Here is a 57,472-nt window from a genome sequence, read left to right on the forward strand (position 1 = left end):
AGGGCGGCGGGCGCGGTCGCTCGCAGGGCCGGCGGCGGCCGGCTCGCGGCCGGCGCGGGCTCGGCGGGCGGCGCAGGCGGAGCCGGCGCGGGAACGTGCGGGACGCCCTCGCGCGCGCGAGGGCCGATGGCTCTCGGCAGCGTGACCGTGAAGACGCTCCCCTTCCCCGGCGCGCTCTCGATCGAGAGCTCCCCTCCGAGGAGCGCCACGAGCTCGCGCGCGATGGAGAGCCCGAGCCCCGTGCCCCCGTAGCGCCGGTTGATCGTGCCGTCGGCCTGCCGGAACGCCTCGAACACGAGGCGCTGCTTCTCCTCGGGGATGCCGATGCCGGTGTCCCGGACCGACAGCGCGACGCGGTCGTCCGGCGCGGACGAGACTCGCAGGATGACCCCGCCGCGCTCCGTGAACTTGAACGCGTTCGAGAGGAGGTTCTGCAGGATCTGGAGCAGGCGCTGGGGATCGGTCGTGAGCTCCGCGGGCGCCCCCGGCTCGATGATCCGCTCGAACGCCAGGCCGCGCTCCGCCGCGATCGGCGCGAACGTGAGCGCGAGCTGCTCCACGAGCCGCGCGATCGGCAGCGCCTCCGGGTGGACCTCCAGCCGGCCCGCCTCGATCTTGGAGAGGTCGAGGATGTCGTTGATGAGCGCGAGCAGGTCGCTGCCCGCCTGGTGGATCGTGCGCGCGTACCTCACCTGCTCCTCCGTGAGGTTCCCGGTCGCGTTCTCGCCGAGGAGCTTCGCGAGGATGAGCGCGCTGTTGAGCGGGGTGCGGAGCTCGTGCGACATGTTGGCGAGGAACTCCGACTTGAACCGGCTCGCGCGCTCGAGCTCGCGCGCGCGCTCCTCGAGCTCCGCGCCGCGCCCGGCGAGCTGCGCCCGCTGATCCTCGAGGACCGTGGCCTGCTCCTCGAGCTGGACGTTCACCTGCTCGAGCTCCGCCTGCTGTTCCTCGAGCCGAGCCTGGGACTCGCGCAGCGCGTCGGCCTGCGACTGCAGCTCCTCGTTCGCGACGCGCAGCTCCTCCTGCTGCACCTCGAGCCGCTCCGCCTGCCGCTGCGTCTCCGCGAGCAGCTCCTCGAGCCGCGCCCGGTCCCGGGCGGAGCGGAGCGAGATCCCCAGCGGCAGCGCGATGCGGTCGAGCACCTCGACGTCGAGGTCGTCGAACGGTCGGAACGCGCCGAGCTCGACGACGCCGTTCACCTCGTCGTCCACCCTCGACGGCGCGAGCACGAGGGCGCGCGGGTCGGCCGCGCCCGCGCCGGAGGTGACGCGCAGGTAGCCCGGCGGGACGTCGTTCACGACCCGCACGCGCCCGGCCACCGCGACCTCTCCCGGGAGCCCCTCCCCCTCCGCGAACGGGGCGGGCGCGCCGCCCGGCGCTCCCGCGAGGGCCGCGCGCCGGTGATAGCGGCCGTCGTCGCCCGCCACGTGCAGCACGCCGATCTCGGCGCCGAGGTGGTTCGCGATCGCGCGGAGCGCGTCGGCCGCGACCGCCTCGACGGCCTTGTCGCCCTGCAGCGCGCGCCGGACCACGGCCGTCCCCTCCCGCAACCACTGCTCCCGCGCGACCTCCGCCCGCGCGCGCACCGTGGCCCGGACGATGAGCGCGACCACCCAGACCATCACGAGGCCGATCACCCTGTTCGTGACGGGCAGCCAGGCGGGGAGGCCCACCGGCGCCGCGGGCGACAGGTGGTAGCCGACCGCGACCAGGGCGGTGGCCGCGGTGGCGGTGGCGAGCGGCGCCCACGCGGTTCGCGCGAGCAGCGTCAGGGCGACCGGCACTGCGTACAGCGCCCACTCGGCGGAGCCGAGGGGGCCCACGGCGTCCGCGCCGAGCACGGCCAGGAGGGCGAGGGCGAGCAGCGCGAGGAAGGCGGGCGATTCGCGGGAGGGCGGCTTCGGCATCGTCTGGCCAGCGATAGGGTCGATCGCATGGCGCCCGGACGCCAGGGGCTGTCCCCCGCCCCCTCGGGCGAGCCTCCGCCGACCCGCGCCCCGAGGGGTCGTGTCAGTTGGCAAGGCGCGTTGCGTTAATTTGATTAGGGAATCAGGGGAGGTAGCGCCATGGCCGTGACGCAGCGCAATGACGAGATGCAGCGCTCCCGCGAGGTGGCCGAGGCGGCACGGGAGGCCGAGTGGCAGGGTGCCGGGTTCCTCCGCGAGCTGTTCCTCGGGAAGCTTCGGCTGGATCTCATCCACCCCTATCCGCTCGATCGGGCGGAGCGTCCCGAGTTCCAGCGCTTCTACGCGGAGCTCGAGCGGTTCCTGCGCGAGAAGGTGGATCCCGTCCGCATCGACGAGACCGGCGAGTATCCGCCGGAGGTCCTCGACGGGCTCCGCAAGCTCGGCGCGTTCGGGATGAAGGTGCCGGTCGAGTACGGCGGCCTGGGGCTCACCCAGGTCGAGTACGGCAAGGCCATGCAGCTCGTCGGCGGCTACGACGCGAACGTCACCGCCCTGCTCTCGGCGCACCAGTCGATCGGCGTCCCGCAGCCGCTCAAGCTCTTCGGCTCTCCCGAGCTGAAGAAGAAGTACCTGCCGCGCATCGCGAAGGGCGCGGTGAGCGCGTTCGCGCTCACCGAGGTGCAGGTCGGCTCGGATCCGGCCCGCCTCTCCACGAGCTACGAGCTCAGCCCCGACGGCAGGCACTACGTCATCAACGGCTCCAAGCTCTGGTGCACGAACGGCACCATCGCCGAGCTCCTCGTGGTCATGGCGAAGAACCCGCGCACGAGCGCCATCAGCGCGTTCGTGGTGGAGGCGGACTCGGAGGGCGTGGAGGTCACGCACCGCTGCAGGTTCATGGGCCTCCGCGCGCTCGCCAACGCCGCCATCCGCTTCACGGACGTGAAGGTCCCGGTCGAGAACCTCATCGGCAAGGAGGGCCGCGGCCTCAAGATCGCGCTCACGACGCTCAACACCGGCCGGCTGTCGCTCCCGGCCGCGGTGGTCGGCGGCGGGAAGCGGTTCCTCGAGCTCTCGCGCAAGTGGTCCCAGGCCCGCGTCCAGTGGGGCCAGGAGATCGGCAAGCACGAGGCGATCGCGCACAAGCTCGCCGGCATGGCGTCCACCGTCTTCGCCATGGAGGCGGTCTCGGATCTCGCCCAGTCGCTCGCCGACCGGAAGGGCTACGACATCCGCCTCGAGGCCGCCGCGGCGAAGGAGTGGAACACCGTCGAGGCCTGGCACCTCGTGGACGAGACGATGCAGATCCGCGGCGGCCGCGGGTACGAGAAGGCGAGCTCCCTCGCCGCGCGCGGCGAGGCGGGCGTCGACGTGGAGCGCGCGATGCGCGACCTGCGCATCAACCTCATCTTCGAGGGCTCGTCGGAGGTGATGCACCTCTTCATGGCGCGCGAGGCGGTGGACAAGCACCTCGAGATCGCCGGCGCCCTCATCGACCCGAAGGTGCCGGTCTCGAGCAAGCTCGCCCAGCTCCCGAGGCTCGGGGCGTTCTACGTGCCCTGGTACCTCGGCCTGTGGGCGCGGGGTCTCTTCGCCCCGCGCTACCGCGAGTTCGGCAGGAACGCGAGCCACCTCCGCTTCGTCGAGCGCTCGAGCCGCAAGCTCGCGCGAGAGATCTTCCACTCGATGGTGGTCTTCCAGGCCGCCGCGGAGCGGAAGCAGGCGTTCCTGTTCCGCCTCGTGGACATCGCGAACGAGCTCTTCGCGATGGCGGCGAGCGTGACGCGCGCGCAGGCGATGAAGAACGCCGGCCTCTCCGAGGCGGCGGACGCCGCGAGGCTCGCCGATCACTTCTGCCTCGGCACGCGCCGGAAGGTGCGTGCCCTCTTCGGCGCGCTCTGGAGCAACGACGACGCGAGGAGCTACGCGATGGGCCGCGAGGTGCTCGAGGGCAAGCACGCCTGGCTCGAGCAGGGCGGCATCGGCCTCGGCGTGACGGTCGAGGAGCTCCGCCCGAAGCTGCCCGTGACCCCGGCCGCGCGGCCAGCCGCCGTCGGGGAGGCGGGCGGGCATGCCCTGTTCGCCGAGCCGCAGCCGGTCTCCTGACGCTCCGCCCCCATGGGAGACGCCCGCGCCCGCTCCGGTCCGCCGGGGCGGGCGCTCGCGCGACGCTGCCAGACCGCGCGGAAGACGTGACGAATGGAGAACGGACGACGCGTGGGGGGACCGGTCGCACTCGCGGTCGAGTCCCCCTCCCCTACGGCGCCGGCGGCGCCAGCGCCCGGATCCCCTCCGCGATCGCGCGGCACACGTTGTCCACGAGGTCCTCCCGCGCGTTCACCACGTAGACGTGCGGCCCGACCGACCACGTCTCTCGGAACAGGCGGCGGACCGGCCCCGCGCCGCCGCCGCGCGCGAGGGCGAGCTCGAACATCGGGACGATCTTGTCCCCGAGGCGGAGCGCCGTGTCGACGACGAAGAGCGCGACGTCGGGCCGGACCGCCGAGACGCGGCGCAGGAACGCGCCGACCTCCGGCTGGGTGACGTGCTTGGGCGGGGACGACTTCACCTCCAGGTAGATGAGCTTCCCCTCGCCGGCCGCGACGACGTCGAGGTCGCCGCCGACGCCGGGCGCGCCGGAGCGGACGCCCGTCGCCACCTCGAGCGCGAGCCGCGCGCGCAGCTCCTCGCCGAGCCACCACTCGAGCGTGCCGCCGAAGGTGCGCGGCCGGTGCACGAGCCGGTAGCGGCCGCGGGGGAGCGGCGCGGCGAGCCCCATGGCGACCAGCGCGTCGGCCAGCTCGCGCGCCTTCTCGGCGGCGACGTAGCGCGTCGCCTGCCCGGGCGTGAACCCCGCGCCACGCAGGATCGCGCCGCGCAGGAACAGCCGGAAGGCGTAGTGCCGGAGGCGCTCGACGAGGGCCGCGACGGCGGCGGGATCGTGCCCGGGCGGGAACGGCAGGTCGTGCCGCGACGGGCGCGGGTCGAGGCCCCGCCGCTGCAGCATCGCGAGCGGCTCCGAGACCGGCGGCCGCGCCGTGCTGCCCGGCGCCGCGCGGGCGGCGCGCGCCTCCAGCTCGGCCGCGGTCCGCCGCGCGCCCATGGACCGTCAGGGCCCCGGCGCGCGCGCGTCGCTCGCCCGTTCGCGAATCATGATCGGCCGTTCAGCGTACGGCGGTGTAGAGCTTCACCGCGAACCAGGCCCGCTCGTCCGTCCAGGTCCGCTCCGGGCGCCAGCCGGCGATGAGCGCGAGCGCGTCGAAGGCGCGCGGCTCCCACTTGTACGCGCTCTCGGTGTGGATGGTCTCGCCGGCGCGGAACGCGAAGGGCTCGCCCGCCACGGTGACGATCTGCGGCTCCAGGCTCTCGAGGTGCATCTCCACGCGCGAGTAGTCCGGGTCGAAGATCGCGCGGTGGCGGAACGAAGAGAGCCGGAAGTCCCCGCCGAGCTCGCGGTTCATGCGCGCGAGCAGGTTCAGGTCGAACGCGGCGGTGACGCCGCGGGCGTCGTCGTAGGCGCGGACGAGGGTCCGCTCGTCCTTGGCGAGATCGACGCCGATGACGAGCGCGCCGCCCGGCCCGGCGTCGCGCGCCATCCGCCGGAGCAGCGCCACGGCCTCGGGCGGATCGAAGTTGCCGATGGTCGAGCCCGGGAAGAACGCCACGCGCCGGCGCGCGGGGAGCTCCCCGAGGGGCAGCGCCATGGGCGCGGTGAAGTCGCCCACGAGCGGCAGGACCGGGAGGCGCGGGAACTGCCGGCGCAGGGACTCGGCGCCTTCGAGGAGCGCGTCCCCGGAGATGTCGACCGGCACGTAGCCGGCGGGCCGCTCCAGCGCCGCGAGCAGGAGCGCGGTCTTCCGGCCGCTGCCGGCGCCGGGCTCGAAGACGAGCGCGCCGGGGCCGATCGCCTCGGCGATCTCACCGGCGTACCCCTCCAGGATCCCGAGCTCCGTCCGCGTCGGGTAGTACTCCGGCTGCTCGCAGATGAGCTCGAACAGCGCCGAGCCGCGGCGGTCGTAGAGCCACTTCGGCGGCAGCGCCTTTCGCGGCAGCGACAGGCCGCGCACCACGTCCTCGCGGAACCGGGCGGACTCGCTCGTCCGCTCCCCCACCCCGATGCTCGCACCCTCGAGTCCGATCACGCCCCGTCCCTCGCCAGTCGTACGCCCGTGAACTGCCAGCGCGCCCCCGGAGGGAAGAAGTTCCGGTACGTCGGGCGCACGTGCCCCCGCGGCGTGGCGCACGAGCCGCCGCGCAGGGTGAGCTGGCTGACCATGAACTTCCCGTTGTACTCGCCGAGCGGCCCCGCCAGCGGGCGGAAGCCCGGGTATGGCGCGTAGGCGGACGAGGTCCACTCCCACACGTCGCCGAGGAGCTGGCGGAACCCCGGACCGGCGGCGGCCGGCGCGGGGTGGAACCGTCCCGCGTCCGCGAGCGTCCCTTCGGCGGTGGCGCTCGCTCCGGCCGCCGCCGCCTCCCACTCGACCTCGGTCGGCAGCCGCGCGCCCGCCCACCGCGCGTAGGCGTCCGCCTCGTAGTACGAGACGTGCGCGACGGGCTCCGCGGGATCGAGCGGGCGCGGGCCCGCGAGCGTGAAGATCGCCCATCCGCTCTCCCCGCGCTCCCAGTAGAGCGGCGCCTTCCAGTCACCTGCGCGCGCCGCGGCGAACCCGTCGGAGAGCCACAGCTCGGGCCGCCGGTAGCCCCCGTCCTCCACGAAGGCGAGCCACTCGCCGTTCGTGGTGGGCCGCGTCGCGAGGGCGTGCGGCTCCAGGAGGGCGCGGTGGCGGGGCCGCTCGTTGTCGAACGCGAACTCGCTCCCGCGCGCGCCGACCTCGACGATCCCGCCGTCGCGCGGGACGTAGGCGAGCGGCGGGGCGGAGGCGGGCGCCGGTCTCCCCGGGAGGGCGTCCGGGGCGTAGGCGGGGCGGAGCGGGTTCGAGAAGAAGGCGTGCTTCACGTCGGTGAGGAGCAGCTCCTGGTGCTGCTCCTCGTGGGCGATCCCCAGCTCCACCGTGGCGAGGACCTCGTCCCCGGGGCGCGCGGCGAGCGCCGCCGACATCCGCTCGTCCACGTTCGCGCGGTAGCGGAGCACCTCCGCCAGCGAGGGGCGAGAGAGCAGGCCCCGCTGCGGCCTGGGCTGCCGCGGCCCGACCGCCTCGTAGTAGGAGTTGAAGAGGTACGCGTACGCATCGTGAAACGGGCGGAAGGCCCGCTCCACCCGGGGGAGCACGAACGCCTCGAAGAACCAGGACGTGTGCGCGAGGTGCCACTTCGCCGGGCTCGCGTCCGGCATCGATTGAACGGCGGCGTCCTCCGGCGAGAGCGGAGCCGCGAGCGCGACGGTGCGGCGGCGGACGTCAGCGAGCCGCGCGGCCAGCGTCCCCGCGCGATCCGCCCCTCCTGCGCCCCCCACGCTTTCCCTCACCCGTCCTCCCTGGCGCGCCGGACGGACGGTCCGCGTCCCGCGCCGGCTCTGAACCTTTCCACGCGCGGAGAGCCAGGCAACGCGGCGGACCCCTTTCGCTTAGCCCCAGCGGAGGCTGCGCGCTCGGGCGTCCGGGAGCGCGCCTCGGCGCCCCGGCGGGTCCACGCCTCCGAACCGTCGCGCCTGCGAACCGGTGCGGCCGCGCCGCTTCCGCGCTACCCTCCCGCGCCGTGAACGGTCCCCGAGAGGAGATCACCCGCCGCCTCGAGGCGCGCCGCGCGGCGGTCGCGCGGCTCGACCGCGCCGACGCCCGCATCGCGTGGGGCCGCCTCGCGATCTTCGCCGCCGGCGCCGCGCTCGCGTGGCTCGCGTGGGGCCAGCACCGGCTCTCGGCCGGCTGGCTCCTCGGGCCGCTCGCCGCGTTCGTGGCGCTCGCCGTCGTCCACGATCGCGTCCTCTCCGCGCGCGCTCGCGCCCGGCGCGCCGTCGCGTTCCACACGGCGGCGCTGGCGCGCATGGACGGAACGTTCGCCGGCGCCGGCGCCGGCGGCGAGCGGTTCGCCGATCCCGCCCACCCGTACGCGCTCGACCTCGACCTGTTCGGCCGGGGCTCGCTGTTCGAGCTCCTCTGCGCCGCCCGCACGCGCCCGGGCGAGGAGCGCCTCGCGGCCTGGCTCCTCCACCCCGCGCCGGCGGCGGAGGGCCGAGCCCGCCAGCGCGCGATCGCCTCGCTCGCTCCGCGCCTCGATCTGCGCGAGGACCTCGCGGTCCTCGGCGAGGACGTCCGCGCCGGCGTGGACGCCGCCGGGCTCGCCGCGTGGGGCGAGGCCGCGCCCCTCCTCCCGGCCTTCGTGCGGCCGGCGGCGCTGGCGCTCGCCGCGCTGGCCGTCGCGGCGGCGGTCGCCTGGGGAGTGGGGCTCGGCCCGGCGCCGCTGCTCCTCGTCCTCCTCGGGGAGTGGGCGTTCTCGCGCGTCCTGCGCGGCCGGATGGCCCACGTCCTCGGCGGGGTCGAGCACCCCGCGGCGGAGCTGCGCGTGCTGGCGCTGCTGCTCGAGCGGCTCGAGGCTGAGCCGCTCGACGGCGACGCGCGCCTCGGGGCGCTCCAGGCGTCGCTGCGCGGCGCCGGGGCGCCCGCCTCCGTCCGGATCGCCGCCCTCGTCCGCGTGGTCGCGCGGATGGAGTGGGGCCGGAACCAGTTCTTCGCCCCCCTCGCGTTCGCGCTCGCGTGGGGGCCCTTGCACGCCGCCGCGGTCGAGCGCTGGCGCGCGGCGTCCGGCCGCGGCATCCGGCGCTGGCTCGAGGCGGTGGCGGAGCTCGAGGCGCTCTCCTCGCTCGCGGGGTATGCCTACGAGCATCCCGGCGACGCCTGGCCGGAGCTCCTGGACGGAGGTCCGGGTCGCGGGCCGATCCTCGAGGCCGAGGGGCTCAGGCACCCGCTGCTGCCCGGCGCGGTGCCGAACGATCTCCGTCTCGGCGGCGAGGGTCCGCGCGTGCTCCTCGTCTCCGGCTCGAACATGTCCGGGAAGAGCACCTACCTCCGCACCGCCGGCGTGAACGTCGTGCTCGCCCTCGCCGGCGCGCCCGTCCGCGCCGCCCGCATGCGCCTCACGCCGGTCCAGGCCGGCGCCACGCTGCGGATCCAGGACTCGCTCCAGGCCGGCAAGTCCCGCTTCTACGCCGAGATCACGCGGCTCAAGGAGCTCGCCGACCTCGCGGCGGGCCCGTTCCCCCTCCTCTTCCTCCTCGACGAGATCCTCCACGGCACGAACTCGCACGACCGCCGCATCGGCGCCGAGGCGATCGTGCGGGGCCTCCTCGACCGCGGCGCCCTCGGGCTCGTCACGACGCACGATCTCGCCCTCACCGAGCTCGGCGGCTCGGACGGCGTGCTCGCGAACGGGCACTTCGAGGATCAGGTGAAGGACGGCGAGATCGCGTTCGACTACCGGCTGCGGCCGGGGGTCGTCGCGCACTCGAACGCCCTCGCGCTGATGCGCGCGGTCGGGCTGAGGGTGTGAGGGGGCGCGCGCCCCGCCGGCTCACCTCGGCGCCTGCGGGCGGGGGCGGAGCTACTCCTCCAGCGTGAGGATCTCCGCCCCGTCGTCGGTCACTGCCAGCGTGTGCTCGAACTGCGCCGAGCGCTTCCCGTCCGCGGTGACGGCGGTCCAGCCGTCGTCCCAGAGCAGGTCCTGCCAGGTCCCCTCGGTGATCATGGGCTCGACCGTGAACGTCATGCCCTTCTCCATCGTGCGGCGCAGCGACGGATCGTAGTGGTGCGGGATCTGGATCGTGGTGTGGAACGTCTCGCCGATGCCGTGCCCGCAGTAGGAGCGGACGACGCCGTAGCCGTGGCGCGACGCGTGCGACTCGATGGCGCGCCCGATGTCGGAGATGGGCCGCCCCGGACGGACGGCCGCGATGCCCTTCGCGAGGCACTCGCGCGCGACCTGCACGAGCCGGCGCCCCTCGCCGTCCACCTGGCCGACGAGGAACGTCGCCGAGCAGTCCCCGTGCATGCCGTCGAGGTAGACGGTCACGTCGAGGTTCACGATGTCGCCGTCCTCGAGAGGCCGGCTGTCCGGGATGCCGTGGCAGATCACCTCGTTCACCGAGGTGCAGAGGGACTTGGGGTAGCCGCGGTAGTTGAGCGGGCTCGGGTAGCCGCCGAGCCGCAGCGTCTCCGCGTGGGCGAGCTCGTCGAGGGCGTCGGTCGTGACCCCCGCCCGGACCGCCTCGCCGGTGACCCGCAGCACGCGGGCGGCCGCCCGGCAGGCGCGCCGGAGCCGCACGAGCTCCTCGGGCGTCTTCACGTCCCGGCCCTGCGCCTTGGGACGCCCGCTCGACGCGTAGTCCGGCCGCGGGATGGTGGCCGGCACGGCCCGCCGCGGCGATACGACCCCCGGCCGCAGGGGGCGGCGGTGCGGGCGCGCCGGCGCGTCCGGCGCCGCGCCGCGGGAGTCCTCGTCGAGGTGACACTTCTTGTACTTCTGCCCGCTCCCGCACCAGCAGGGGTCGTTCCGACCCGGCCGCGCCCGAGCGAGCAGCTCGGTCTCGTTCACGGGAGCCGTTTTAAGGGAGCCGGGGGGAGCGGGCAACTCGCCCGCTCAGATCTGCGACGGCGCGTCCGTCTGGCCGGGGATCTTGGCGCTGGCGTCCCCCTCCGCCTCCAGCCGGTCGAACATCTGCTCCATCCGCTCGCCGAGGTCCTCGAGCTCGTCCTTCGACAGCGCCTTGCGGACCTTGGGGAAGAGCTCCTTCTCCTCCTCCTCGACGTGGTGCTCGACCTGCTCCTTGAGCACCGACAGCTTCGCGTCGAACTGCGCGTCGTCGGCCCCGAGCTCGAGCAGGTCGGAGAGGATGCGCTTCATGGACAGGTGCTCCTCCACGGACTCGCGGAGGATGTCCTCGGTGTTCTCCTGCTTCGACTCCGGGTAGAAGAGCTTCTCCTCGATCTCGGCGTGCATCGCGAGCTGGTCCGAGATCTCCCGGCAGAGCTGCTCCTTCTTCTTCTTCGCCCGCTCCCCGGCGCTCTCGAACTCCTCGAAGAGCTCCTCCACCTCTCGATGCTGCTGCTCCAGTAGGTCGATGGCGTTCACGGTGTTCCCTCCCTCCTGGCAGCGTAGGCACGCGCCGCCGAAAAGGCGGAGGGGCGAGACCGGCGAACCGGCCCCGCCCCTCCGTCGCGCCTCGGGCTCGGGGGAAACCCCCTGGCGCTCGCGCGTCCGTCCGGGACGGACGCGCTCCCACGTCCGCCCGGCTACGCCGCCCGGCGCACGTCCGTGCGCTCGCCGGCCCTGTCAGCGCGGCGGAGCGCGACGTCCCGCGCGATGGCGCGCACCACGAACGTGAGGAGGAGCGCGGCGCCGCCGAGGAACACGAGGTCCGGCACGAGGCGCGCCCAGGTGACGGCGTGGATGAAGGCGCTGCCCGTCACCTCGGGGCTGCGGGCGTACCAAAGGCCCTTCTCGATCCCGATCGCGAACTGGTAGATGCCCGCGGGGAGGAGGGAGAAGACGATCATGCCCGCGAGGCCGCCGTTGAGGCCCCAGAACGCGCCCTTGAGGAGGCCGTCGCTCCAGGCGTCCTTGCGGACGATGTTCCGCATGGAGAAGAGCATGAGCGCGATGGCGAGGAAGCCGTACACGCCGAACAGCGCGCCGTGCGAGTGGATGGGCGTCGTGTTGAGGCCCTGCGCGTAGTAGAGGACGATCGGCGGGTTGATGAGGAAGCCGAGGACGCCGGCGCCCACCGCGTTCCAGAACGCGACCGCGACGAAGAAGTAGAGCGGCCACTTCCAGGGCTGCGCGTTCGGGCCCGACCGCGCGAGCTTCAGGTTCTCGTACACCTCGAAGCCGAGGAGCGTGAGCGGCACGATCTCGAGGGCCGAGAACGTCGCGCCGAGCGCCGTGATGAAGAGCGGGGAGCCGGTGAAGTACAGGTGGTGGAAGGTCCCGATGATGCCGGAGCCGAGGTAGAGCAGGATGGAGAAGTAGGTCGCGCGGAGCGCCGACTTCTGACCGACCGCCCCGATGCGGGCGAGGATGAACGCGAGCGCGACGGTGGCGAACACCTCGAAGAAGTTCTCCACCCACAGGTGCACGACCCACCAGCGCCAGTAGTCGGCGACGGCGATGTGCGTGCCCGGCGTGTAGAAGAGCCCGACCGAGTAGAAGAGCGGGATGGTGACCGAGGCGTAGAGCAGCAGGTGGGTGAGGCCGCCCTTGTCCTTCTCGGCCGCGAGCGCGGGCTTCACCGCGCGGTACACGAGCGCGAGCCAGAGGAGCATCCCGCCGATGAGCGCGAGCTGCCAGACGCGGCCGAGCTCGATGTACTCGTAGCCCTGGTGTCCGATGAGCCAGCCGTTCGGCCCGGAGAGCTTGCCGCGGACGCCGAAGTAGGTGCCGGCGAGGGCGCCGACGACGACGACCACGAGCGCGCCGAGGAGGGTGTAGACGAGGGCCTTCTGGCCCTTCGGCTCGTGGCCGCTCACCGCCGGGCCGATGAAGAGGCCCGTCGCGAGCCAGCAGGTCGCGATCCAGAAGACGGCGAGCTGGAGGTGCCAGCCGCGCGTCGCGGCGTACGGCAGGAGCTGCCCGATCTCGATGCCGAAGAGCTTGTTGCCCTCGACGGCGAAGTGGCCGGTGACGGAGCCCAGCGCCGCCTGGAGGATGAAGAGGACGATCGCGACGAGGAAGTACGGCAGCGCGGCGCGCTGGCTCGGGGTCGGGTTCGGCTCCGCGAGCGGCGCGAGCCGGGCGGGCTCCTCGTGATCCTTCCCGCGCAGCCGCAGGTAGAAGTAGATGGCCCCGAACGTGCCCAGGATGAGCAGCACGACCGAGACGATGGACCAGACGAGCGACGAGGGCAGCGGGCGGTTGCCGACGAGCGGGTCGTACGGGAAGTTCGCGGTGTAGCTGAACGTCTCGCCGGGGCGGTTCGTGCCCGCGGACCAGGCCGTCCAGAAGAAGAACGCTGTCATCGCCCGGGCGTCCCGGGGATCGGCGACGAAGCCCTTCGGGATCGACATCGGGTCGGAGCCCTCGCCGAAGAGCTTCGTGTAGTACGCGACCAGCGCGGGGAACGCCGCGGACTGGCCCGGCGAGAGCGTGAGCGTGCCGGTGGCGGGGTCGTAGCGGTTCTGGCGCAGCTCGGCGGCGACCTCGGCGTCGACGCGCCCGCGCTCGCCGGCGGGCAGCGCCTCCAGGTCTCCCTGCGTGAACGCGGCGGCGTCCGCGGGCGCGCGGCCGGCCGCGAGCCCCGCCGCGGCGAGGCCGACGCGGTGGAGCGCGTCGGCGGACCAGTCCGGCGCGAGGTACGCGCCGTGGCCCCAGATCGAGCCGGTCTGCTGCCCACCGCGGGACAGGTACTGCAGCTGGCCCTGGTGGATGTCCTCGCCCGTCATCACCACCTCGCCCGTCGCGGAGACGACGCGGTCGGGGATGGGCGGCTTGTGCTCGTTGATCTTCGCACCGCCGAAGATGAGGACGGAGAAGGCGGCGACGATGGTGAACAGCAGGATGGCGCGTCCCTTGTGGCTCATGGACTCTCCGGACTGCGGGGTATGAGGCTCGCGCGGCGGCGTGCCGTGGCAGCCGTGCGGGTGCGGGGTGAAGGTCGTGGGTTGGCGAGCGGGCGCGGGCCGCTAGCCGCAGCAGTCGTGGCGGTGCGGCTGGGTCGTGCTCGCGGCGGGGTGGATGGTGCCCGCGTGGCGGAGGACGAGCTCGTCGGCGAGCGCGTGGTAGCGCTCGTGCTCGCCCGCGCCGGTCTGCTCGCGCTCGAAGCGCTCGCAGTCCTCGGCGACGCGCTCCATCGCCTCGGGCGGGAGCCGCTGCTCCGCCATCGGGTAGAGGATGGCGTCTTCCTTGTGGATGTGGGCGTGGAGCAGGTTCGAGTACGCGTACGCGCCGTCGGCGATCTCCTGCAGGTCGGCCGGGGTCCACTCGCCGTCCTGCGCGGCCTTGGCGGCGAGCTCGCCCACGAGCGCCCTGCCCTGCGCGTGCTCGTGGAGCATCACCGCGACCGGACCGCCGTTCTTCGGGAAGCCGTGCGACACCATCGCGGCGAAGAGGATGTCCTCCTCCTTCCCGTGGTGGCAGCGATCGGCGAACTCGCGGATGAAGCCGACGAAGCGGCCGAGCTCCGCCTTGTCGGTCGTGCCCTTGCGGCGGGCCTCGTCGGCGAAGCCGACGAGAGCGTCCAGCACGCGCTCGATCAGGCGGTGCTCGTTCATGAGGGTCTCGATGGCGTCCATGGCTTCCTCTCCGTGCGGGGGCGACAGCGCGCACCCGTCCGTGAGCTAGAGCAAGGGCGTTGCCAACCGCCGAACCCCCCGGTCTTCCTGGGGTTCGACTCTCCAACGGGGGAACTCGCACCGCCGGGAGGTTGACGGACGCACCGGCATTTCGTTACTCACCGGCCCATGGTTGGCTCGATCCTGCCCGTCGTCTCGCACGAGGACCCGCACCGGCGCATCGTCGAGGAGGCGATCGAGGCGGTGCTCTCGACCGTCGATCTCGCCTCCGTGCTCGACCGCACGGGCCAGCTCCTGCGCCGCCACTTCGGGGTGACGCGCGTGGCGATCAACCGCATCTCTCCGACCGACCCGACCCGTGCAGAGGTCGTGCTCGTCTCGGACCCCCGCCAGCCCTCGCCGGAGCTCGGCACCTCCTTCCCGCTCGCGGGGTCCGCGGCCGGCAAGGCGCTCGGCGAGCGGACGCCCTGCGTCGTGGACCCGCTCCAGCCCAAGTCGCCCCGGTACCGCGAGGAGCCGCTGCTCGCCGCGTACGGCTACGGCTCCCTCGTCTCGTTCCCCCTCGTCTTCGAGAACGAGGTGCTCGGCACGCTCGACATCGCCCATCCGCCCGCGGAGGGGCTCCTCGACTGCTGCTTCGAGGTGGCGAAGCAGGTCGCGCACCTCGTCGCCATCGCCCTGCACAACAGCCTCATGGTCGAGGAGGTCCAGCGCCTCAACCGGCTCCTCGGGCGCGAGAACGCCCTCCTCAAGGAGGAGATCCGGCAGATCAAGCGCGACGCCCGCTACGTGGCGGAGAGCCCGGGGATGAAGGACGTCGTCGAGCGGGTGCGGCTCGTCTCGCCCTCCACGACCACCGTCCTCATCCGGGGCGAGACCGGTGTCGGCAAGGAGGGGCTCGCGCGGATGGTCCACGAGTTCAGCCCCCGCTTCAACGCACCGTTCGTCCCGGTGAACCTGGGCGCGATCCCCGAGGGGCTCATCGAGAGCGAGCTGTTCGGCCACGAGAAGGGCGCCTTCACCGGCGCGAGCCGCCGCCGCCCGGGCCGGTTCGAGCAGGCGGACGGCGGGACGATCTTCCTCGACGAGGTCGGCGACGCTCCACCCTCGGTGCAGGTGCGGCTCCTCCGCGTCCTGCAGGAGCGCGTGGTCGAGCGCGTCGGCGGGACCGAGCCGGTGAAGGTCGACGTGCGAGTCGTCGCCGCGACGAACCGGAACCTCGAGGAGATGGTCGCGCGCGGCACCTTCCGCGCGGACCTCTACTACCGCCTCGCGGTGTTTCCCATCGAGCTCCCGCCGCTGCGCGAGCGGCGCGACGAGATCCGGCCCCTCGCCATGCACTTCCTCGCGCGCCACGCGGCGGGGATGCACCGCCGCCCGCCCCGCGTCGCCGAGGACGTCTGGCGCGCCCTCGAGGCGCACGACTGGCCGGGCAACGTCCGCGAGCTCGAGAACTTCCTGCAGCGGGCGCTCATCCTCTCCCCCGGGCCCGAGCTGTCCCTCCCCGACCTGCCCGTCCGCCTCACGCAGGACGGCGCGCCGGCGGCCGCGCCCGACGCCGCGGCGCCCGGCACGTTCGAGGAGGAGGTCCGGGCGCTCATCGAGCGCGCGCTCTCGCACGCCGGCGGCCGGGTCTACGGCCCGGGCGGCGCGGCCTCCCTGCTCGGCCTCCGTCCGACGACGCTGCAGGGCAAGATGAAGAAGTACGGCGTCGCGCCCACGCGCGCGCGGCCGTAGCGCTCGCCCGGACGCGCCGGCCCAGCGGAGCCGGCGCGTGACGGGCGCGGGCTCACCCCGCCTCGCCGCCCCCGGCGATGGAGAGGATCTCCGCGAGGATGCCGCCCGCGGTGCTGGCCCCGCCGACGCCCGCGCCCTGCACGATGAGCGGCCGCTCCGCGTGTCGCGCGGTCGTGAACGCCACGTAGGCCTCCACGCCCACCAGCCGGGCCGCGGGGTCCGCGAGCTCCACCGCCTCCGGGCCCACCCGCGCGGAGACCCGGCCGTCCGGACCGGTCTGCAGGCGCGCGAGGTACCGCAGCACCTTGCCCTCGCCGCGGAGCCGCTCCACGCGGGCCGCGAGGGCGTCGTCGTGCGCGCGCAGCGCGGCGATGAGCGCCTCCGGGCGACCGGGCACGAGCGCCTCCCCCGGCACGAGCGGCTCGACCGAGACGTCCTCGAGCGCGAGCTGCGCGCCCATCTCCCGGGCGAGGATGAGCGCCTTGCGGGCGGCGTCGAGCCCGGAGAGATCGTCGCGCGGGTCCTCCTCGGCGTAGCCGAGCCCGATCGCCCACCGCGTCGCGAGCGACAGCGGCACGCCGCGGCCGAGCTCGGTGCAGAGGTAGCCGAGGGTCCCCGACAGCGAGCCGACGATGGACCGGATCCGGTCGCCGCTCCGCACGAGGCGCCGGAGCGTGCCGATGACCGGCAGGCTCGCGCCGACGGCCGTGTCGTAGCGGTACTGCCGCCCGTGGTGACGGCGCGCCTCCCGGAGCTGCTCGCGACGGCGCGGGGGCGCCGCGAGCGGCCGCTTGTTCGCGGCGACCACGTCGATGCCGCGACGGAACGCCTGCTCGTAGACCTCCTCCATCCCCTCCGCGGCGGTGAGATCCACGAGCACCGGCCGCGGCATCCCCGCGAGCCGATCGAGGAGCGCCGGCGCGCTCGCCGGGACGACGGGGCCGGACGCGGGCGCGGCGGCGAGCAGCTCGCGCCAGCGCTCGAGATCGACGCCCTCCGCCCGGACGAGCGCGCCGCGCCGGTCTGCGATGCCGACCACCCGCAGCACGGTCTCGTAGTCGAGCTCGAGCTCGGTGCGCTGGGCGCGAAGCTGCTCGAGGAGCTCCGCCCCGACCTTGCCCTTGCCGAGCACGAGGAGCGAGACGCCGTGCTCCGCGTAGGCGCGGTCGATGGGCGCCTCCCCCTCCACGGCCGCGCCGGCGACCCGCCGCCGCTCGCCCCGGAACTCCGCGACCATCTCCGAGAGGCGGTCGACGTCGATGAGGAACGCGTCGTGACCGTGGGGCGAGTCGAGCATCGCCAGCCGGGCGTTCGGCAGGAGCGAGGCCACCTCTCGCTGCTCCCACGGCCAGTACAGCACGTCCGAGTCGATCGAGACGACGAGCGTCGGCTGGCGCAGGGAGCGCAGCACGTCGTCGAAGTCGCCGCGCGCGCGGGACACGTCGTGCGTGTCCATCGCCCGCGTGAGCGTGACGTAGGTGGCCGGGTCGAAGCGGTCGACGAGCAGGCGCCCCTGGTAGCGGAGGTAGCTCTCGATCGCGAACAGGTCCTCGGTCTGCGGGCGCCGCGCGAAGCGCTGCTCGAACGAGGGCTGGCTCCGGTACGAGAGCATCGCCATCATCCGCGCCGCGGCGAGCCCCGCCGCCGGCGGATCGGCCGGGTCGTACGCGCCGTCCCTCCAGCGCGGATCCGCGTAGATCGCCTGCCGCTGCGCCTCGGACAGGCCGATGCACCAGGCCGAGTGCCGGGCCGTCGAGGCGATGAACACCACCGACTCGACGAGCTCCGGGTAGAGGAGCGCCCACTCCAGCACCTGCATGCCGCCGAGCGAGCCGCCGATCGCCATCCGCACGCGGCGGACGCCGAGCGCGTCGACGAGCGCGCGCTGGACGCGGACCATGTCGCGGACGGTGACGGCGGGGAACGCTCCCAGGTACGGCCGGCCGGTGGCGGGGTCGATCGAGGTCGGCCCGGTGGTGCCGTAGCAGCTCCCGAGGATGTTCGCGCAGACGATGAAGTCGCGCTCGGGGTCGAGCGCGCGCCCGGGCCCGAACATGCGCGCCCACCACTGGTCGGCGTCCGCCGAGCCGGTCAGCGCGTGGCAGACGACCACGCCGTTCCCGCCGTCGGCGGCGAGCGCGCCCCAGGTCCGGTACGCGACCTGGACGCGCTCGAGCCGGCCGCCGAGCTCGAGCTCGAGGCCGCCCGGCAGCTCGAGGGTGAGCGTCTCCGGCGAGACGAACGCCGCGCGCCCCGCCGCGGAGCGATCCGCGCTGCCCGTCGTCGAGGTCATGGACGGCGGAGGGTAACGACCGGGGATCCGGGGTGTCAAGGAGCGGCGGAGGGCAGCTCGACGGTGAACCGCGGCGTCGCCGAGCGGCGCTCTCCCCGACCTCGAGGCCGCCGCCAGAGCGCCGCGTGGGCGCCGGATCAGAGCGGGGTGGTCCCCGCCGCCGCGCTCCCCCCGGGCGCGAGGTGGGTCCGCAGGAACGCGGCGGTCTCCTCCCACCGGCGCACGACCGCGGTCGGCTCGGGGAGGAGGTGCGTGGCGCCCGCGACCGGCAGGAGCTCGAAGCGGCGGCCGGCTCGGAACAGCGCGTTCCCGAGCTTGAGCGCGTGGGAGAAGAACACGTTGTCGTCTGCGGTGCCGTGCAGGACGAGGAGCGGCCGCGTGAGCCCCGGGGCCCACGTGAGGAGCGAGCTCGCGTCGTACCCGGCGCGGTTGTCGTCGGGGAGCCCGAGGTAACGCTCGGTGTAATGCGTGTCGTAGTCGCGCCACTCGGAGACGGGCGCGCCCGCCACCGCGGCGTGGAACACGTCGGGGCGGCGCAGCACCGCGAGCGCCGAGGCGTAGCCGCCGAAGGACCAGCCCGTGATCCCGACGCGCCCGAGGTCCAGCTCCGGGAGCTCCGCCGCGAGCGCGCGCAGCCCGGCGATCTGGTCCTCCAGGACGATCGAGGAGAAGTCGCCCTTCACCGCGCGAGAGAACGCGCGGCCGCGGCCGGTCGTCCCGCGGCCGTCGATCCGGACGACGAGGAACCCCTGATCCGCGAGCCACTGCTCGGCGAGGAGCGGCGCGCGCACGGCGCGCGGTCCGGAGGGCCCGCCGTAGACGTCCACGACCACGGGGAGCTTCGCGCCCGGAGCCGCGCCGCGCGGGCGCACCACCGCCGTCCAGAGCCCCTCCCCCGCGCCGACGCGCCGGAGCTCGGTCGTGGGGGCGAAGGGCGGCTCCTCCGCGACGCTCGGCAGCTCCGCCAGCCGCTCCCCGCCCCGCGCGAACACGGTGGTGCGCGCCGCGTGGGTGAGCGTGGTCCACGTCACCGCCACCGCCCCGCCCTTCTCCGCCGCCACGGCGCGCGCGAGCGCGGGGCCGTCCTCTCCGAGCGCGAGCGTCTCGGGCGGCCCGCCGCGGCGCACGCGCTGCACCACGGTCCGCGTCGGATCCGGCGCGGCGGTGTAGACGAGCTCGTCCTCGTCGCGGTCGTAGCCGGCGAGGTCGACGAACCCGGACGACGCCGGGACGACGCTCGCGCGGAGCGCGCCGTCGGCGCCGCGCAGCTCCACCTCGGGGGCGCCGTTCCGCTCCGTCTCCCAGTAGAAGCTCCCGTCGCGCCGGAAGCGCGGGAACGCCTGGAAGAGCTCGACCCACGCCTCGTCCCGCTCGTCGAGCAGCACGCGCGTCGCGCCCGTCGCGGGGTCGGCCGCGAGGAGCCGCAGCTCGGTCTGCGCGCGGTTCTGCACGACGAGCGCGAGCGGGCCGCCCGCCTCCCAGCGCACGGTGGCGAGGTAGGGGAACGCCTCCCGGTCCCAGCGGACGAGGACCGGCCGACCCCCGGAGGCGGGCACCACGGCGAGGCGCACGGCCGCGTTCGGCGTCCCGGCGCGGGGGTACGCCACGTCCTCGCAGCGCGCCTCCGGGCGCGCCGGATCGCAGAGCGCGAGGCGCTGCACGGGCGCCACGTCCACCTCCGCGTAGGCGAGCCGGCGCCCGTCGGGCGACCACCAGTAGCCCTCCTGCCGCCCCATCTCCTCCTGCGCGACGAACTCGGCGAGGCCGTTCGTGATCGAGGCGGAGCGCGCGCGGGTGATCCGCCGGGTGCGGCCCGACGCGAGCTCGAGGACGTGCAGGTCCCGGTCCTTCACGAAGGCGAGCGCGCCGCCGTCCGGCGATAAGCGCGGATCGAGCACGCCGTCCGCCCCCGCGACCGGCGCGGCCCTCCCCGTCGCGCGCTCGAGGAGCCACAGGCGCCCGCCGAGCGCGAAGGCGATCCGGCGCCCGTCGGGCGACGCCGCGTAGTGCGTGATGCCGCGCGCGAGGATGCGCTGCCGCTCGAGCCGCGCCGCCTCCGCCGCCGTCGGGGCGAGCGCGCCGCCCGCGAGCGCCGCCGGCGAGAGGAGCTCACGCGTCTCGCCGGTGCGGAGGTCGGTCTCGTAGAGCGACTGGACGGCCGTTCGCGGCCCCGAGCGGAGGAAGAGCGCGTGCTGCCCGTCCCGCGCGAGCGTGACGCGGGTCGGCCTGCCGGCGCGGAAGCCGCGGGTCTCGGCGAGCTGGGTGAGGAACGGGGCCTGCGGCGGGGGCACGGGCGGCTGCGCCGCGGCGAGGAAAAGCGAGCAGAGGAGCGTCACCATGCGGGCCCATGTCTTAGCACGGGCCTCGCGCGACGCAGCCGGGCCGCCGAAAGCGCGAGCGCCGCCGGGGAGCTCCCGGCGGCGCCGTGATCACCGCTGGATCGCGTCATCGCGTCAGCGCGTCAGCGCGTGCGGCTCGTGCGGCTCGTGCGGGACGTGCGCCGCGCCGTGCCGCGCCGGGCCGCGCCGCGCTTGGTCGTCGTGCCGCGCTTCGAGCTGGTGCGCGCCGCGGAGGAGGAGCGCCCCGCCCGCGCGCCGGAGCGGCTCTTCTTGCCGCCCTTGCGGCCGATCTCCGAGTAGAACTCCGGGCCACGCGCGCGAAGCGTCGCGTTCCCGCCCTTGCGCCCCGCGTCGCTGCGGGAGGCGCCGCTGCGGCGGCTGCCGCGCGCGCGCGCCGTGGCGCCCTTCCGGTTCGTCGTCTTCTTCGGCATGCGTTCCCTTCTCCCGAGCGCTCGCGTGCGCTCGCTTCCTTTCGCGGAAACCCTGCTCACGGTGGGTCGCACCCGCAAGCGCTCGGGGCCCCCGGCCCGGGCACCGAGCAGGCGGAAGCGCCCGCAGAGGAGGTCGGCGAGCCCCTCCGCGTCGTCGGGATCGAGCGCGGGGATCCGCCGCCGCGTGGGCCGCGTGCCGACGATCGCGAACACGCGCGGGTCTGCGTCCGCGAGCAGCGCCCGCGACACGCCGGGGCGGTACACCTCCACGCGCGGGAGCGGCTCGCGCTTGAAGCCCTCGGCGAGCACGAGATCCACCTCGGGCAGGAGCCGCGCGAGCGCCCGCGCGCCGCCGGCGGGGGGGCCGAAGTAGGCGAGCCCGTGCGGACCCTCGATGGCCGCCGCGACCGCGCCGGCGCGGCGCAGCACGTCGGTGTCCTTGCCGGGCACGTCGAACGGGTGCGGGTGGCCGGTGTGCTTCAGGACCCCCACGCGAACGCCGCGGCGCACGAGCACCGGGATGAGGCGGGAGAGGAGCCGCGTCTTGCCGGCGCCGGAGGCCCCGGACACGGCGACGAGGGGCGCACGCCTCACGCGTCGTCGCCGAGCAGCCACGCCGTCACCTCCGCGCCCTCGGGGAGATCGCCCGCGTCGGCGGGCACGAGGAGCAGCGCGTCCGCGAGCGCCGGCCCGCGCACCTGCGCGGCGTCCTTCCCGAGCGGCCGCGCGCGCCCGCCGCCCTCGAGGCGCGCCCACACGAGCCGCGCGCGACCCGGTCTGCCCTCGGTGACCTCCGCGAGCCTCACGGGTAGCGCCGGGCGCTCGCGGCGGGCCGCACCGGCCCGGGCGAGGAGCGCGGGCCGCGCGAACACCTCGAACGCGACGAGGCAGGCGGAGGGGCTGCCGGGCAGCCCGAACACCGGCGTCGCGCCGGCGAGCGCGAACAAGAACGGCTTGCCGGGCTTCATGGGCACGCCGTGCACGCGCACGTCCGCGCCGAGGCCGGCGAGCGCCGCGGGCACGTGGTCACGCTCGCCCACGGACACGCCGCCGATCGTGACGACCGCGTCGCAGGTCCGCGCGGCCTCCGCGACCGCGGCGGAGACCGCCTCGAGCCGGTCCTCGACCGCGCGGCGGACGACCTCGAGGCCGAGGGCGCGGACGAGGCCCGCGACCGCGACTCCGTTCGAGTCGGGCGTGCGCCCCGTCACGACCTCGTCCCCGGTGGAGATGACGGCCACCCGCGCGCGCCGGTGGACGCTCACCGGATCGGCGCCCACCGCGGCGAGGAGCGCCGCCTGGCGGGCGCCGAGGCGGGTCCCCGGCTCGAGCGCGAGCCCGCCCGCCGCGACGTCCTCGCCGGCGAGCCGGACGTTCTCGCCGCGCCGCGCAGCGGCGGCGAAGCGCACGCGCCCGCCCTCCGCGTGCGTCGCCTCCTCGCGCACGACCGTGTCCGCGCCGGGGGGCAGCGGCGCGCCGGTGAAGATCCGGACGGCGGTCCCGGGCGTGAGCGGCGCGCCCGCTTCCTCTCCGGCGTAGCGCGAGCCCGTCACGGCGAGCACGCAGGGCCCGGTCACGTCCTCCGCACGAACCGCGTAGCCGTCCATGGCCGAGCACGTCGCGGGCGGCGCGGGGACGCGCGCGCGCGCGGGCGCGGCGAGGTACCGGCCGGCGGCGTCGCCGAGGGCGACCTCCTCGGCCTCGAGCGGCGAGATCGCGGCGAGCACCTCGTCGCGGATGCGCAGGAGCCTCTGCATGCGCGCGCATCATGCCACGCGCGCGCGGCGCGGGCCGTCCGCACGGCGCGTCACCCGCGCCTGCGGAGGTCGCCTGCGCTCACGCCCGAGACGGCGCCGTGCTCGCCCCCGCCGCCCGTGCCGCGACGCGCGGATCCGTCCTGCGCGAGCGGCCGCGAGACCGCGCGGGGACCGGGTGGAGGAGCGGGTCCCCGGACGAGCCTCCGCAAACCTTGCGCACACCGGAGGGCCCCCGAACCGCAAACGCATTGTCTGCACGGAGCGCCCTATAAAACCCCGGGCGTACGCGGGCCTAGCTCGTGCAAACAGACGCCGATCAAGTAAAAGGAAGTCTGTCGCGGGGGAGGAACTGCGGTGCTCTCGAACGCTCCGGTCTCTGACTGCAACGCCTGCTCGCTGGGTCTCGCTTCGCAGGGGCGCTGCCGGCTGACGCCCACCTCGCGCGAGTCCGGCGCCACGATCTGCGCGCAGGGCGAGCGCCCCCGGACCGTCTACTTCGTCAAGGAAGGCTTCGTCGCCCTCTCGGCGGTGAGCCCACGCGGCTCCGAGCTGCTCCTCTCGCTCCGCGGGCCGACGTCGCTCCTCTGCACCGAGTCGCTGCACGGCGAGCCCTCGCCCTTCGAGGTCCGCGCGCTGTCGCGCGTGAAGATCTGCGGGATCGGCGGCGACGCGATGTCCCAGTGGATTGGACCCGAGAAGAGCGCCGCGCGGGTCGTCCTCGATCTCCTGCTCACCGAGTCTCGCGCCCAGCGCGACGAGGTGAACTGGCGCCAGGGCGACTGCCTCTCGCGCGTCGCGCGCTTCGCGCTCGCTCACGCCCGCTTCCTCGCGGATCGCCCGAACGCGGTTCGCAAGCAGGTGGTGGCTCGGCTGCTGGGGATGCGCCCGGAGACGCTCTCGCGCTGCCTGACGAAGCTCGAGAAGGACGGTGTGGTCGACGCCTCTCGCGGCGTCCGCGTGCTCGATCAGCGCCGCCTCGCGGCGATCGCGATGGAAGACAACGCGGCCTGATCCCTGTTAGAAGAGGGCCGTCGCACCGAGGTTCAGAAAGGACTCCCGCATGTTTCCCAAGCTCGGAATGGGCGAGCTCGTCGTCATCCTGCTCATCGTCGTGATCCTGTTCGGGTCGAGCAAGCTCCCTCAGCTCGGAGCGGGCCTGGGTCAGGGCATCCGCAGCTTCAAGAAGTCGTTCTCGGGCGAGGACGAGGAGAAGCCGGCGGAGCCGAGCGCCTCCTCGCAGGATCAGGCGTCGAAGGCCGGCAAGCAGGCGTAGCCGACCTCGCACCGCGCGACCGCGCGGTCCCCATCTTCCGACTCTCGTCGGGGGCGAGCGCGACCGTGCTCGCCCCCGCGCCTTTTGCGGCCTTACCGGCGCGCCTCCCTTCCCGTTACCTCGCACATGATCCTCGGCCGGCGCGCGGGATGCGTCCCACCGCCCGGACCCGCTCGAGCCGTCCCACCCCGTGTGGGCCCAGCCTCGCGCGCGCCCCGTTCCGCGTTCGCTCGCACAGGCGGTCGCCAGCGGCCGGGAGATGCCCAGGCGGGTTGCGAGCCCGAGGAAAGCACCGGCTCGCGGGCCCGGCCGGCGGGCGAATCGCGCCGCTCCGCGCGGTCCCTCCGGAGCGTGACGCGAAGGCATCCCCCTTGAATGGTTGGAGCGTCACGCAGGGGGGAGAACACCATGAAGCGCATCCTGGTCGCCGTCGACGGCTCCGACTCATCGCTCAAGGCGGCCCGCATGGCCGCCGACATCGCGCTGCGCTTCGGCGCCAAGCTCTCGCTCGTCCACGTCGTCCCGAAGCTGCTGCTTCCGCCGGACGTGTACGGCCTCACCATCGCCGAGGTGGAGCGGGAGCACCGCGCCTACGCGGACCGCCTGCTCGAGCGGGCCGTGGAGGCCATCGAGGAGCCCGCCATCGAGGTCAGCACCTCCGTGCTGTACGGCGCGCCCGCCGAGGCGATCGCCGAGGAGGGCGCGGCGGCCGACGTCGGCATGATCGTCGTCGGGAGCCGCGGCCACGGCGCGGTGGCGCGCATGTTCCTCGGCAGCGTCTCCGACCGGCTCATACACATCAGCCCGAAGCCCGTCCTGGTGGTGCATTAGACGGCAGCGCGCGCGGCACCGGACGCGCCGCCGCCGGGCCCGCGCGAGGGAGGGCTCCGGGTGCGGCAGCGCCGGGCCGTTCGCCCGTTGACCGGAGGGGGGCGCGCCGCTAGATGAGCGGTGTGCCCGAGACGGTCTTCGACGAGCTGAAGCGGTACGTCCGCTGGGGGGAGACCGACGAGCAGGCGCTCCGGACGCTGCACGGGTTCGCCGCGCCGCAGTTCCAGCTCCTGGCCGAGGAGTTCTACGACCGCATCCTCAAGCACGAGGGGGCGCGCGCCGCGCTCGCGGGCGGCGAGAGCCAGGTCGGTCATCTGAAGGTGACGATGGTCGCCTGGCTCGATCGGCTCCTCGCGGGGCCGTGGGACGAGGCGTACTGGGAGCAGCGCTACCGGATCGGCCGGGTGCACGTCCGCATCGGGCTGCCGCAGCACTACATGTTCGGAGCGATGAACGTGCACCGGACGGGGCTCGCGCGCATCGCCTACGAGGCGTTCCACGACGATCCGGACGCGCTCCAGCGCGTGCGGACCGCGCTCGGGAAGATCCTGGACCTCGAGCTCGCGGTGATGCTGCACACCTACCGCGACGACCTCCTCGCCCAGCAGGCGCGCGTCGAGCGGCTCTCCACCTTCGGTCAGCTCGTCGGCTCGATCGGCCACGACCTGCGCAACCCGCTCGGCGTGATCGAGACGTCGCTGTACATCCTGCGGACGCGCATCGGCGAGGGCGACGAGCGCGCGAAGAAGCACCTCGACCGCATCGGCGAGCAGCTCGGCGTCGCGAACGGGATCATCACGAACCTGCTCGACATGATCCGTAACCGCCCGCTCGCCCGCGAGCGCGTCGCGCTGGCGGAGGTGCTGGGCGGCGCGGCGGCGGTGGTGAAGCGCCCCGCGGGCGTCTCCCTCGACCTCGACGGGCTCGACGCGATCCCGGAGGTGGAGGGGGATCCGGTCCAGCTTCGGCAGGTGTTCGTGAACCTGCTCGAGAACGCGGTCTTCGCCGCGTCGCCCGAGGGCGCCGTGGCGGTCCGCGCGCGCGCGGCCGACGGGAGCGTCGCGCTCGAGGTGGAGGACACCGGCCCGGGCGTCGACCCCGCCACACGCAGGCGGCTCTTCGAGCCGCTCATCACCACCAAGGACAAGGGCATCGGTCTCGGGCTCGCGCTCGTGAAGCGGATCGCCGAGCGCCACGGCGGGACGGTCGAGTACTCCGATCGCCCGGGCGGCGGCGCGCGCTTCACGGTTCGACTGCCCGCCTGACGCGCGAGGTCTCCATGCGCCGCTACCTCATCGTGGACGACAACCGCGAGTTCGCCGAGAACCTCGCCGAGATCCTGCGGGACGCGGGCGACGAGGTCGCCATCGCGGAGAACGGGCAGGAGGCGCTCGAGCTCGCGCACGGGTCCCGCTTCGACGCGCTCCTCACCGACATGCGGATGCCGCTCATGGGCGGCGCGGAGCTCGTGCACGAGATCCGCCGGGTGGACCCGGAGGCCGCCGCGATGGTGATCACCGCCCACGTCGCGGACGACGCGATCGAGGCCGCGCGGCGCGAGGGGCTCCTCGCCGTGCTGCCCAAGCCGGTCGCCGTGAGTCGGCTCCTCGACCTGCTCGCGGTGGCGCGCCGCGACGGGCTCGTCGCCGTCGTCGAGGACGACCCCCGCATGTCGGACAACCTCTGCGAGGCGCTGCGCGGCCGCGGGTTCGCCGCCGTCACGGCCGCGTCGGTGCTCGAGACGGAGCGGCTCGGCCCGGTGAAGCCCTTCTGCGCGCTCGTCGACCTCCGCGTCCCCGGCGGAACGGACGGCGAGGCGATGCGCCGGCTCCGCGAGAAGTTCCCCGGGCTGCCGATGATCGTCGTGACCGGCATCCCCGAGGTCCCGGCGCTCCCGCACGAGGGGTACTTCACGAAGCCGTTCGACACCGCGGAGCTCCTCTCCGCCGTGGAGCGGCTCCACCGCCACCGCGGCGAGGCGGTCGCGCGCCCATGAAGGACGCCCCCAAGCCGGCGCGCATCCTCGTCGTCGACGACAACGAGGGGCTGGTCGACAACCTCTGCGAGATCCTGGACGGCGCGGGCTACTCGGCGCGCGGCGCCGGGACCTGCCGGCAGGCGCTCGCGACGGCGCGCGACGGGTTCGACGTCGCGCTCGTGGACCTGCGACTGCCGGACGGCGACGGCACCGCCCTCGCCCCCCAGCTGAAGGAGCTCTCGCCCGACGGAGAGGTGGTGCTCCTCACCGGCTTCGCCACCCTCGAGTCGGCGGTCGCGGCGGTGCGCGCGGGGGCCTGCGCGTACCTCGTGAAGCCGTGCGCGACGCAGGAGCTGCTCGTCACGGTCGAGCAGGCGATGCGGCAGGTGCGCCTCCACGGCGAGAAGCGCGAGCTCTCGCGGCGCGCCCAGATGGCCGAGCGGCTCGCCACGGTCGGCACCATGACCGCCGGCCTCTCGCACGAGATCCGCAACCCGCTGAACGCCGCGGCCCTGCAGCTCTCCGTCCTGGAGCGCCGCATCCAGAAGCTCCACAAGGACACCCAGGGGCCGCTCCTCGAGCCGCTCACGCTCGTGCGCGACGAGATCAGGCGGCTCGATCACATCCTCGAGGACTTCCTCCAGTTCGCCCGGCCGCGCGAGTTCGTGGCGCGGCCGATCGAGGTGGCCCCGCTCCTGAACCGCATCCTGGATCTGCTCGGCGCCCAGGCCGAGCGGCGCGAGATCCGCCTCGAGCGCGAGCTCGAGCCGGTGCCGCCGGTCGCGGGCGACGAGGAGCGGCTCCGCCAGGTGCTCGTGAACTTCGGGCTGAACGCGCTCGAGGCGGTGAAGGACGGCGGCCTCGTGCGAGTCTCCTGCCGGGAGGTGCCCGCCGCGAGCGGCACCGGCGAGGCGCCGGGCCAGGTCGCGATCGTCATCGACGACGACGGCCCCGGCGTCCCGCCCGAGTCGCGCGACCGGATCTTCGAGCCGTTCTTCACCACCAAGGCGAAGGGCTCGGGGCTCGGGCTCTCCATCGTGCACGCGATCGTCACGCAGCACGGGGGCACGATCACCGTCGCGGAGTCCCCCGAGGGCGGAGCGCGGTTCGTCCTCGAGCTGCCGCAGGCGCGCTGAACGGCGCGATTCGCGTCATCGAAGGTGTCGCGAAGTGGACTGTCGTCTACTGTCTCCGGCATGCACCGCTTCCGCGCTCCCTGGGACCGCTCACTCCGGATCACGACCGCGCTCGTGCTCGTCCTGATCGTCGCCGCCGCGGCGACGGCGCTCGCCGCCGCCGCGCACGCGGGCTGGTCCCTCCCCCGGGTGGCGCTCGCCGCGCTCGTCGCTGCCGTCCCCGTCGGCGCATGGGCGCTCGGGCCCCGCGGCTTCGTGATCGGGGGCGGCTTCCTCCGCATCGAGCGGAACGCCTGGCCGGCGCGACTCGTACCGCTCCGCGAGGTCCGCACGGCCGAGCCCCTCGCCCCCGACGCCCTGCGCGGTGCGCTCCGGCTCCTCGGCACGAGCGGGCTGTTCGGACACTACGGGCTGTTCCGCTCGCGCGCCCTCGGTCGCTTCCGGATGTACGCGACGCGCAGCGCCGGGCTCGTGCTGGTGCGCGCGGGCGGAGCTCAGTACGTCCTCTCGCCGGACCGGCCGGAGGCGTTCCTGGCGACGATGGCCGCGTCAGTCGCGGCGGCTCCGCGCGGGCGCTGAGGTCGCGCCCGGCGGGCGGGCCGCCTGCCCTACTCCGCCCCTTCCGCCTTCTCCGCCTCGAGCTCCCCGTGCTCGCGGGGCTCGCGGTTTCCGGAGGCGTACTCCTTCAGCCGGTACTGGATCTTGCGGACGCTGATCCCGAGGATCTCGGCCGCGCGCGAGGTCGAGCCCCCGACCATCTCGAGGGTGCGGAGGATGGCCTCGCGCTCGATCTCGTAGAGCGTCGCGCCGGGGATGAGGGCGCCCGGGGACCGCTCGCGCGGCCGCGGCCCGCGCAAGGTCGGCGGCAGGTCGTCCGCGGTGAGCTCGGTCGCCTTGCAGAGCACGACGGCCCGCTCGACGACGTTCTCGAGCTCGCGCACGTTGCCGGGCCAGTCGTGCGAGAGGAGGGCGTTCAGCGTGCCCGGCGCGAGGCCGCGGATCTCCTTGCCGTAGGCCTTCGCGTACTTGTCGATGAAGTGGGAGACGAGCGCGGGGATGTCGCCCTTGCGCTGGCGCAGCGGGGGCAGCGTCACCGCGACCACGTTCAGCCGGTAGTAGAGATCCTCGCGGAACTTCCCCGCCTTCACCTCGGCGGCGAGATCGCGGTTCGTGGCCGCGACGAGCCGCACGTCCACCTTGATGGTCTGCGTGCCGCCGACGCGCTCGAACTCCTTCTGCTGCAGGACCCGCAGGAGCTTGATCTGGAGCGCGGGCGAGATGTCGCCGATCTCGTCGAGGAACAGCGTCCCGCCGTCGGCGAGCTCGAACCGCCCCTCCTTGCGGCCGATGGCGCCGGTGAAGGAGCCCTTCTCGTGCCCGAAGAGCTCCGACTCGAGGAGGGTCTCGGAGAGCGCCGCGCAGTTCACCTTGATGAACGGCTTGTCGGAGCGCGGCGACTCCTCGTGGAGCGCCTGCGCGATGAGCTCCTTGCCGGTGCCGGACTCGCCGAGGATGAGGACGGTCGCGCGGGTCGGCGCGGCGCGCTTGACGACCTCGTAGACGGCCTGCAGCTCCGGGGCGTCGCCGACGATGTTGTGGAACCGGTAGCGCTCGCGGACGCGCTCGCGCAGGTTCGCCGTGTCTCGCTGGAGCCGGAGCTTCTCGAGCGCCTTCTCGAGCACGACGATGACGGCGTTCACGTCGAGCGGCTTGACGAGGTAGTTCTCCGCCCCGGCCCGCATGGCCTCGACCGCCGCCTCGACGCTCGCGAAGGCGGTCATCATGACGAACACCGCGTCGGAGCCCTGCTCGCGCGCCCGCTTGAGGAGCGTGATGCCGTCCATGCGCGGCATCCGCACGTCCGCGAGGACCGCCGCGGGGGCGAACCCCGGCAGCAGCGCGAGCGCCTCCTCGCCATCCGCCGCCTCCGCGATCTCGTAACCCTCCTCGGTGAGGATGGTCCTGAGCGCGACGCGCGCGTTTTGCTCGTCGTCGACGACGAGGATCCGCTCTTTCCCCGAGCGGCCGGCCGTGTTCGGAATGTTCACCGTTGCCTCACGCCAAGCGCAAACCGTGCAGGATGCCGCACGTTATGCATGATCCTGCGCGCGAGATCCACCAGATCTCGACGCAAGTCCCCAATCCTACGGGACAAAGCCGCTTACCAACCCCGCCTGGCTCACGCGCTTCCCTGGGGGAGCGAGCCGGCCCCCTCGACCCGACCGAGCCGGTCGAAGGGTCTCCACCGGAACCGGGCCCCGAGTGACTCGGCCACGCTCCGGCACGCCTCCTCGGACAGGCCGGGGAGCGCAACCGCGCTCGCCGCCACATCCGGGATGCAGCGCACCGCGCTGCGGATGAAAGCCTTCACGGACTCGTACGCCGCCTCGCCGTACCGGCTCGGGCAGATCCGTGCGTAGGTCGCGGGGTCCGCCGCGTTGAGCGAGACCGAGACGGCCGAGATCCCAGCGGCCGCGAGCGCGGGAGCGACGTCGTAGCCCTCGCGCAGGGACGCCAGCCCGTCGGTGTCGACCCGCACGCGCTCCACGCCCGCTGCCCGCAGCCTGCGAGCGACCTCGAGCAGGACGGCGAGCCGTCGCGTCGGCTCGCCGAGGCCGGTGAAGACGACCTCGGATCGCCCTGCGATCCCGGCGTGCACGGCCGCTTCCCAGACCTCGTCCGCGCTCGGGTTGCGGGCGAGGCGGAGGTCGAACCCGCCCACCGTCCAGTCGTCGTCGCGGATCTTCGGACAGAAGACGCACGCGAGGGTGCAGGCGCTCGTCAGGTTCAGGTAGAGCGCGTCGCCAAGCGAGTAAGCGAGCGTCGGCTCGCGCTGTGCGATCTCGGGCAACACGGGCGGGTGAAATAGCAGGCCCCCGCCTGGAGCGCTACACGACGACGCCTGCGGGCGGGAGTGACTACCTCTACAACCGCCCGGACCGGCCTGCGATTTCGCTTGAAGCGCCGCGTCAATCCAGGAGGTGCACGTGGCCGCTGCAGGCCAGGCAGTAGCGCGCCTCGGGGATCGCGCGGAGGCGCTGCAGGCCCAGCGGGCCGCCGCAGTTGAGGCAGCGGCCGTAGCTCCCCTCCTGGATCCGCGCGAGCGCCGCGTCGATGTCGGCGAGCTCCCGCCGGGCCAGCTCCGAGACCGGATCGGGCATGGCCTCGTAGTCCGTCCAGCGCGCGGCGGGATCCGCTGCGGCGTGGGACGTTCCCTGGCTGAGTGAGCGGCGGCGACGCAGCAGGACCTCGCGCGCCTCCGCCTCGATACGACTCATGGGGTCCGCCCCTCTTCACGAGGCGTGCCTCCAGGAATCCCGCGTGATTCCGCGATGTACCCGCCAGAGTTTGCGTGCGGCCGAGCAGGTGACGCACGCCTTGCGCAGCGCCGAATGGGGCTCCACGTCCAGAGCCGCCGCGGGTTCGGGGGCGCAGTCCCCGCCTCGACACCTCACCGCCTCAGCGCGCGAGACACGCCCACGTAGCCGACTGCGAGCGCCGCCGCGATGGGCAGGAGCCAGAGGCCCGCCGCGAGGCGGTGCTCGATCACGTCGAGCCTGTCGCCCGCGAGCAGGAGCGCCCAGCGCGTCGCGCGGTGCTCCGGCACGCGATACGCGAGGCGCCGCACCGCGCCGGAGAGCGCTCGCGGCGGCGCGGCGGTGCCGAACACCGGCGTCGCGTGCAGGAGCCCCGACCGCGCGAGCGGCGTCAGGTCGTGCTGCTGCTCGGGCCTGTCCCAGTGCGCGCCGGGGTCCGGTGCGCGCCGCTCGCGCGGCACGCCCGGACGCACGCCCGTGGCGCCGTCGATGCCCGCGCCGGAGACGTTCACTCGACCCGCGTCGTCCATCTCCTCCCCCTCTACGCGCTCGGCACGAGCACGCACTTCACGCAGCCGTCCGCCTTCGCGTCGAAGAGGTCGTATGCCTCCGGCGCGCGCTCGAGCGGGAACCGGTGCGTGATGAGCCCCTTGCCGTCGAGCCGGCCCGCGCGGACGTGCTCGAGCAGGTGCGGCATGTAGCGCTTCACGTTCGCCTGGGCCATCCGGAAGGTGAGGCCCTTGTTCATCGCGACGCCGATCGGGACGAGGTTCGCGGGCGGGCCGTACACGCCGACGATCGAGACGGTCCCGCCCTTGCGGACCGAGTGGATCGCCCAGTGGAGCGCGATCGACGATCCGGGCGCGAGCTTCAGCTTGCGCCCGACGAGCGTCTGCCACGCCGAGCCGGAGGCCTCCATCCCCACCGCGTCGACGACCACGTCCGGACCGTGCCCGCCCTTCAGCGCCTTCAGCGCGGCGATGGGATCGTGCTCGCGCCGAAGGTCGATCGTCTCGGCGCCGGCCCAGCGCTCGGCGAACCCGAGCCGCGCCTCGATCCGGTCGACCGCCACCACCCGCGACGCGCCGAGGAGCCACGCGGAGCGCGCCGCCACGAGCCCCACCGGCCCGCAGCCGAGCACCGCCACCACGTCGCCCTGGCGGATCGCGCCCATCTCCGCGGCCTGGTAGCCCGTGGGCAGCACGTCGGACAGGAGGAGCACGTCCTCGTCGTCGAGGTCGTCGGGGATCTTCATCGGGCCCACGTCCGCGAACGGCACCCGGACGTACTGCGCCTGGCCGCCGTCGTAGCCGCCGGTCGTGTGCGAGTAGCCGAACACGCCCGAGGCGAGGTCGTTCATCGGGTTCGAGGACTCGCAGTCGCCGTACAGCCCGCGCTCGCAGTAGAAGCAGGTGCCGCACGAGATGTTGAAGGGCACGACGAGCCGGTCGCCTGCGCGCACGCCGCGGACCGACGACCCGATCTCCTCGACCACCCCGGTGAACTCGTGCCCGAACGTCGTGCCGACGCGGGTGTCCGGGACCATCCCGTGGAAGAGGTGCAGGTCCGAGCCGCAGATCGCGGCGCGGGTGACCCGCAGGATGACGTCATCCGGGTGCTCGATCCGAGGCGCGGGCTTGTCCCTCACCCGCACCCGGTACGGCCCCTCGTAGACGAGCGCGCGCATCGCCCTCCCCACGGGAAAGGTTCGACGTGCCCGCGCGGAGCGCAAACGGGACGCTCGCGCGGCCGCCCGAGCTAGGCGGTGTCGAGCTCCGAGGAGCGCACCAGGCGGACGCCCGCCCGGGCGAACGCGCGGTCGATCTCGGTCCGGCGCTCCGGGAAGACCGCGCGCGTCAGGTCGTCGAGCACGAAGGTCTCGAAACCCTCGGCCGCCGCGTCCTCCGCGGACCAGAGCACGCAGAAGTCTCGCGCGAGGCCGCACAGGAACACGCGCCGCACGCCGCGCGCGGCGAGCCACGCGCCGAGGCCGGTGGTGGGGCGGTGCCCGTCCGGCCCGACGTTCTCCCGGAACGCGCTGTAGGAGTCCACCGTGAGGTGGATGCCCTTGCGCAGGATCATCGTGGCCGCGACGTCCGGGAACTCCGGGTGGAGGGCCGAGCCGCGGCTGCCGCGCACGCAGTGGTCCGGCCAGAGCTCCTGGGGCCCCTGCGCGAGGGCGATCGTCTCGTAGGGCTTCGCGCCGGGATGGGCCGACGCGAACGAGACGTGTCCCGGCGGGTGCCAGTCCTGCGTCGCCACCACCGTCGCGAAGCGCGGCGCGAGCCGCGCGATCGGCGCGACGATGGCGTCGCCGTCCTCGACGGCGAGGGCGCCGCCCGGCAGGAAGTCGTGCTGCAGGTCGACGGCGAGGAGGGCGTCGTGCTCGCGATCGATTCGCATGCGTCTCCAGTTTAACCGGGGCGCGCGCCGCGTTCCCCTCCTCGCGCGCGCCGCCCTCCGGCCACCCGGCCGGGGGGAAGTCCAGGACCGCGCGCGCCGCGCGAAGAGGCCCGGAACCGGCCGGAATCCGTGTTGTCTCGGGCGCGGGCCTGAGCTAGCTTGCGCGCACCATGGACAAGATCTGGGTCAAGGACGTCAAGGAGGGCGAGCGGCTGAAGAGCGTCTTCCTCGTCGCTCGCAAGGCGGTGCCCACCGCGAAGAGCGGCAAGACGTACCTGTCGGTCACCTTCCAGGACAAGACGGGGGAGCTCGAGGCCCGCGCGTTCGAGCGCGTGGACGAGCTCTCGGGGCTCTTCGACGAGAAGGACTACGTCGAGGTCGAGGGCCCCATCGGCGCGTTCCAGGGCAAGCCCCAGCTCAAGATCGAGACGGCGGCCAAGGTCGCCGACGCCACGGCGCTCGACGCGGCGGAGTTCGTGTGGGCGCCGCCGCCGGAGCCCAAGAAGCCCGAGAAGCCGGGGCCGAGCGAGGGCGAGGACGCGCTCTGGAAGGAGCTCGTCGGCATCGTCGACGTCATCGTCGATCCGCACCTGAAGAGCCTCGTGAAGGCGTTCGTGGACGACGAGGACGTCGCGAGCCGCATGCGCCGCGCCCCCGCCGCGAAGTCCGTCCACCACGCCTACGCGGGCGGCCTGCTCGAGCACACCGTCTCGTCGCTCAAGCTCGCGCACCGGATCGCCGACCACTACCCGCAGGTGGACCGCGACATGCTCGTCGCCGGCGCGTTCTTCCACGACCTCGGCAAGATCCGCGAGATCCAGGGCGATCGGAACGCCGAGTACACCGACGAGGGCCGGCTGGTGGGCCACCTCGTCATGACCGCGCAGTGGGTGCACGACAAGGCCCGGCGCGTGGGCGTGCCGCGCGACCTCGAGCACCACGTCGTGCACATGGTCCTCGCGCACCACGGCCGGCTCGAGTACGGCTCGCCGAAGCCGCCGATGACGCTCGAGGCGCTGCTCACCCACTACATCGACGAGCTCGACAGCCGCGTGAACTCCTGGCTCAACCTGATGGCCAAGGAGTCCGGCTCGAAGCGCTGGACCTCGTCGGACAACGTCTACGAGCAGCAGATCTGGCGGGGCCAGCTCCCCACCGTGCAGGCCGAGAAGAAGGGGCCGCCGGCGGAGCTCATGACGCCCGTGATCTACGTGCCGCGCGAGGGCGGCGGCGCCGGCGGCGGACCGAAGCGGAACAAGCCGCCGCGCGAGAAGCGCGCGCCCGCGCCGCGGCCGCCGCCCGCGCAGGGCGAGGCGAGGCCGGCCGAGGGCGCCCCGGCGCCGCGTACGGCGGAGGCACAGGCGCGGCCCGAGGGCGCCGTGCGCGAGGCGCGCCCCGAGCGCGGCCCGCGCGAGCACCGCGGCGGCCCCGGCGAGCACCGCGGGCCCGGCGGCTTCGGCGACAAGAAGCGGGGCTACACGGGGCCGCGGCTCCCCGGCGACAAGGGGCCGCATCGCCCGCCCGAGAAGAAGAACCTGACGCACAACCCGTTCGCCGCGCTCGCTGCCAAGCTCGAGGACACCGGCAAGGCGGAGGCGCCTCCTCACGCCGAGGAGCCGGCCACGCCGGCCTCCGCTCCCGTGGAGGCCGCTCCGGAGACCGCGCCGGTGGACTCCGCACCCGAGCAGGCGTCTGCCGCCCCGGCCGACGCCCCCGCGGCCGAGCCGAAGCAGGGCACGTAAGCGCCCTGACGCGCGTACAATCGCCCCCGTGCGCCCGACGACCGGGCGCGCGGGGGCTCCCTGATGGTTCCGTTCGGCCGCACGGCGGCGATCTTCGACGTCGACGACTCGCTCCTCGACGGGAACGCCGGCACGATCTTCACCTGGTACCTGTACAACCAGAAGGTGATGCGGCCGGAGATGCGCGCGCGGATCCCGCGCATCATCTACGAGTACGCCCGCCACCGGCTGACCGAGCAGGACATGGTCGAGGTCGGCTCGCGCTGCCAGCAGGGCCTCTACGCCGACGACCTCCGCGCCCACGCGCACGCCTGCTTCGAGCGCCACCTGCGCAGGCGCATCACCTCCGGCGCGATGCGCCACATCCGCCGGCACCTGCTGTCCGGCCACTTCGTCCTCATCGCGTCCGGGTCGCCGCAGTACGTGGTGGACGAGATCGGCCGGCACCTGCGCGTCCACGCGGCGATCGGGACCCGCACGCGCGTGGTGGACGGCAAGGTGACGGACCAGATCGTCCCGCCGGTCGTGTTCCGCGAGGGCAAGCGCGCGGCCGTGGAGGCGGTGCTCGAGAAGTGGGACCTCGACCCGTCGCGCAGCTGGCTCTACTCCGACTCCATCGCCGACGTGCCGCTGTTCGAGGCGGTGGGGAACCCGGTGGTCGTGAACCCCAAGGCGCCGTTCCGCGCGTTCGCCCAGCGCCGGGGCTGGGAGCTCCAGGAGTGGCGCGAGCGGAACCGGCCCGGGGAGCCGGGCGACGTCGCGGACGAGTGGGGCAGCTGGGGCGGGTAGCCTCAACGATCAATTCGCGAACAGGCGAGCAAAGCGAGTCCGCCGGGGCGCACGTGCGCGCGGAGCTTCGCTCGGCGGGGCGGGGGGCGCAGCCCCCGGTCAGATCCGGAACAGGCGCCGCACGTTCGCCGTCGTCGCGGCCGCGACCTCGTCGAGCGTCGCGCCCCACAGCTCCGCCACCTTCTCCGCGGTCTTCACCACGTAGGCGGGCTCGTTGCGCTTCCCGCGGAAGGGCACCGGCGCGAGGAACGGGCTGTCGGTCTCGACGAGGAGCCGGTCGCGCGGGACGATCCTCACGGCCTCGCGGATCGCGTCCGCCGTCTTGAACGTCACGACCCCGGCGACCGAGATGAGGAGGCCGAGGTCGAGGTAGGCGCGCGCGGCGGACACGTCGCCGGTGAAGCAGTGGATGACCCCGCCCGCGGCCGGCACCCCTTCCTCGCGGAGGATCGCCGCGCAGTCCGCGTCCGCCTCGCGCACGTGGACGACGAGCGGCTTCGCCGCGGCGCGCGCCATGCGGATCGAGCGGCGGAACCCCGCGCGCTGATCCTCGCGGGGCGAGTGGTCGTAGTGGTAGTCGAGGCCGGTCTCCCCGACCGCGACGACGCGTGCGTCCGCCGCGAGCCGGGCCGCGGTCGCCCAGTCCTCCTCCGGGACGCGCGCGGCCTCGTGCGGGTGGACGCCGATCGTCGCGCTGAAGAAGCCGGGATCGCGGGTCGCGAGCTCGAGCGCGTTGCCGAAGTCTCCAGGCTTGCGCCACAGCCCCACGCAGACGACGCGCTCGAGCCCGGCGGCGCGCGCCCGCGCGACGACGCCGTCGAGGTCCTGGGCGTAGTCCTCGTAGTCGAGGTGGGCGTGAGAGTCGATGAGCCCCATGCGATCCGTCTCCCCTGCCCTCCCCGGCCGCGCGTCGCCCCCGCCCTACTTCACGCGCGTCCCGGGCGCGATCGAGTCGGCGACCGTCACCACCGACAGGTTCGGCGGCTCGCCCGCGGCGAGGAGCATGCCCTGCGAGGTGATGCCGCGCAGCGGGCGCGGCGCCAGGTTCGCGACGACGACGATCCGCCTGCCGACGAGCGCGCCGGGATCCGGGTACGCCTGCGCGATGCCGGCGACGATGGTGCGCGGCTCGGGATCGCCGGCCTCGACGGTGAGCTTCAGGAGCTTGTCCGCCCCCTGGACCTTCTCGGCAGCGCGCACGAGGGCCACGCGGAGCTCGAGCCTGGCGAAGTCGTCGTACTGGATGACGCCCGGGGGCGGAGGCGGCGCCGGCTTCGCGCTCGCCTTGGTGGCGGTCTCCGCGGGACTCGTCGCCTTGGCCACCTTGGGAGGCGGCGCCTTCGCCTCGGGCGGCACCACGATGAGCTTCTCCACCTGCTTCGCGTCGAGGCGCGCGATCTGGGGGGGCTTCGCGGCGACGGCGACGGGGCCGCCGGCGAAGGCATCGAAGCCCTCGTCCCAGCGCGCCGGCCGCTCCTGCCCGAACGCCGCGGCGAGGCCGTCGCAGAAGCGCGGCATCACCGGCCAGAGGATCGTGGCGATGCCGCGGAGCGCCTTGGCGCAGGAGTACAGGAGCGCCCGGCTCGCCGCCGAGGCCGGATCCTCCCAGGGCTTCGCCTCCTGGAGCCGCTTGTTGCAGCGGTCCGCCACCTGGTTCGCCGCGCGGACCACCTCGCGGTACTCCAGCGCGCCGTACGCGGCGCGCGCCTGCGCGAGGGCCGTGCGCGTCACCTCGACGAGCGCCGGCTCCGGGGCCTCCGCGAGCGGCGCCCCCGCGCGGGGGACGAGCGCCGCGACGCGCGAGGCGAGGTTCGCGACGTTGTTCGCGAGGTCGGCGTTGACGCGGTTGCGGAACTCGTCGAGCGCGAGGTCGAGGTCCTGCACGCTCGGCCCGAGGTTCGCCGCGTAGAAGTAGCGGAGCAGCTCGGGGTCGAGGCCCGAGTCGAGGTAGGTGCGTCCGGTGATGAAGCTCCCGCGGGTCTTCGACATCTTCTCGCCGTTCACGGTGAGGTGCCCGTGCACCGGCATCCGGTCCGGCCGCTTCAGGCCGGCCGCCCAGAGCATCGCCGGCCAGAACACCGCATGGAAGCGCAGGATGTCCTTGCCGATGAAGTGCTCGAGGCGCGCGTCCGCGCCCTCGGCGAGGTAGCGGCGCTCGAACTCGGCCGCGGTGAGCCGCTCGCCCTCCGGCGCCTCCTCCGTGAAGTAGTGCTCCGCCGAGGAGAGGTAGCCGATGGGGGCGTCCACCCAGACGTACAGGAACTTGCCGGCGAACTCCGGATCCTTCACCGGGAACCCGAAGTAAGGCGCGTCGCGCGTGATGCACCAGTCCTGAAGGTCGGCGAGCCAGCCCTTCACCTGCTCCCGCACCCCCGGCTCGAGGTGCCCCTCCTCCTCCACCCACGCGCGGATGATCCCCTGGGCCTTCTTCAGATCCACGTAGGCGTGGTCCGACGAGCGCACGACGGGCGTGCTGCCGCAGATCGCGCAGCGCGGGTCGATGAGGTCGCGGGGGTCGTAGGTCGTTCCGCAGACCTCGCAGACGTCCCCGTACTGGTCCTTCGCGCCGCACTTCGGGCAGGTGCCCTTCACGAAGCGGTCGGGCAGGAAGCGCCGGTCGGTCTCGCAGTAGAGCTGCTCGATCGAGCGCTTGTAGATGAGCCCCTTCGCCTTGAGGGCGTCGTAGACGCGGTACGCCCAGCGCGCGTTCTCGGGCGAGTCCGTCGTGTAATACGTCGAGAACTCGACCCCGAACCGGGCGAAGTCCTGGTGCTGCTCGGCGCGGTACTTCTCGACGAACGCCTTCGGCGTCATCCCGGCCTTCGCGGCGTTCAGCTCGATGGGCGTGCCGTGGGAGTCGGCCGCGCAGACGTAGGTGACGTGGTCGCCGCACGCCCGCCGGAACCGCACGTAGACGTCGGTCTGGATGTACTCGACGAGGTGGCCGAGGTGGATCGACCCGTTCGCGTAAGGGAGCGCGCTCGTCACGAGGAGACGCTGGCTCAAGGGTGGCTCCTTTCGATGTGTCCGCTGGCGAGCAGGCCGAGGAGGACGCGCTCGAGGCGGATCCGCCCGTCCTGCCCGCTCTTCATGGCGACGTCCGCCTCCGCGAGCGCGGCGAGGCCGTCGAGCAGCTCGGCCCGCGAGAAGCGCAGCGCCGCCTGGTACTTCATCCAGAACCCGTAGGGCTTCTTGCCCTTCGCCTCGTCCTCGGGGACGAGCGGGAAGACCTCGGCCTCCCACTCCCGCGCCGAGCCGATGCGCCGGTCGCCCACCGCGCGGCGCGCGCGCTCCCGCTCGACGATCATCCGCCGGACGGTGCTCGCGAGCGAGCCGAGCAGCATGAACGGGCTCCCGCCGTCCGCGATCGCGCGCTCGAGCACGCCCAGCGCCTGCGGGAGGTCGCGGGCCTCGACGGCGTTGCCGAGCGCGAAGAAGGGATCCGAGGCGACGCGGGTCACCACCGCGTCGACGTCCTCCGCGCCGATGACCTTCCGGTCGCCGACGTAGGCGGCGAGCTTCGCGACCTCGGAGGCGAGCGTGCGCGCGTCCTCGCCGACGAGCGCCGCGAGCCGGGCCTCGCCGGCGCGGTCGACGCGCTTGCCGGTCCCCGCGAGGAGCGACTCGAGCACGGGGCCGAGGACGAGCCGCTGCGCGTCCCACGTGCCCTCCTTCTCCAGCTGGATCGTGACCCGGCGCCCGGCCGCGGCGAGCCGCTTCACGAGCGGGAGCCGCCCGTCCACCTTGCCGGCGGCGACGACGAGGACGTGGCCGCGGGCGAAGCCCCGCTCGAGCGCGGCGTCGAGCGCGGACGCGTCGTCCTTCGAGACCTTGAGCTCGCGCTCCGCCGCGAACCGCGCCGCCCCCTCCACGAACGCCGCGTCGTAAGCGCCTTCCGGCACGCCGAGATCCGCCGCGAGCGCGGCGTGGTCGATCCCCCGGTCCGGCGCGAGGTCCTTCGAGGACCAGCCCGCCTTCGCGGCGAGCGCGAGCAGCCGCCGCGCCGCGTCGCGCTGGGCGCCCTTCGCCCACTGGTCCTTCGCGCGCCGGAACGCGTCCTCCGCGTCCTCCTTCGAGGTGAGGAACGCCGGCTCGTGGAGGAGCACGACCTTGCCGCCGCCGAAGAGGCCGCCGGTGGACAGCTCGGCCGCGACCTCGGCGGGCGAGGTGGCGGGGTCGAGCTCGACGAGGTTCAGCGCGCGCTGCGCCTCCGGGACGAGCGCCGAGGCGAGCTCGCGCGCCGCGCGCAGCGCGAGGAACGCGTCGCCGTCGAGCAGGTAGACGGGACGCGGCGCCCCGCCGCGGACGTCCGCGAGGCAGGTCTCGAGCGTGGCGCCCGCCGCGCCGCGCGGCGCCGTCCCCCTACCCCCGGCCATGGAACCACGCGATGAGCATGCGCTCGAGTGCGAGGGTCGCCGACGCGTTCTGGCGCAGGGCGGCGGCGGTCTTCTGGACCTCCTCGCGTCGCCGGACGATCTCCGCGGGCGAGAGCGCCGCGGCGGCGCGCCGGGTGGCCTCGGCGAGATCCCCGAGGGCGAGCTCGGCGGCTCCGGCGCGCGCCGCCAGGACGTCCCGCAGCCAGACCGCGAGGAGCGCGCACAGCTCGGCCGCGCTCTCGCGGTCGTCGCCGTGCTCGCGCGCGAAGGCGAGCCAGGCGCCTGCGTCGGCGGGATCGAGGGCGGCGGCGGCCAGCACCGCGTCCCGCTCGGCGGCGAGCGTCTCCGCGTCGAGCGCGAGGGCGCGCGCCAGCGAGCCCCCCGCGAGCGCGGCCGCGAGCCGCGCCTCCCCGGCAGGCCGGCCCTCCGCCTCGAGCCGCGCCGCGACCGCCGCCGCCGGCAGCGGCGCGAACGGCACGCGCAGGCAGCGCGAGCGGATTGTGGGCAGGAGCGCGTCGGGGCTCGACGCCACGAGCACGAGCGTCGTGTCGTCGGGCGGCTCCTCGAGCGTCTTGAGGAGCGCGTTCTGGGCCTGAGGGTTCATCGCGTCGGCGGGATCGAGGACGACGAACCGGCGGCGCCCCTCGAAGCGCTTCAGGGCGAGGCGGCGGTCCACCACGTCCCGCACCTGGTCCACGACGATGTCCTTGGAGGGCGCGCGGCCGCCCTTCGGATCCCACCTCCCGGCCTTGGCCATCACGCGCTCCTCGTGGAGCACGAGCACGTCCGGGTGGACGCCGCGCGCGATCTTCCGGCACGGCCCGCACGTGCCGCAGGCGTCGTCGCGGCTCCCGCCCTCTGGCGCCGGGGCCTCGCAGTTCGCGGCCTGCGCGAGGAGCCGGGCCGCCGTCGCCTTCCCGACGCCCTCCGGACCACCGAACAGGTACGCGTGGTGGAGCGCGCCGCGCCGCAGGGCGGATCGCAGCGAGGACACGGCGCGATCCTGCGCGATGAGCTCGGAGAACGGCATGACGCGGCGCGGAAGATAACATAAGGGGCGCGCCGGGCGGCCGCCGCGCGCGCTGCGCACCGGCGAGAGGGGATCAGTTCATCCGCCCCGCGAGCCGGGCGACCGCCGCGGTCAGCTCCGCGGGCTCCACCGGCTTCGCGAGGTAGACCTGGAAGCCCGCGAGCAGCGCCTCCGTCCGATCCTCCGCCTGGGTGTAGGCGGTGAGCGCGGCCGCGGGGACGCGCCCGCCGCGCGTCGCCTCGAGGCTGCGGATCTTGCGGATGAGCGCGTACCCGTCCTCCCCGGGCATGCCGAGATCCGACAGGAGCACGTCGGGAGGGCGCGCGGAGAGCGCCGCGAGCGCCTCGCGCGCGGACGCCGCCGCGGTCACGAGGGCGCCGGCCGCCTCCAGCACCTGACGGACCACGTCGAGGGTGTCGGGATCGTCGTCGACGACGAGCACCCGCACGCGCTCGAGCCCCGCGAGCGGCCGAAGCTCGCGCGGCCCGGTCGGCGGCGCCGGAGCCGTCTCCGACGTTCGCCGGGGCCGCTGAGGCGAGATGGGCAGCCGCACGGCGAACGTCGCGCCCCGCCCCGGGCCGTCGCTCGACGCGGAGACGGAGCCGCCGTGCGCCTCCACGAGGTGCCGCACCAGCGCGAGGCCGAGGCCGAGCCCCCCGTGGGCGCGCGTCGAGGACGAGTCCGCCTGGCGGAACCGCTCGAAGAGGTGCGGCAGGAACGCCGGGTCGAGCCCCGCGCCCGTGTCGCGCACGTGGATGGTCACCTCGTCCCCCTCGCGCGCGAGCCGGATCTCCACGCGACCGCCGGGCGGCGTGAACTTGATGGCGTTCGAGAGCAGGTTCCAGACGACCTGCTGCAGCCGCCCCGGATCGCCCGCCACCGGCCCGGCGCGCGGCACGAGCACCGCCGCGATCGAGATGCTCCGCGCCGCCGCGGCAGGACGGACGGCCTCGAGCGCCGCCTCGATGACCGGCACGAGCTCGACGGGACGCACGTCGAGCCGCAGCTGGCCCCGCACGATGCGCGACGCGTCGAGCAGGTCGTCCACGATCTGCGCCTGCGCCTGGGCGCTCCGCTCGATGGTCTCGATCCCGCGCGCGGCCGCGGTCGCGTCGAGCTTGCCGAGCCGGAGGAGCCGCGCCCAGCCGAGCACGGCGTTGAGGGGCGTGCGCAGCTCGTGCGAGACGGTGGAGACGAACTCGTCCTTCGCGCGATCCGAACGCTCCGCCTCCGCGCGCGCACCTCGCTCCCTCGCCTCGAGCCGCGCTCGCTCTTCGCTCGCGCGCTGCCGCTCGGCGTCCAGCTCGCGACGGGCCGTCTCCGCCTCCCGGCGCAGCGTCCCGCCCTCGCGCTCGAGGGTGCTCCTCGCCCTGGAGACCCGCCGGAGCGCGACGCCGAGCGCCACCGCGACCGCCGCCGCGGCGAGCGTCACCGCAGCGAGCAGGATCTGGCCGGCGGACGAGTCCATCGTGGGAGCCTCGACGGGCAGGGATCATAGCGACCGGACGGGGAACCGCGCCGGCCAACCTGTGGGCCGAGGTGGGCCGGGCGAAATGGACAGCCGCGGATGGGTCGGTATCATGACCCACCGGAGCGCGCCCCCAATGAAGATCACGCCCCTCGACATCACTCAGAAGCAGTTCTCCAAGGTGTTCCGCGGCTCCTCCCCCGAGGAGGTCGAGGCGTTCCTCGCCCTCGTGGCGACCGAGTTCGAGTCGCTCGTGAAGGAGAACCTCGCGCTGCGCGAGGAGGACCGCCGCAAGGCCGAGGAGATCGCGGAGTTCAGGAGCCGCGAGCGCGCGCTCCAGGAGACGCTCGTGACGGCCCAGCGGGCCTCCGAGGAGATCCGCGAGTCCGCCCGCAAGGAGGCGGAGATCACGATCTCGGACGCCGAGCTCCAGGCCGAGAAGATCGTCCAGGGCGCGCACCAGCGCTTCCTCCGCATCGTCGACGACATCAACGAGCTGAAGCGCCAGCGCGTCCAGTTCGAGGCGAACGTGCGGACCCTCGCCGAGAGCCACCTGAAGCTCATCGAGGCGTTCCGCGAGCCTGCCCGCGAGGAGACCGTCCAGTACATCCCCTCGCGCCGGAAGGCCGCGGACGAGTAGCGGACGTTCAGAGCGCTCCGGGCCCGCTCGCTCTCATCCTCGCGTAGTCGAGCAGAACGCAGGGGCACGAGCCCGTCGCAGGCGGGGTCGTTTACCGTAGAGCCAGCACCACCGAGCACGGCCACTCGCAGGCGCACGAGCCCGTCGCCGAGCCGGGCGCACGAGGAGCGCAGCCGCGCAGGCGTACTGCTTGCGTTTGAGGATCCGTCACATCTTCGGCTGCTGACCGGAGGGGGGGGAGCGGCTTCGGTCGGACGAGCGGGGAATCGCACGCTCCGGCTGGGCAACGACGGGGTTGGCACGCGCGCACCGGGAAGGCTCCGCGCGGAGCACTGCGGGCGCAGAGCGGTGAGCGTCACCCGATGGGGCGTAAAGGTTCGGAAGCCGGGTAGCACCGAGCGGCGAGTCGTCGCTCTAGCCGCGCGGCCATGTGAACCCAACCCGGTTCGCCGGAGGTCGGCCAACTCCGCTGGCGGCCGCAGCGTCACGGCGCCCACATCCCCAGCTGCATGACGGGACGCAGAGGTGCCACGCCAGCGCCAGAGAGCGGCGTCGGCCCGGCGCTCGCGTCGCGGCGGAAGTGATCCATGTGCTCGCGCCCGAAGGTGTTCTCTGCGTGGAGAAGATTGTGGGCTCGGCAGGCGAGCCGAAGATTGTCGATCGTCGACAGTCCCCCGAGGGCGACGGGTCGGATGTGGTCGAGCTCGAGCTTCCAACGGCTGTTACAGCCGCAGCCGTCCGGACCGACCCAGGCGCAGCGCCCGCCGTCGCGCTTCCACACGGCGCGGCGAACTATCGCCGGGATCGTGGGCCTCGCCCCCGGCGGCTTCGCCGCGACCTGCTTCGCGCCCCTGTTCGAGCCTTCCTCGGAGCCCTCCTTCGCGCACTCCTTCGAACCTTCCTTCGCGTCCTTCGTCTTCCGCTCCGGCGCGGCAGCGCCCTTGCGCTTGCCGTGCTTCTCGATGGCGCAGCGGATCGCCTCGTGGAGCACCGCCGCGAGGTCGCCGTCCGGAACCTTGTGCGACAGGAGTGACCGGAGCGTCTCGAGGTCCTCCTTGCAGGCGCGGTCGAGGGTGACCCGAAGCGACCAGTGCGTCTCCGAGACGGCGAGCGTCTCGGCCCTTCGCTTCGGCTGCGCGACGGTGGGCGGGAGCGCAGGCCGCGAGTCGGCGATGGGGTCCGGGCCGAGGGTCGGTTCAGCAGGGCCGGCCACTGGCGCCGCCTCGGCGCCTGCATCGGACGCCGGGAGCGGTAGCGCTGCGCTCGCTGCGGCGGGCGCGCGCTCGGCCAGCTTGCGGACGCCTGCGCGCGGAGCGGTGCGGGCCTGGACGGAGACGACGAGGTGCTCGACCTCGGCCCGCGTCCGGAAGGCGGCGCGAGCGAGGATGTCGTCCACGTTCTCCTGGGTGAGCACCTGCCCGCGGCGCTATCCGCTGCGCCCTCGTCGATGCCTTTCCGCGGTCTCCGCGCGTGACACGCGCGAGGCGCGTGCGCGAGAGCGGCCCTTCCGCGCCGGCTCCGATGCCGGAGCGCGCTCGAGGCGAGAAGGCGTCAACGGGAAATGTTTCACCCACCGCACCTGGGACGCCCTGCCTCTTCGCGAGAATGCCGCGACATCGGGCGGCACTACCGCTGGCGATAGTTATCACCATGGGTGAAGACGGCCGACCGTCCGTGACGCTCCAGCCCGTGCTCCGGTGCGGCTGCGGAGGCGCCTTCGAGAAGGCCGCACGCACCACGCGCGAAATCATGCCGTCGCCGCGCCCGGCCCGACACGACGAGACGTTCGCCTGCTCCGCCGCCTCCCCGCGTTCATCGGGGTCGAGCACGAGCGCGTGCGCCGACCCCGTCGATGCCCAAATCCGGCACGCGCACTGAAACCGCGGTCGAAACACCCACCGCTCGTCCGGCGAGTACCTGCCGTTGTGATGAATGAGACCGCTTCCGTACGCCGAGCAGCGGAGCGACGAGTCCGCCCGGCGCAGGCAGGCATCGTGCGCCGTAGCCCCAGCAGGCAGGGATCGTGCGCCGTAATCAGTGCGCCTCCGCCCAGCTCCCCCCCACCCCCACCTCCACCTCGAGCGGCACCTCGAGCGCCGCCGCGCCGGACATCTCGCGCCGGACGAGCGCCTCGACCGGCGCGAGCTCGCCTTCGGGGACCTCGAGCACGAGCTCGTCGTGGACCTGGAGGAGCAGCCGGGCCCGGCGCCCCTCGCTCGCGAGCGCGTCGTGCACGCGGATCATCGCGATCTTCACGATGTCCGCGGCCGTGCCCTGGATCGGCGTGTTGATCGCCGTGCGCTCCGCGGCGTTGCGGAGCGCGGGGTTCCGCGCCGCGATCTCAGGCATGGCGCGGACGCGCCCGAACAGCGTGCGCGACTCCCCCGTCGCACGCGCGTCCTCCACCGCCTTCTCGACCCAGCGCCGCACGCCGGCGTAGCGCGTGAAGTACCGGTCGATGATCGCCTGCGCCTCCGCGCCCGGCAGGTCGAGCCGCTGCGAGAGCCCGAAGGCGGAGAGGCCGTAGGCGATCCCGAAGTTCAGCACCTTCGCGATGCGGCGCATGTCCGACGTGACCATGGCGGGCGCGACGCCGAACGTCTCCGCGGCGGTGCGCGTGTGAACGTCGTCGCGGGCGCGGAACGCCTCGAGGAGCGCGGGATCGTGCGAGTAGTGCGCGAGGATCCTGAGCTCGATCTGGGAGTAGTCGGCCGAGAGGAGCCGGGCGCCCTCCGGGGCGACGAACGCCGCGCGGATGCGGCGCGACAGCTCGGTGCGCACCGGGATGTTCTGCAAATTCGGATCGGACGAGGAGAGGCGCCCGGTCGCCGCGCCTGCCTGGTGGAAGGTCGTGTGGATGCGGCTGTCCGCCGGGTCGACGAGCTGAGGGAGCGCGTCGACGTAGGTGCCCTTGAGCTTCGAGAGCCCCCGGTGCTCGAGCACGAGCCGCGGCAGCTCGTGCTGCTCGGCCAGCTTCTCGAGGACGTCCTGGTCGGTGGACGGGCCGGTCTTGAGCCGCTTCAGCACGGGGAGGCCGAGCTCGGTGAAGAGCACCTGCGAGAGCTCGCGGGTGGACGCGATGTTGAAGGGGTGACCGGCGGACGCGTGGATGCGGGTCTCGAGGTCCTGCATGGAGCGCCCGAACTCGGCGCTCATGCCCTCCATGGCGCCGCGGTCGACGAGGATGCCCGCCCGCTCCATCTCCCAGAGCACGGGCACGAGCGGCCGCTCCACGTCCCGGTAGAGGGGCAGGACCTTCTCCTCCTCGAGCGCGCGCTCGAGCGCCGGGACCAGGTCGAGCAGCGAGGCGGCGCACTGCGCGGCCCACGCGCCGGCGCGCTCCACCTCGATCCCCTCGACCGCGACCCGCTCGCTCTTGCGGGCGGCGTCGCCGCCGCTCGGATCGCGCGGCAGCTCGCAGCCGATCCGCTCGCGTGCGACGTCGGCGAGGGCGTGCTCGCGCCGGGTGGGGAGGAGCAGCCGGCTCGCGAGCTCGGTGTCCATCCCCGGCCCCGCGAGCGTGAGCCCGAGCCCCGCGAGCGCGTGCTGCACCGCCTTGCGGTCGTGCGTGTGCTTCGGCGCGTCGCCCTCCAGGAGCGGCCGCAGCGCGGCGCGCACGTCCTCCACGCCGAGCTGCGCGGGCGCCCCGAGGTAGCGGTGGCGCAGCGGCACGTAGAACGCCCTGCCGCCTCCCGCCAGCGCGAGGCCCACCACCGGATCCGTGCGCGGGGCCGGCCCCGCGAGCACGGGCCGGAGCCCCACGGCGGGGGCGGCCGTGAGCGCCGCGACGGCGTCCGCGAGCGCCGCCGCGTCGAGGACGAGCTCCGCGCGCTCCGTGCGCGGCGTCGGCGGGGGCGCGGGCAGGTCCTTCAGGAGCCGGGAGAACTCGAGCTCGGAGAAGAGCGCGCGCACGCGCGAGTCGTCCGGACGTCTCCGCCCGAGCGCCTCGGGCGCGAGCGGGAGGGTGAGGTCGCAGCGCAGCGCCACGAGCTCCCGGTTCATCCGGATGCGCGCCGCGTTCGCGACGATCTTCTCCTTCACCTTCTCGCCGCCGCGCGCGACCGCCGCCGGGATCTCGTCGGGCCGGCGCAGCATCTCCTCGACGGTGCCGAAGCGGCGCACCAGCGCGGCGGCGGTCACCTCGCCGATGCCCGCGATCCCCGGCACGTTGTCGATCTTGTCGCCCAGGATCGCCATGTACTCGACGACCTGGTCCGGCCGGACCCCCAGCTTCTTCTCGACCTCGGCGGGCCCGGTCCACCCGCCCCGGCCGCTCGCCTCGGCCATCGGGTCGTAGAGCGAGAGCTTCTCGTCCACGAGCTGCGCGAAGTCCTTGTCGCCCGTGACCACCACGACCTCGTAGCCCTGCTCGCGCGCGCGGCACGCCAGCGTGGCGATGACGTCGTCCGCCTCCACGCCTCCCTCCTCGATGCGCGGCACGGCGAGGGCGTCCGCCACCTCCCGCACGAGGGGGAACTGCGCGCGCAGATCGTCTGGCGCCTCGGGGCGGTTCGCCTTGTAGGTGGGGTCGATCTCGTTCCGGAAGCTCTTGCGCCCCGCGTCCATGACGAGCGCGACGTGCGTCGGCGCGTGCTCGCGGAGCGCCTTGAGGAGCATCGTCGTGAAGCCGTAGACCGCGTTGGTCGGCGTCCCGCGGGTGGTCGAGAGGTGCGGGATCGCGTGATAGGCGCGGAAGACGAAGCCCGAGCCGTCGATGAGCGTCAGGGTGGGCATGCGGGACGGAACGATAGTCCCACGCGCCGGCGCGGGCAGCGGGAAAACGCGGCGCGCCCGCGAGTCGCGAGGCGGTGCGGCGGAAACGTCGCGGCCCAGGGCCCGCGCGAGGGACGCCTCACCGCAGCGCGCAGCGCAGCCGCTCGGCGCACACGAAGTACTCGTCGCCGTCCTCGATGCGCCGGCGGGCGATCCGCTCGCGCCGGAACCACGTGCCGTTCGACGAGCCGAGGTCCTCGATGAGCCAGCCCGGCCCCTCGCGCACGATGGCGACGTGCTCGCGGGACACCTTCGCGCTGTCCACGACGAGGTCGCAGTGCCGTCCCCGGCCGATGACGAAGCGATCCTTCGCGACCGGCACCTCGGTGCCGTCGTCGCGCACGAGCACGAGCGCGGACGCGACGCCCGCCGCGGCCGACGGCGCAGGCGAGGCGGCCGGAGCCGCCGCGACGGCGGCCGGCACCGGCGGGGGCGCGCGCATCTCGCGCTCGAGCCGCGCGGCCGTGTCGAGCACCTGCTCCGCCACGACGGCGCGCTCGGCCCGCGGCAGCACGGGCGCCCCGGCCGCCGGAGGCGGGGCCCCCGGGCGCGTGGTCGCGGCGACGCTGCCGGGGACCACGTAGCCGTTGAGCCGCATGAACACGTGGACCGCCTGGTTCACGAGCGCCTCGCGGTCGGAGCCCATCTCCTCCGCCATCCGCTCGAGCGCCTCCCACAGGTGGTCGGCGATCGCGACCTGCCGGACCGTCTTCATGCGAGCGCTCCCGGGCGCCCGCGAGGCCCCCCGTCGCGCGCCGCCGAGCTCATCGGATCACCTTGATGGTGTTCACCGGCTCGCTCGGGCTGAAGTCGAGCACGAAGTCGTTCGCGTACGGGACGAGGAACCGGTAGCCCTCGGTGAGGAGACGCTTCCGGGTGTCCGCGGAGAGGCCGGCCTCGCCGGCGATGGCGCTGCGATCGAAGCTCGAGACGGCGAGCGGCAGGACCGCGGCCGTCGAGGTCGGGGAGGTCGGCCCGCGGGAGCTCGGGGCGATCCCGCTGACGGTGACGGCGGAGGTCTGCAGGAGCCGCAGCTGGCTCCAGAGCGTGTGGTCGTCCGCGGGGAAGACCTCCCCCTCCGCCACCGAGCCGTGATAGCCGACCTTGAAGGAGATGACGGGCCCGTTCGCCCGCGGGAACGGATAGAGCGCCGCGGGCCAGGCCTGGTAGCACTCCAGGTCGTCGCCAGGGGCGGCCTCGGTGCCGTGACACTGGTCGGACACGTGGTAGATGCGGCGCGCCTTGCGAGCCAGCACCAGCCGCTCGCAGACGAGCCGGCACGCGGCGTCGCAGGTGCTGAAACCGGCGGGCGGGGTCCGCCAGTCGGCCGGCCAGGGCAGGAGCGGGCACTGCGCCGCGAGGGCGTCCTCGTCCTCGTACTGCAGCGCGAAGTCGGGCGTGGTGGCGACGTCCGCCGCCGGCACGAGCTCCGGCCGCCCGGCGTAGCCGCTCGCGGTCCCGGTCAGCATGAGCCCCGAGGCGCGCACGCGGGCCTGGACGCCGACGGCCCCTGCGCGGAGCGCCTGGAGGCACGCGGGCCAGTCGCGCCACGGGCCGACCGAGCCGTCCGTGTTCACCTTGGGTCGCGGGTCGTCGAGCGGCTCGAGCGCGAGCGCGCCGCCCGGGTAGGCGTCGGCGGGCGGCAGGAGCTCCGTCACCCGGGCCTCGATGGCGGCGTCGCTGGGACAGCCCGCGACGGCGGGGGCGTAGATCTCGGCGAGGTCCCCCACCCGCACGGCGAACGTGGGGTCGTAGACGCGCACCACCTCGGTGAACGGCGTGGCGCCCGAGCCGGTCACCGGGACCTGCATGGCGACCCAGGTCCCGCCGCCGGCCGTGGCGCCGGTCTGGCCGCGGTGCGCCTCGAGCCCCGGGAGCAGCCCCTGGAACGAGACCACCCAGGTCTCGCTGCCAGTGAACCCGGGCGTCACGTGCACGCCCTTCTGGATCTCGGTGGTGTCGTACCCGAGCTTCCAGGTCTCGCCGTCGAGGAACCAGATGCCGAAGATGCGCGGGTGGTCCTCGCCCTCCACCGTCGTTCCGAGCGCGAGGCCGGTCGTGACGCGCGTCTTGGTCTTCGCGCGGATGATCGACAGGTCGTTCGGGACGGCGTACCGGCCCAGATCGGCGTAGTAGATCCGCCCGTTCGCGGACGGGATCGCCGCGACGGCGGTCGTGGCGCGGCGCCCGGTGCCGGGCGCGATCTTCATGAACCCGCTCGGGAAGAGGGCCTCCTCGCCCGGCGGCGGCGTGGCGGGAGGCTCCGCGACGGCCAGCCCGAGCGGGAACTCCGGCAGCGTGATCGGCGCCAGGTACGGCATGAGGCCGGCGTAGTCCGGAACGATGCCGCCGGTCGCCGGATCGATGACCGCGATGCCGCAGCCGATGCGGTGGTTCGGCCCGCAGCGCGTCGGATCGACCACGGCGTAGACGCGATCCACGGCCGTGGCCTGGAACTCGCTGGTGTCGTCGTAGAAGGCGCCGTAGATGGCCGAGGGCCACTCCGTGAGCCGCTCCTGCAGGCGCGCCGCGGCCACGAACCGCGTCGGCGCGCGGGCGTCGAGCGCGCGGATCGTCCAGTCGGCGGGCGCACCTGCCACCGTGATCTCGGCGACGCCCTCCACCGCGCCGATCGGATCGGGGGACGCGGCGTACAGGTGGAGCGGGTCGTGGGGGTTCATCGCGAGCGAGACGACGTCGAACGGAGCGCCGCCGGCGTCGAGGGAGCGCACCGAGGCCTCTCCGCGCACGATCCCCGGGCCGTCCGCTGCCCGCGAGTACTCGACGATCGCCAGCCGGGCGCCGGTGAGAGCGGCGACGACGCGGACGCGGCCCGGGGTCCGGCCGGGAGGGCTGGCGCCGTCCGGCACCGGGATCGCGGCGAGGGCCACGATCGCGGCGCCGGGCGCGAGCGCGGCGAGGTCGGCCTCGTCCACGATGCGGGCCGACGCGTTCCAGGTCTCGACGAGCTGCAGCGCCGGCACCGCGGCCGACGCGACGACGAGGAGGTCCGCCTTCGCGGCGTCCCCGGTGCCGTCCCAGAGCGACGACGCGGCGAGCAGCGTGGGGCGCGGATCCGGAACCGGCACGGCGAGCGAGCGGACGATGACGGGCGCGAGGACCGGCGCGTCGTCCACCGCGTCGACGAGGGTCAGGTCCGAGCGCGCGGCGTTCGCGATGGCGAAGTACGGGTGCAGCCCGGCGTTCTTGGGCGTGAAGCCGTTGTACGCCACCACCGACGACGGCCCCGAGAGCCCGACGCCGATGGAGGTGCTGCTCTTTCCGCACGCGGCCAGGGCCGCGAGCGCGAGGAAGGCCAGCCGTCTCTTCACGGCGTCACCCCGATCCGGTCCTCGACGCGCGGGTCCGCCGCGGTCCACGGCGCGTCGAGCGGGATGTCGATGGGCGTCACGAACCCGTCCTTGAAGGAGGAGACGAACAGGCGCGCCTTGGCCCCGTCGTCGCGGACGGCGAGGCCGAACGGCTGCCGCCCGAACAGCGGGATCCCGGTGTGGGGATCGCGCCCGATCACGCGCACGAGCGCGCCCTGCTCGTCGTCGTAGATCCAGAGGAGCCCGTCGTCGGAGGCGGTGACCGCGACGAGATCGCCCATCCCCGGCCTCGGCGGCAGCACCTTCACCTCGTTCGCGCCGAGCCCCACGTCGTAGATCCCGACGACGCGTGGCTGGAGGCCGGACCGCTCCTCGACGAGGTCGATGACGAGGAGCACGCCTCCCACGTCGAACCCCGGACGCCCCCCGATCGCGCCGGCGAGATCGGCGTTGTAGACGCGCGCCGCGACGTACGCGCGGCGCGTCCGGCCGTCCTGCGGGTTCGACAGCGCCATGCCGCGCGCCTCGACTCCGCGGAGGAACACCGCGAGGTCCATGCCGAACACCGGGCAGCCGCCCTCCGAGACGGCCGCGTCGATCGCGCAGTCGCCCGCCAGGTCGAGCCAGCGGAACGGCGCGGTCGTGCCGCTCTCGATGGCGGTGAAGAAGAGCCGGTCGGTCTGCGCGTCGTAGGCGAAGCTGCGCACCGGCCCGAGCCCGACGTCCCGGTTGCGGGTGGCGCCGGTCCGGAGGTCTACCTCGGAGATCTGGCCGCGGCTCCCCGGCGTGCGCAGGAAGCCGACGTACGCGCGCGCCCGCGGCTCGCCGCCGGCGACGGCGGGCGGGCGGCACACGGCGAGGACGCCGTACGCGTCCGCCACGTCGCTGCGCAGCGGCAGGCGGCACCCGGCGCCGCAGGACAGCTCGCCGCCGGCGCCGACGCCGATGCGATAGAGCGCGTTCCCCTCGCGCGCGGGGACGAGCGCGAGCGACTCGGGTAGCCCGCAGGCCGCTGCGTCGGCGACGGAGAGCTCCCCCGCGAAGCTGGCGATGCGGACGCCCTTCCCGAAGGTGCTCGGGGACGCCTGCACGTCGACCGGGATGACGCTCCCGCCGTCGTCGAGCCCGTAGGCGAGCTCGAAGTTGGAGGAGACGACGAGCAGGTCGCTCCCCGACATCCCGAGGGCGATGGGCGCGCTGAACCGGTCGAGCGGAGCCGGGTCGGCGGACGGCGGGGTGCCGCAGGCTGCCAGCGCTGCGGCGGCGGCGGCGAGGAGCGCGTTTCTGACGTGGGCGGGCACGGGTGAGCGCGAACCGTAGCCGCGGGGTCGGGAGCCGGTCAAGGTCGGGATGCTCACGCCTGGGCCGGCGCCTCGGCCTGGATCTTCCGGAAGTCTGCGACGCCGGAGAAGAGCGCCGCGACCCGCCGCATGAGCCCGAGCCGGTTCGCGCGGACCTGCGGATCCTCCGCCATGACGAGCACGTCGTCGAAGAACCGCGCGACCGCGGGCTCGAGCTCGGCGACGTTCCGCAGCACGCCCGGGTAGTCGCGGGTCGTACGGAGAGTCGCAGCCTCCGCCTCGACGCGCTCGAGCTCCGCCAGCAGGTGGCGCTCGGCCTCCTCGCGCAGGAGGTGGGGATCCACCGCCGCCCCCGTCCCGCCCCCGGCCTTCTCCTGGATGTTCGCGACGCGCTTGAACGCCAGCGCGAGCGGCACGAAGTCGGGCCGCGCCTTCACCTGCGCGAGCGCCTCGAGGCGCCGGCGCGCGTCCACCACGTCGTCGAAGCCCGCGGCGAGCACCGCGTCCACGAGGTCGCCGTCGAGCTCGTCGCTCCACAGCGCGCGCAGCCGCCCGCGGACGAAGTCGAGCACCTGCTCCGCGATCACGGCACGATCGGCCGCGAGGCTCACCCCCGCGAGCGCGTCGAGCGTCTGCTCGACCGCCGCGGAGAGCGACAGGTGATACCCGCGGGCGAGCAGGATGCGGAGGATGCCGATGGTGGCGCGGCGCAGGCCGAACGGGTCGGCGGCGCCGGTGGCCTTCTCGCCCACGCCGACGATCCCGACGAGCGAGTGGAGCCGGTCCGCGATCGCGACGAGCGCGCCGACGTCGCCCCGGGGCATCTCTCCCGAGGCCCCCACCGGCCGGTAGTGATCCTCGATCGCGTCCGCGATCTCCGGCTTCAGGCCCTCGAGCCGGGCGTAGTGGCCGCCCATGACCCCCTGCAGCTCGGGGAACTCGCCGACCATGCCGGTGGTGAGGTCGGTCTTGGCGAGCCGCGCGGCCTCGACCACGTCGGGCACGAGGTCCTCCCGGTCGACGGCCTTGGCGAGCGCGCTCGCGATCGCCACGATGCGGTCGGTGCGCGCGAGCTCGCTCCCGAGCCGCGCCTGGAACGTGCGCCGCCCGAGGTCCTCGATGCGATCGCGCAGGGGCCGGCGCTTGTCCTCCTCGAAGAAGAACCGGGCGTCCGCGAGCCGCGCGCGCAGCACGCGCTCGTAGCCGTGGCGGGCGACCTTCGGGTCCCTCACCGGCGTGCCGGAGATCGCGACGAACCGGTTCTTGAGCCGGCCCTTCCCGTCCACCACCGCGAAGTAGCGCTGGTGGTTCCGCATCTCGGAGACGACCACCTCGGGCGGCAGGTCGAGGTTCGACCGCTCGAACTCGCCCGCGACGCCGGTCGGGTGCTCGACGAGGTACAGCACCTGCTCGACGAGCGGCTCGTCCGGCCGGATCTTGCCCCCGGCCGCCTTGGCGGCCTTCGCGAGCTCGAGCTCGAGGACCGCGCGCCGCTCGACCGGATCGGCGAGGACCTTCGCCCGGCGGAGCTTCGCGACGTAGTCCTCCGGGGTCCCCGCGAGCGCGATCGCCTTGGGCGCGGCGAAGCGGTGCCCGAACGTCACCTTCCCGGAGACGATCTCGCCGTGGCGGACCTTCAGCGGCCGGCCGCCGTAGAGCGCGACCATCCAGCGGATCGGGCGCGCGAAGGTCGCGTCGTCGAAGCGCGAGCGCATCGCCTTCCTGAAGCGGAGGCCCGCGAGGAGCCGCTCGAGGAGCTCGGGCAGGACCTGCTCCGCCCTGCGCCCCTTCTCCACCTTCGTCACCGCGACCCGCTCGCCCTTCGGCGTCTGGGCCCGCTCGAGCTTCGACACCTCCACGCCCTGGCTCTTCGCGAACCCGAGCGCGGCCGGCGTGGGGTTGCCGCCCGCGTCGAACGCCTGGGCCACGGGCGGCCCGAACGCCTCCGTCTTGGCGTCGGTCTGGCGCTTCGCGACGTCGCGCGCCCACACGGCGAGCCGCCGCGGGGTGCCGACGGCCTTCACCTCGCCGTGGGAGAGCCGCGCGGCGTCGAGCGCCTTCGCGAGATCCTCCTCGAGCTGCTTGAGCGCCGGCGGCACGAAGCCCGCCGGGATCTCCTCCGCGCCGATCTCGAACAGAAGGTCCGCCATCTGGTGTCTCTCGTGGGGTAGGAGGTATCGGACCGTCAGGCCTGCCGCGGCCGCTCGTCTCGCGCCTGCGACCGCTCGCCCTGTGCCTGGCGGAGGGCCTCTCGCGCCTCTCGCGCGAGGCGCGCTGCCTCGACCGCCTTCTTCCGCTCCGCGGGCGGCAGGAGCGGGAACCCGAGCGCCTCGCGCGAGTCGAGGTAGCCCCGCGCGCACTCGTGGGCGAGCGCGCGGACGCGCCCGATGTACGCCGCCCGCTCCGTCACGCTGATCGCGCCGCGGGCGTCGAGGTTGTTGAACGTGTGCGAGCACTTGAGGCAGTAGTCGTACGCGGGCAGCGGGAGCTTCGCCGCGAGGAGCCGCTTGCACTCGGCCTCGTAGATGTCGAAGAGCCCGAAGAGCATCTTCGGATCCGCGACGCGGAACGAGTACTCGCTCATCTCCACCTCGTTCCGGTGGAAGACCTCGCGGTAGCGGACGCCCTTCACCCACTCGACGTCGAAGACGTTCTCGACGTCCTGCAGGTACATGGCGATGCGCTCGAGGCCGTAGGTGAGCTCCGCCGCCACCGGCCTCACCTCGAACCCGCCCGCCTGCTGGAAGTAGGTGTACTGGGTGATCTCCATCCCGTCGCACCAGACCTCCCAGCCGAGGCCCCAGGCGCCGAGCGTCGGGCTCTCCCAGTCGTCCTCGACGAAGCGGATGTCGTGCTCGAGGGGGTCGATCCCGATCGCCTTCAGCGAGCCGAGGTAGAGCTCCTGCACGTCGGGCGGGTTGGGCTTCAGGATGACCTGGAACTGATGGTGCTGGTACAGGCGGTTCGGGTTCTCGCCGAAGCGGCCGTCGGCCGGGCGGCGGGAGGGCTCGACGTACGCCACGTTCCAGGGCTCGGGCCCGAGCACGCGCAGGAAGGTCGCGGGGTTCATCGTCCCCGCCCCGACCTCCTGATCGTACCCCTGGGCGAGGATGCAGTTGCGGCCCGCCCAGTAGGTCTGGAGCTTCAAGATGAGGTCCTGGAAGTACACGCGCGCGCCTCCTCGACCGGCGCGCGTCGCGCGGCGGCCCCGTCACCGGAGCCGGCGACGGTAGGGCCGTAAGGGTGCGGTGTCAAACCGAAACATCGCCGGCGCGGGGGAGCCCGGCGACCGCGCCGACGCGGGTGCAGACGCGGCCGGCGACGCGGTTCGCGAACGCGACCGCCCGCTCCAGATCCGCGCGCGCCAGCGCCTCGATCGGGCCACGTCCGGCGATCGCCGCGAGGAGGCCGGCCACGAAGCCGTCGCCGGCGCCGGTGGTGTCGACCACCTCCACCGGCTCCGCCGGGACGTGGAAGAGGTCGTCCCCGCGCCGGACGAGCGCGCCGCGCTCGGCGAGGGTCACGCACGCGAGCGGGACCCCCAGCGAGGCGAGCCGCGCCGCCGCGCGGGCGGGGTCCCCCTCCCCCGTCACGAGCTCCGCCTCCTCCTCCGACACCTTCACGAGCGTGCATGCGGGCACCACGTCCGCGCAGAGGCGGCGGAGCGCGCCGAGATCGTCCCACAGGTGCGCGCGCACGTTCGGGTCGAACGAGACGGACAGGCCGAGCGAGCGCGCCGCGGCGACCGCCGCGCGCAGCGCCTCCTGTCCCTCGGGCAGGACGTGCGCGGAGGAGCCCACGTGCAGCCACGCGGCGCGCGAGAGGAGGCCGCGATCGACGTCGCCGGGGGCGACGAGCTTGTCCGCCGAGAAGCGCGCGTTCGGCGAGAAGAAGCTCCGCTCGCCGCGGGCGTCGAGGGCCACGAACCAGATGCCGGTCGGCCGCTCGCGGGTGAGCCGGAAGGCGCAGCGCACCCCCTCCTCCTCGAGCTTGCGGACGAGGAGCCTGCCGAAGGGATCGTCGCCGAGCACTCCCCGGAAGGCGACCCTCGCCCCGAGGCGCGCGAGCCCCGTCGCGACGTTCGCGGGGGCGCCGCCGGGGCAGGCCTCGAAGCGATCGCAGTCCTCGAGCCGCCCGCGCCGCTCCGGGAGGAAATCGACGAGCGCCTCGCCCAGGCAGACCACGTCGAGGTCGCGCTGCATGCGTCAGTCCCCGAGCAGCGGCCCGATCTCGTCGAGGAACCGGCGCGCCGCGAGGCGCCGGCCGAGGTGGTGCTCGATGAAGGCCGCGAGGGCGTCGCGCGCCTCCCGCCCGATCGCCGGCGAGAGCGCCGCCTCCGCCCCGCCGAGCCCGGCCGCCTGGAGCCGCGCGAGCGCGGCGGCGGCGCCGGCGGACAGCCAGGGGGCGCCGGGCGCGGCCTGCGGCGCGCACGCCGGACAG

44 protein-coding genes and 1 pseudogene are annotated in these 57,472 nt (G+C 74.2%); 13 read left to right on the top strand and 32 right to left on the bottom strand.

Going from position 1 to position 57,472, the window contains the following annotated elements:
• Nucleotides 1–1,907, bottom strand: a 1,907-nt coding sequence (locus MNY60_RS12015; protein WP_242360679.1) for a GAF domain-containing sensor histidine kinase, incomplete at its 3' end; no start/stop codon positions are given.
• A gap of 159 nt (nucleotides 1,908–2,066) precedes the next feature.
• Between MNY60_RS12015 and MNY60_RS12020 the strand changes: the two genes are divergently transcribed.
• Nucleotides 2,067–4,013, top strand: a complete 1,947-nt coding sequence (locus tag MNY60_RS12020) for an acyl-CoA dehydrogenase family protein (RefSeq protein ID WP_242339309.1) — start codon at nucleotides 2,067–2,069, stop codon at nucleotides 4,011–4,013.
• A gap of 151 nt (nucleotides 4,014–4,164) precedes the next feature.
• Here the strand turns inward: MNY60_RS12020 and MNY60_RS12025 are convergent, their stop codons facing one another.
• The 3 genes from MNY60_RS12025 to egtB all read right to left on the bottom strand — a co-directional run bounded on the left by MNY60_RS12025 (nucleotide 4,165) and on the right by egtB (nucleotide 7,323).
• Nucleotides 4,165–5,010: a hypothetical protein gene (locus MNY60_RS12025; protein ID WP_242339307.1), complete on the bottom strand. Its 846-nt coding sequence runs from the start codon at nucleotides 5,008–5,010 to the stop codon at nucleotides 4,165–4,167.
• A gap of 61 nt (nucleotides 5,011–5,071) precedes the next feature.
• Nucleotides 5,072–6,049: an L-histidine N(alpha)-methyltransferase gene (gene egtD / locus MNY60_RS12030; RefSeq protein WP_242339305.1), complete on the bottom strand. Its 978-nt coding sequence runs from the start codon at nucleotides 6,047–6,049 to the stop codon at nucleotides 5,072–5,074.
• Complete coding sequence (gene egtB / locus MNY60_RS12035; protein WP_242339303.1) at nucleotides 6,046–7,323, bottom strand: ergothioneine biosynthesis protein EgtB; 1,278 nt, start codon at nucleotides 7,321–7,323, stop codon at nucleotides 6,046–6,048. The genes egtD and egtB overlap by 4 nt, the downstream gene beginning before the upstream one ends.
• Nucleotides 7,324–7,565: 242 nt before the next feature.
• Here egtB and MNY60_RS24270 point away from each other — a divergent pair, with 242 nt between their 5' ends.
• Entirely contained in the window at nucleotides 7,566–9,353 is a 1,788-nt protein-coding gene (locus MNY60_RS24270; protein ID WP_242339300.1) for a DNA mismatch repair protein MutS, read from the top strand.
• Nucleotides 9,354–9,404: 51 nt separating this feature from the next.
• Here MNY60_RS24270 and map read toward each other — a convergent pair whose 3' ends face one another.
• The 4 genes from map to MNY60_RS12060 all read right to left on the bottom strand — a co-directional run bounded on the left by map (nucleotide 9,405) and on the right by MNY60_RS12060 (nucleotide 14,086).
• Entirely contained in the window at nucleotides 9,405–10,394 is a 990-nt protein-coding gene (gene map, locus MNY60_RS12045; protein WP_242339298.1) for a type I methionyl aminopeptidase, read from the bottom strand.
• Nucleotides 10,395–10,439: 45 nt separating this feature from the next.
• Nucleotides 10,440–10,931: a hemerythrin domain-containing protein gene (locus tag MNY60_RS12050; RefSeq protein WP_242339296.1), complete on the bottom strand. Its 492-nt coding sequence runs from the start codon at nucleotides 10,929–10,931 to the stop codon at nucleotides 10,440–10,442.
• Nucleotides 10,932–11,092: 161 nt separating this feature from the next.
• Entirely contained in the window at nucleotides 11,093–13,375 is a 2,283-nt protein-coding gene (locus tag MNY60_RS12055) for a nitric-oxide reductase large subunit (protein ID WP_242339294.1), read from the bottom strand.
• 102 nt (nucleotides 13,376–13,477) lie between these two features.
• Nucleotides 13,478–14,086, bottom strand: a complete 609-nt coding sequence (locus tag MNY60_RS12060) for a hemerythrin domain-containing protein (protein WP_242339292.1) — start codon at nucleotides 14,084–14,086, stop codon at nucleotides 13,478–13,480.
• A 168-nt stretch (nucleotides 14,087–14,254) separates the two neighbouring features.
• On the opposite strand from MNY60_RS12060, the gene MNY60_RS12065 reads away from it, so the two are divergent.
• Nucleotides 14,255–15,823 carry a sigma-54-dependent Fis family transcriptional regulator gene (locus MNY60_RS12065; protein WP_242339290.1) on the top strand — a complete coding sequence of 523 codons (1,569 nt, stop codon included), beginning with the start codon at nucleotides 14,255–14,257 and terminating at the stop codon, nucleotides 15,821–15,823.
• A gap of 52 nt (nucleotides 15,824–15,875) precedes the next feature.
• Here the strand turns inward: MNY60_RS12065 and metX are convergent, their stop codons facing one another.
• The 4 genes from metX to glp all read right to left on the bottom strand — a co-directional run bounded on the left by metX (nucleotide 15,876) and on the right by glp (nucleotide 22,643).
• Nucleotides 15,876–18,116, bottom strand: a complete 2,241-nt coding sequence (gene metX, locus MNY60_RS12070) for a homoserine O-acetyltransferase (RefSeq protein ID WP_242339288.1) — start codon at nucleotides 18,114–18,116, stop codon at nucleotides 15,876–15,878.
• Nucleotides 18,117–18,253: 137 nt separating this feature from the next.
• Complete coding sequence (locus tag MNY60_RS12075) at nucleotides 18,254–20,455, bottom strand: S9 family peptidase (RefSeq protein WP_242339286.1); 2,202 nt, start codon at nucleotides 20,453–20,455, stop codon at nucleotides 18,254–18,256.
• Nucleotides 20,456–20,577: 122 nt separating this feature from the next.
• Nucleotides 20,578–21,480, bottom strand: coding sequence for a molybdopterin-guanine dinucleotide biosynthesis protein B (mobB, locus tag MNY60_RS24275; protein ID WP_242339284.1), 903 nt, complete (start codon nucleotides 21,478–21,480; stop codon nucleotides 20,578–20,580).
• Nucleotides 21,477–22,643 carry a gephyrin-like molybdotransferase Glp gene (gene glp / locus MNY60_RS12085; protein ID WP_242353179.1) on the bottom strand — a complete coding sequence of 389 codons (1,167 nt, stop codon included), beginning with the start codon at nucleotides 22,641–22,643 and terminating at the stop codon, nucleotides 21,477–21,479. Before glp ends, mobB begins: the two co-directional genes overlap by 4 nt.
• Nucleotides 22,644–22,997: 354 nt before the next feature.
• Between glp and MNY60_RS12090 the strand changes: the two genes are divergently transcribed.
• The 7 genes from MNY60_RS12090 (at nucleotide 22,998) to MNY60_RS12120 (ending at nucleotide 28,440) form a co-directional block, all read left to right on the top strand.
• Nucleotides 22,998–23,654 carry a Crp/Fnr family transcriptional regulator gene (locus MNY60_RS12090; RefSeq protein ID WP_242339280.1) on the top strand — a complete coding sequence of 219 codons (657 nt, stop codon included), beginning with the start codon at nucleotides 22,998–23,000 and terminating at the stop codon, nucleotides 23,652–23,654.
• A 49-nt stretch (nucleotides 23,655–23,703) separates the two neighbouring features.
• Nucleotides 23,704–23,916, top strand: coding sequence for a twin-arginine translocase TatA/TatE family subunit (tatA, locus tag MNY60_RS12095; RefSeq protein ID WP_242339278.1), 213 nt, complete (start codon nucleotides 23,704–23,706; stop codon nucleotides 23,914–23,916).
• Nucleotides 23,917–24,324: 408 nt separating this feature from the next.
• Nucleotides 24,325–24,747: a universal stress protein gene (locus MNY60_RS12100; protein WP_242339276.1), complete on the top strand. Its 423-nt coding sequence runs from the start codon at nucleotides 24,325–24,327 to the stop codon at nucleotides 24,745–24,747.
• Between the two features lie 113 nt (nucleotides 24,748–24,860).
• Entirely contained in the window at nucleotides 24,861–26,012 is a 1,152-nt protein-coding gene (locus MNY60_RS12105) for a sensor histidine kinase (protein WP_242353190.1), read from the top strand.
• Nucleotides 26,013–26,026: 14 nt separating this feature from the next.
• Nucleotides 26,027–26,743, top strand: a complete 717-nt coding sequence (locus tag MNY60_RS12110) for a response regulator (RefSeq protein ID WP_242353200.1) — start codon at nucleotides 26,027–26,029, stop codon at nucleotides 26,741–26,743.
• Entirely contained in the window at nucleotides 26,740–27,861 is a 1,122-nt protein-coding gene (locus MNY60_RS12115) for an ATP-binding protein (RefSeq protein ID WP_242339270.1), read from the top strand. The genes MNY60_RS12110 and MNY60_RS12115 overlap by 4 nt, the downstream gene beginning before the upstream one ends.
• Nucleotides 27,862–27,921: 60 nt before the next feature.
• Nucleotides 27,922–28,440: a PH domain-containing protein gene (locus tag MNY60_RS12120; RefSeq protein WP_242339268.1), complete on the top strand. Its 519-nt coding sequence runs from the start codon at nucleotides 27,922–27,924 to the stop codon at nucleotides 28,438–28,440.
• A 29-nt stretch (nucleotides 28,441–28,469) separates the two neighbouring features.
• Here the strand turns inward: MNY60_RS12120 and MNY60_RS12125 are convergent, their stop codons facing one another.
• The 6 genes from MNY60_RS12125 to MNY60_RS12150 form a co-directional block, all read right to left on the bottom strand.
• Nucleotides 28,470–29,903, bottom strand: coding sequence for a sigma-54 dependent transcriptional regulator (locus tag MNY60_RS12125; protein WP_242353233.1), 1,434 nt, complete (start codon nucleotides 29,901–29,903; stop codon nucleotides 28,470–28,472).
• Between the two features lie 137 nt (nucleotides 29,904–30,040).
• Complete coding sequence (locus MNY60_RS12130) at nucleotides 30,041–30,712, bottom strand: TatD family nuclease-associated radical SAM protein (RefSeq protein ID WP_242353202.1); 672 nt, start codon at nucleotides 30,710–30,712, stop codon at nucleotides 30,041–30,043.
• Between the two features lie 118 nt (nucleotides 30,713–30,830).
• Nucleotides 30,831–31,139, bottom strand: coding sequence for a TraR/DksA C4-type zinc finger protein (locus MNY60_RS12135; protein ID WP_242339264.1), 309 nt, complete (start codon nucleotides 31,137–31,139; stop codon nucleotides 30,831–30,833).
• 173 nt (nucleotides 31,140–31,312) lie between these two features.
• A complete protein-coding gene (locus tag MNY60_RS12140) occupies nucleotides 31,313–31,708 on the bottom strand; it encodes a hypothetical protein (RefSeq protein WP_242339262.1) in 396 nt (131 codons plus the stop codon).
• An 11-nt stretch (nucleotides 31,709–31,719) separates the two neighbouring features.
• A complete protein-coding gene (locus MNY60_RS12145) occupies nucleotides 31,720–32,865 on the bottom strand; it encodes a zinc-dependent alcohol dehydrogenase (protein WP_242339260.1) in 1,146 nt (381 codons plus the stop codon).
• 71 nt (nucleotides 32,866–32,936) lie between these two features.
• Nucleotides 32,937–33,581, bottom strand: a complete 645-nt coding sequence (locus tag MNY60_RS12150) for a nicotinamidase (protein WP_242339258.1) — start codon at nucleotides 33,579–33,581, stop codon at nucleotides 32,937–32,939.
• Nucleotides 33,582–33,751: 170 nt separating this feature from the next.
• Here MNY60_RS12150 and MNY60_RS12155 point away from each other — a divergent pair, with 170 nt between their 5' ends.
• Nucleotides 33,752–35,323, top strand: coding sequence for a 3'-5' exoribonuclease YhaM family protein (locus MNY60_RS12155; RefSeq protein WP_242360681.1), 1,572 nt, complete (start codon nucleotides 33,752–33,754; stop codon nucleotides 35,321–35,323).
• Nucleotides 35,324–35,386: 63 nt separating this feature from the next.
• Nucleotides 35,387–36,112, top strand: a complete 726-nt coding sequence (locus MNY60_RS12160) for an HAD family phosphatase (protein ID WP_242340899.1) — start codon at nucleotides 35,387–35,389, stop codon at nucleotides 36,110–36,112.
• Between the two features lie 99 nt (nucleotides 36,113–36,211).
• Here the strand turns inward: MNY60_RS12160 and MNY60_RS12165 are convergent, their stop codons facing one another.
• The 5 genes from MNY60_RS12165 to MNY60_RS12185 form a co-directional block, all read right to left on the bottom strand.
• Nucleotides 36,212–36,988, bottom strand: a complete 777-nt coding sequence (locus MNY60_RS12165; RefSeq protein ID WP_242340898.1) for a TatD family hydrolase — start codon at nucleotides 36,986–36,988, stop codon at nucleotides 36,212–36,214.
• A gap of 45 nt (nucleotides 36,989–37,033) precedes the next feature.
• Nucleotides 37,034–39,118, bottom strand: coding sequence for a methionine--tRNA ligase (metG, locus tag MNY60_RS12170; protein WP_242340897.1), 2,085 nt, complete (start codon nucleotides 39,116–39,118; stop codon nucleotides 37,034–37,036).
• Nucleotides 39,115–40,488, bottom strand: coding sequence for a DNA polymerase III subunit delta (locus MNY60_RS12175; RefSeq protein ID WP_242340896.1), 1,374 nt, complete (start codon nucleotides 40,486–40,488; stop codon nucleotides 39,115–39,117). The genes metG and MNY60_RS12175 overlap by 4 nt, the downstream gene beginning before the upstream one ends.
• Complete coding sequence (gene holB, locus MNY60_RS12180; protein WP_242340895.1) at nucleotides 40,475–41,518, bottom strand: DNA polymerase III subunit delta'; 1,044 nt, start codon at nucleotides 41,516–41,518, stop codon at nucleotides 40,475–40,477. The genes MNY60_RS12175 and holB overlap by 14 nt, the downstream gene beginning before the upstream one ends.
• Nucleotides 41,519–41,591: 73 nt before the next feature.
• Nucleotides 41,592–42,986 (bottom strand): ATP-binding protein, encoded by a 1,395-nt coding sequence (locus MNY60_RS12185; RefSeq protein WP_242340894.1) that lies wholly within the window; start codon nucleotides 42,984–42,986, stop codon nucleotides 41,592–41,594.
• 136 nt (nucleotides 42,987–43,122) lie between these two features.
• Here MNY60_RS12185 and MNY60_RS12190 point away from each other — a divergent pair, with 136 nt between their 5' ends.
• Nucleotides 43,123–43,626 (top strand): DivIVA domain-containing protein, encoded by a 504-nt coding sequence (locus MNY60_RS12190; protein ID WP_242340893.1) that lies wholly within the window; start codon nucleotides 43,123–43,125, stop codon nucleotides 43,624–43,626.
• Nucleotides 43,627–44,110: 484 nt separating this feature from the next.
• On the opposite strand, the pseudogene MNY60_RS12195 reads toward MNY60_RS12190, so the two are convergent.
• From MNY60_RS12195 to MNY60_RS12235, 9 genes and pseudogenes are all read right to left on the bottom strand, one after another.
• A pseudogene (locus MNY60_RS12195) lies at nucleotides 44,111–45,046 on the bottom strand (HNH endonuclease); the annotation flags it as partial.
• Nucleotides 45,047–45,660: 614 nt separating this feature from the next.
• Nucleotides 45,661–48,360, bottom strand: a complete 2,700-nt coding sequence (gene polA / locus MNY60_RS12200) for a DNA polymerase I (protein WP_242356219.1) — start codon at nucleotides 48,358–48,360, stop codon at nucleotides 45,661–45,663.
• A 118-nt stretch (nucleotides 48,361–48,478) separates the two neighbouring features.
• Nucleotides 48,479–49,114 carry an FHA domain-containing protein gene (locus MNY60_RS12205; RefSeq protein WP_242360683.1) on the bottom strand — a complete coding sequence of 212 codons (636 nt, stop codon included), beginning with the start codon at nucleotides 49,112–49,114 and terminating at the stop codon, nucleotides 48,479–48,481.
• Between the two features lie 49 nt (nucleotides 49,115–49,163).
• Nucleotides 49,164–51,731 (bottom strand): hypothetical protein, encoded by a 2,568-nt coding sequence (locus MNY60_RS12210; protein WP_242360685.1) that lies wholly within the window; start codon nucleotides 51,729–51,731, stop codon nucleotides 49,164–49,166.
• On the bottom strand, nucleotides 51,728–53,032 hold the full coding sequence (locus MNY60_RS12215) for a hypothetical protein (RefSeq protein ID WP_242360687.1): 1,305 nt from the start codon (nucleotides 53,030–53,032) through the stop codon (nucleotides 51,728–51,730). Before MNY60_RS12215 ends, MNY60_RS12210 begins: the two co-directional genes overlap by 4 nt.
• A gap of 53 nt (nucleotides 53,033–53,085) precedes the next feature.
• A complete protein-coding gene (gene glyS, locus MNY60_RS12220) occupies nucleotides 53,086–55,182 on the bottom strand; it encodes a glycine--tRNA ligase subunit beta (protein ID WP_242360689.1) in 2,097 nt (698 codons plus the stop codon).
• Nucleotides 55,183–55,217: 35 nt separating this feature from the next.
• The gene (locus tag MNY60_RS12225) at nucleotides 55,218–56,201 is read right to left on the bottom strand and encodes a glycine--tRNA ligase subunit alpha (RefSeq protein WP_242341159.1); all 984 of its coding nucleotides are present in this window, start codon (nucleotides 56,199–56,201) and stop codon (nucleotides 55,218–55,220) included.
• A gap of 82 nt (nucleotides 56,202–56,283) precedes the next feature.
• Nucleotides 56,284–57,234, bottom strand: coding sequence for a carbohydrate kinase (locus MNY60_RS12230; protein ID WP_242341158.1), 951 nt, complete (start codon nucleotides 57,232–57,234; stop codon nucleotides 56,284–56,286).
• Between the two features lie 3 nt (nucleotides 57,235–57,237).
• The coding region (locus MNY60_RS12235) for a DNA repair protein RecO C-terminal domain-containing protein (RefSeq protein WP_242360691.1) at nucleotides 57,238–57,472 on the bottom strand (235 nt) is incomplete at its 5' end.

It is taken from the genome of Anaeromyxobacter sp. SG17 (assembly GCF_022690695.1).
Classification (GTDB): Bacteria; Myxococcota; Myxococcia; order Myxococcales; family Anaeromyxobacteraceae; genus Anaeromyxobacter; species Anaeromyxobacter soli.

What these genes read in the sequence shown, in the direction of transcription:
- MNY60_RS12020 (WP_242339309.1), top strand. Translation starts at nt 2,067, where the DNA reads ATGGCCGTGACGCAGCGCAATGACGAGATGCAGCGCTCCCGCGAGGTG.
- MNY60_RS12025 (WP_242339307.1), bottom strand. Translation starts at nt 5,010, where the DNA reads ATGGGCGCGCGGCGGACCGCGGCCGAGCTGGAGGCGCGCGCCGCCCGC.
- MNY60_RS12055 (WP_242339294.1), bottom strand. Translation starts at nt 13,375, where the DNA reads ATGAGCCACAAGGGACGCGCCATCCTGCTGTTCACCATCGTCGCCGCC.
- MNY60_RS12060 (WP_242339292.1), bottom strand. Translation starts at nt 14,086, where the DNA reads ATGGACGCCATCGAGACCCTCATGAACGAGCACCGCCTGATCGAGCGC.
- MNY60_RS12065 (WP_242339290.1), top strand. Translation starts at nt 14,255, where the DNA reads ATGGTTGGCTCGATCCTGCCCGTCGTCTCGCACGAGGACCCGCACCGG.
- metX (WP_242339288.1), bottom strand. Translation starts at nt 18,116, where the DNA reads ATGACCTCGACGACGGGCAGCGCGGATCGCTCCGCGGCGGGGCGCGCG.
- MNY60_RS12075 (WP_242339286.1), bottom strand. Translation starts at nt 20,455, where the DNA reads ATGGTGACGCTCCTCTGCTCGCTTTTCCTCGCCGCGGCGCAGCCGCCC.
- glp (WP_242353179.1), bottom strand. Translation starts at nt 22,643, where the DNA reads ATGCAGAGGCTCCTGCGCATCCGCGACGAGGTGCTCGCCGCGATCTCG.
- tatA (WP_242339278.1), top strand. Translation starts at nt 23,704, where the DNA reads ATGTTTCCCAAGCTCGGAATGGGCGAGCTCGTCGTCATCCTGCTCATC.
- MNY60_RS12100 (WP_242339276.1), top strand. Translation starts at nt 24,325, where the DNA reads ATGAAGCGCATCCTGGTCGCCGTCGACGGCTCCGACTCATCGCTCAAG.
- MNY60_RS12105 (WP_242353190.1), top strand. Translation starts at nt 24,861, where the DNA reads ATGAGCGGTGTGCCCGAGACGGTCTTCGACGAGCTGAAGCGGTACGTC.
- MNY60_RS12110 (WP_242353200.1), top strand. Translation starts at nt 26,027, where the DNA reads ATGCGCCGCTACCTCATCGTGGACGACAACCGCGAGTTCGCCGAGAAC.
- MNY60_RS12115 (WP_242339270.1), top strand. Translation starts at nt 26,740, where the DNA reads ATGAAGGACGCCCCCAAGCCGGCGCGCATCCTCGTCGTCGACGACAAC.
- MNY60_RS12120 (WP_242339268.1), top strand. Translation starts at nt 27,922, where the DNA reads ATGCACCGCTTCCGCGCTCCCTGGGACCGCTCACTCCGGATCACGACC.
- MNY60_RS12135 (WP_242339264.1), bottom strand. Translation starts at nt 31,139, where the DNA reads ATGAGTCGTATCGAGGCGGAGGCGCGCGAGGTCCTGCTGCGTCGCCGC.
- MNY60_RS12140 (WP_242339262.1), bottom strand. Translation starts at nt 31,708, where the DNA reads ATGGACGACGCGGGTCGAGTGAACGTCTCCGGCGCGGGCATCGACGGC.
- MNY60_RS12145 (WP_242339260.1), bottom strand. Translation starts at nt 32,865, where the DNA reads ATGCGCGCGCTCGTCTACGAGGGGCCGTACCGGGTGCGGGTGAGGGAC.
- MNY60_RS12150 (WP_242339258.1), bottom strand. Translation starts at nt 33,581, where the DNA reads ATGCGAATCGATCGCGAGCACGACGCCCTCCTCGCCGTCGACCTGCAG.
- MNY60_RS12155 (WP_242360681.1), top strand. Translation starts at nt 33,752, where the DNA reads ATGGACAAGATCTGGGTCAAGGACGTCAAGGAGGGCGAGCGGCTGAAG.
- MNY60_RS12160 (WP_242340899.1), top strand. Translation starts at nt 35,387, where the DNA reads ATGGTTCCGTTCGGCCGCACGGCGGCGATCTTCGACGTCGACGACTCG.
- MNY60_RS12165 (WP_242340898.1), bottom strand. Translation starts at nt 36,988, where the DNA reads ATGGGGCTCATCGACTCTCACGCCCACCTCGACTACGAGGACTACGCC.
- MNY60_RS12175 (WP_242340896.1), bottom strand. Translation starts at nt 40,488, where the DNA reads ATGGCCGGGGGTAGGGGGACGGCGCCGCGCGGCGCGGCGGGCGCCACG.
- holB (WP_242340895.1), bottom strand. Translation starts at nt 41,518, where the DNA reads ATGCCGTTCTCCGAGCTCATCGCGCAGGATCGCGCCGTGTCCTCGCTG.
- MNY60_RS12185 (WP_242340894.1), bottom strand. Translation starts at nt 42,986, where the DNA reads ATGGACTCGTCCGCCGGCCAGATCCTGCTCGCTGCGGTGACGCTCGCC.
- MNY60_RS12190 (WP_242340893.1), top strand. Translation starts at nt 43,123, where the DNA reads ATGAAGATCACGCCCCTCGACATCACTCAGAAGCAGTTCTCCAAGGTG.
- polA (WP_242356219.1), bottom strand. Translation starts at nt 48,360, where the DNA reads ATGCCCACCCTGACGCTCATCGACGGCTCGGGCTTCGTCTTCCGCGCC.
- MNY60_RS12205 (WP_242360683.1), bottom strand. Translation starts at nt 49,114, where the DNA reads ATGAAGACGGTCCGGCAGGTCGCGATCGCCGACCACCTGTGGGAGGCG.
- glyS (WP_242360689.1), bottom strand. Translation starts at nt 55,182, where the DNA reads ATGGCGGACCTTCTGTTCGAGATCGGCGCGGAGGAGATCCCGGCGGGC.
- MNY60_RS12230 (WP_242341158.1), bottom strand. Translation starts at nt 57,234, where the DNA reads ATGCAGCGCGACCTCGACGTGGTCTGCCTGGGCGAGGCGCTCGTCGAT.